The organism is Synechococcus sp. WH 8016 (assembly GCF_000230675.1).
Classification (GTDB): domain Bacteria; phylum Cyanobacteriota; class Cyanobacteriia; order PCC-6307; family Cyanobiaceae; genus Synechococcus_C.
In genome coordinates, this window is sequence record NZ_AGIK01000005.1 from 107,348 (window position 1) to 159,548 (window position 52,201).

Below are 52,201 nucleotides of genomic sequence, written 5' to 3' on the forward strand. Positions count from 1 at the left end.
CCTTTTCAAGTACTGTGGCAAACAATTGCTGGTCGTGCAATCAATGACACACAACCCTTTGCACTGAATAACGAGAGCGCACCCACGGGCGAAGCCACTGATATTCAAAAATCCAACCCTGGTTACTACAATCATTTCCCTGCAACAAAGCGTTTGAACAAAATGATTAAAACCAGGCCAGTCCTTCCGGCCGATCTCTTTGATCAAGCACTCTCCAAGGCCTCACTCACAGAAGAGGAAGAGGCATTCATCGAATTTGTGAGATATACAGGAGTGATCGACGAATTAATATTAAGGAAAGGTTTATCGCTACCTGCAAAACCTCCTGCCCTCTGCAGGCTTTCAGACATCTGCGAAAGAATCGGAGCCATCATTCCTGATCATTTCAGCGCTGCAATGGAATGGTCAGCAGAGCAAAGTGAAGACAAGATTGCCTGGAAAGGAAACTTGATTTGCAACATCGCCTTCAACAGTGATGGAATCGAACTTTCGCCCAATGCCGGAACAACCTTGTACCACACCTATGTTGTGCATCAAGAACTATTTATCGGTTTGGGGTTTTAGTCCCTAACCACACAGCATCTCATTCATCGCTCAACGTCTTGATTCGAGGAATCAAGAAAGTTTTCTTACATTCAGCGAATCAGAGTCGCCTTGAAAAAGCCAAGACCTAGCCCCATTCCCTTGGGCTTATCCTCCAGAAATGTGATCGCCAATTCAAAATCCATCAAGCCTTTCTCTTCAATAAAATCTCGTGGAAGTTTGCCGCTTCGTTGATCGAGATAACGCCCATGAATCTTTTCTTTGTTCTTACTTAAGAAGTCAACAATCTCCTGAAGCACATGATCACGCCATTCATCCTTGTCACTTTGCTGCACCTGGCTTTCCTTCATGATGCATTCCAACAACCTTTGAACGCTAAGACGCCCTGAGGCAAACCATCAAGCCTGCGGGAAGGCATAGTCATGGGCATCACACAACCTCCAGCCGCCGTCACGATCAAGCTCCAGAACAGAGTCGTGAAAGGGCAGCAAAGTAGACCGATGTCCCACACTCACATACCCAGCGCCAGCATCACGGAGTAGCTGATACACCGCCCGTTCCGTTGGGATGTCTAACGCGCTGGTGGATTCATCGAGAAGCACAAATTTCATCTTGGCCCGCAAAACCCTCGCAAAGGCAATTCTCTGCTGCTCTCCCACAGAGAGCACTTTTGGCCAATCAATGAACGCCTCTGATGACTCAAGGGTCTGGTGAACGGAAGAAAGAGAGACCGAGTCGAGCAGTGTGTACATCCGCTCCTGGTTGAGATCCAACTCAACATCTGGATAGAGCAGCTGTTCGCGCAAGGAGCCTGAAAACACATAGGGCTTCTGCGGAACAAAGATCACCCCCTCTCGAAATCCCCGTGATGCCACCACTCCAGAAGCGGGAGGCCAAAGGCCGCTGAACATCCGCAGCAACGACGTTTTCCCACATCCCGATGGACCCACAACAAGAAGACGACTCTCCTGATCGAGATCGATGCTGAGGTTTCGCACCAATGTGCGCTCTTCGGATGGAATCTTCAGCGTGGCGGACTCCACATGAATCATCACCCCAGGAGCTAGCAGATTGGCTTCGGGAGCTGAATGCGATGCAGACAAGGAAGGGCCAGTCTCGAGATCACCTGCGCTGAGATCGAAACCATGACCAATTTCAGTTAGACGTTGGCCATTGGAAAGCAAATTGGCGATATCAGGGAAATTATCCACAACAAAGCTAAAAGCTCGCGTCACAGACCCGAATGCCATTGATACTTGAATGAAAACCCCATACTCAATTTCGCCCTTAAAGTAAACAGACCAAAGCAAAAGATAAGGAGCCAGGTAGGTAAAATTCCTGAATGCAACCGAAATAGACCTTACCACTGAACTGAATCGAATCACACGATATTGATTTCCAATGGCGGCAAATAATGCATCTATACCTCGCGCCCATTCGCTCCTTTCACCGCCGTAGAAAGCAATCGACTCAGCATTATCTCGAACACGCGTCAAAGAGTAGCGGAAATCAGCATTTAGCATCAATTGAATATAATTCAATTGAACAAGTTTCTTGCCAACAAAAGCAATTAGACCAGTCGTGAAGACCGCATACACCACTACATATAAAAGAATCCACGCATCAATAGTAATCAAGACTACGGCGAAACTTGCAGCCGAAACAAAAGATTCAACCAGCTCAAAAAACAACTCCGAGCTTTTCTCTGTGAACTTTTCAATATCTTGCGCAATCCTTTGATCAGGATTATCAATCGGAACGCCATCAACTGAGCCAGTAGAGCTCAGCCGGTAGAAAAATCTCCCGCCCAGATAACCACCAAAAAAGCGTAGGGTCATCGCTTCACGCCAAAAATTAGCAAACGCACTTCTGGTAAAGCTATAGACATAAATCGCCGGAATAAAAACACACAACAAGACAAAAATTTGAACCAATCCCCTACGAGAACCCGCAACATCTCTAGCTACGAATGAATTGGTCAGATCCCTTAAAAAGTAAGTTATAAGAACCGAGAGTGCGCTTACAACCAACAAAAACCAAAAAATAACCAGTACATACAACCAAGCCACACGCCGACGGGTATCCATCCCCCGAAGAGGCCATGCAGCGAAACCAGCCGCCATAACGGACAACACCGTAAGCACAGCTAAGGCGCGGCTATTCACAAGCCAGCCAGCAAAATCAACCATCACACTCAGACCAGTGATCAAGTCGGCTGGAAGGAAATGAGTGATCAGACCATTCGCAATGAAAATGGTCCAGGCTGATAAGCCAAGGGAGACAGCAATCACCGAGCTCATCAGAGCGATAAACAGCTGTAGCGAGCGCCGATCTGTGCCATTCACGAAAAAAGGCAGCAACAACTGCCTTAGATCTTTCGTATTCGTTGCGCCCATCAACACTCCTTCACCGATCCTCATCTTGAAGGCCAGCCAGCCCCTTCAACATCCCTTCAACAAAGGTCCGTTGAATAGCCTTGCTATAGATCGCATCAACGCCTTGCAGCGTCCTGTCCCAGAACCGGCGACAGCCACCCGGGCCATTCACCACGGCGAAAGCTTCGCGAGCGAAACCGGCACGGTGATGCCACCCATCTACGCCACCTCTACGTTTGAGCATGGCAATCCAGGCGGATTCGATTACACCCGCTCGGGCAACCCCAACTTCCGCATTCTTGAAACGGTGTTGGCCTCCGTAGAGGCGTGTAGCCATGCCACGGTGTTTGGTTCAGGGGTCAGTGCGATCACCGCGATTGCCTCCACCCTGAGCCAGGGAGATTTGGTGCTCTGCGAGGAGAACCTCTACGGCTGCACCGTGCGCTTGTTCGAACAGGTGTTTGCCAAGTTTGGGGTGCGCACCGAATGGGTGGATTTCACCAACCCCGAGGCGGCAGCCCGCATCATTGAGCGGCAGCCAGCGATGGTCTGGCTGGAGAGTCCCACCAATCCACTGCTCAAGGTCATTGACCTCGATGCGGTCTGCAGCGCTGCCCGCTCCGCGGGCGTCCCCGTCGTGGTCGACAACACCTTCGCGACCGCCTTGGTGCAACGTCCTCTGGAACTCGGCGCCACCCTGTCCCTCACCAGCACCACGAAATACATCAATGGGCATTCCGATGCCCTCGGTGGTGCGGTTTGCACCGATGAGCCCAGCTGGCACCAAAAGATGGTGTTTGCCCAAAAAGCATTGGGGCTGATGCCCTCACCCTTCGACTGTTGGCTGATCACCCGAGGCATCAAAACGCTGCCTCTGCGCCTGAACCAACAGATGGCGAATGCCGCTGCGGTGGCAGATCATTTGGCATCCCATCCCGCCGTGTCGTGGGTGCGCTACCCAGGACGAGACGATCATCCACAGAGGGCTGTGGCCTCGCGCCAGATGAAGGGAGGCGGAGCGATCGTGACGATTGGATTAAATGCGAGCCGTGAACAGGCCTATGCCGTGTGTAAAGCCCTGCGTTGGTTCACGATGGCCGAAAGCCTTGGCGGAGTTGAGAGCTTGATCTGCCATCCAGCCACCATGACCCACGCCGCCGTTTCTGCCGAGATCAAAACAGCCTTAGGAATCAGCGACGGACTGATACGTCTATCGCTTGGCTGCGAAGACATCACGGACCTCTTGATCGATCTTGACCACGCCCTCAGCCTGCTTCCGTGAGTCCCCGCGATCTCCTGCGCAATCCCTGCTGGCAAGGCGAGGACCTCGGCCATCCCTTGCCTGACAGCACCCACGCCGTATCGGTGGCCTTACCGCGCTGGCGCGACGTCATCGCCTACGAAGACAACGATCCGCAATGCCGCTCGCAATTACGAGCGTTTTATCCACGTTTTGCGCTCCATCCTTTGGTTGCGGAGGTTGCCCGCAAAACCCTAGCGATGCTGCCAGCCGGCATGACTTCGGCTGGATCCAGTGCTTGGCCCTACCCCAACAGAGCTGCCGCCCAGCTCGCCCAGGACCATTGCCATGGGGTGGCTCCCCATGCTTCCACCCAAATCGTGGATCAACTCGGACTCGCCGTCTTGATTGCCAACGCTGAAGCAAGCCCCCATGCCAAGGCTTTCTGGCAACACGCTGGTTTAGGAGCCTCGTCGCGACGGGCCGCGATCAGCTTGAACAAGGAAGCAGCACCAGCAGCTGGGAGCGCTGATCAAGCCCAGGCTCTTGTGATCGAACGACTGGCCGCCATCTATGGGTGTGAATCCCAGCAATTGAGCCTGCATCCCTCCGGGATGGCTGCTCTGCACACCGCTCTTCAATGGGTCACGGCATTGCGCCCCGGACGCCCCACCCTGCAAATCGGCTTCCCTTACGTGGATGTGCTGAAACTGCCTCAGGTGGTCTTTGCCGGCAGCGAACTGCTCCTCGACAGCAGCAGCGCAGCCGTAGAAGCCGCTCTTGATCGCATCGATCCAGCAGCTGTGATTGTGGAACTACCCAGCAATCCACTTCTTCAGTGCGTGGATCTCTCCACCCTCGCCCGCCTAGCCCACGACCGAGGGATTCTAGTGATCGCAGACGACACGATCGGCTCTTGCTTGAACATCGATCCCCTGCCTCACGCAGACCTGATCTTCAGTTCCCTCACCAAAAGTTTTGCCGGCCGTGGTGATGTGTTGTCTGGATCCCTGGTCGTGAGCCCTTGGTCCCCATGGGAGCAAACCTTCCGAGAGCAGCGATCAATCACAGGGTTCGTCGCCCTTGGCGATGCCGATGTGATCGCCCTGGAACAAGGAAGCCGCGATGTCCAAGCACGCGTTCCCCAACTCAATCGCCATGCCCAAGCCTTAGCCGCGCGGCTCAACCGCCACCCGGCAGTGGCTCGCGTGTATTACCCCGATCAATGCGCCAACTTCCATAGCCTCCTGCGCCCCGGTGCCGGACATGGTTGTCTGCTCTCCTTTGAACTCAAGGGCGGTAGCGATCAAGCCCAAGCCGTTTACGACGCGTTGTCGGTATGCAAAGGGCCAAGCCTGGGCACACCGTTCACCTTGGTGTGCCCCTATGTGCTTTTGGCTCACTACGACGAGCTGGCTTGGGCTAAGGACTGCGGCGTTCCCGCTCACCTCCTGCGCGTCTCGGTCGGACTCGAACAGCCTGAGGAGCTTTGGCAACGGTTTGAACGCGCCCTGTCTCGTTAGGCCACTAAAAACGCAGACGCAAACTCGCCAGAACGGCTTGAGATTGAAGATCAATCTGAGTGCCAGCTATCTCGAGAACCGAGTCGCAGATAGGGGCCACGCCACTGCTCCTCAGACTCTGCCCAAGCAGCAGCAGGGGAGATAGCAATCAAAGCGCATGTCAAAAACGACGCGTAGCAGGTTTTCATCGGAAACCCAGACAGTTTTCATCGGAAACCCAGCTGTTGATCTGGTCGGCTTAGCCAAACCCACATCAACAGACGCCGAAGTCTTAAAAGGGCCTGAAGCTGGAATCAAGTGCCAGTGATGGCAATTAAATTTCTAGAAAATAATTCCAGCCTCATGTCCCGCGTCTACGCCGACAACAGCCAAGCCATCGGCAACACTCCGCTCGTTCGCCTCAACCACGTCACCAAGGGTTGCAAAGCCACGGTTTTGGCCAAAATCGAAGGCCGCAACCCCGCCTACAGCGTGAAGTGCAGGATTGGCGCCAACATGATCTGGGACGCTGAAAAGCGCGGTGTTCTCAGCGAAGGCAAAACCATCGTGGAGCCCACCTCAGGCAACACTGGCATTGCCCTGGCCTTCACTGCGGCAGCTCGGGGTTACAAGCTGATCCTCACCATGCCGGAATCGATGTCGATTGAACGTCGACGGGTGATGGCCGTGCTTGGTGCCGAACTGATTCTCACGGAAGCCGCCAAGGGCATGCCTGGCGCCATCGCCAAGGCCAAGGAAATTGCTGATAGCGATCCTGCCAAGTACTTCATGCCTGGGCAGTTCGATAATCCCGCCAACCCAGAGATCCACGAGAAGACCACTGGGCCTGAGATCTGGAGTGACTGCGATGGAGCGATCGATGTCTTGGTCGCCGGCGTTGGCACCGGCGGCACCATCACCGGCGTCTCGCGTTACATCAAACAGGAAAAGGGCAAGGCCATCACCTCGGTAGCCGTGGAGCCAAGCCACAGCCCTGTGATCACCCAAACCATGAATGGCGAGGCGCTCAAGCCAGGCCCCCACAAAATTCAAGGCATCGGCGCCGGCTTCATCCCCAAGAATCTCGATCTCTCTGTGGTCGATCGCGTGGAGCAAGTCACCAACGAGGAATCGATCGAAATGGCCCTGCGTTTGGCCCAGGAGGAAGGCCTGCTAGTAGGGATTTCTTGTGGCGCCGCAGCCGCAGCGGCCATTCGCCTCGCCCAACAGGATGAATTTGCTGGCAAAACGATCGTGGTGGTCCTACCCGACCTTGCCGAGCGTTATCTCTCCTCCGTGATGTTCGCCGATGTGCCCACCGGCATCATCGAACAACCCGTTCCTGTCTGATCAACACGTTTTAGATCAACACCTTCGCGAATGAGCGTTGTGATGCCCCGTCTGAGCACGGGGCTTTTTCATGTGCCCACCAAAAGGCTCCTTAGGCCGTACCTCCAGGACGTGCATCGCAAAGCACCGCCTCAGGAGCAATCCACATGGCATCGCCATAGGAATAAAAGCGATACATCTCCTCGATCGCTGCGGCATAGATCTGAAGCAACGGGTCGCGACCAATCAGGGCGCTCACAAGAAGCAACAGGGAGCTCTTGGGAAGGTGGAAATTTGTGAGCAAACCTTGCACAACTTGGAAGCGATAGCCGGGCTGAATCACGAGGTCCACAGGCCCCTTCAAGGGCTGCAGACTCCCTCCACCCGCAGCAGCTGCCGCCTCCAGTGCGCGCACACTCGTGGTGCCCACGGCAATCACCCGGCCGCCGCGAGCTCTACAGGCCAAGACCGCTTCCACCACTTCAGGGCGCACCTCCACCCATTCACTGTGCAAGGTGAGATCCTTCAGATCCTCCGTTTCTACCGGCCGAAAGGTGCCTAATCCCACATGCAAGGTCACATGGGCCAAAGCGACACCCCGCTCAGCAATCGCCTCTAGTAAGGCATCGCTGAGATGCAATCCCGCCGTCGGAGCGGCGACCGCTCCTGGACGGGTGGCGTAGCGGGTTTGATAGCGCTCTTGATCCGAGCTGTCATGTCGCGTGATGTAAGGAGGAAGCGGCACTTCTCCGTAACGCTCCAACAGTCCTTCGAGTGCAAGCGCATCCACGCAATCCGGAGGAAACTGCACGATCCGGCCGCCGCTGGCAGCATCGTTTGCCAGCACGGCTAAGGACAACGGTTCTTGCTCCAAGGCCTCGAGCCAAAGCTGATCACCAGGCCGCATGCGTTTGGCAGGTCTCGCTAAACACAACCACCTCCCCTCGCCACGGGGCTCGAGCACGAGCAATTCACCCAAACCACCGCCACTGCGCCGCACCCGAAGACGGGCTTTCAGAACGCGGGTGTCATTCACCACCAAAAGATCGCCAGGTTGCAACTCCTGCTGCCAGTCCCAAACGCGTTGATGCCTCAGCTCAGACAGGGAGCTCCCTGCAGGGGGCACCACCAACAGACGCGCATCGTGCCGCGGCTCCACCGGCGCCTGCGCAATCCTTTCTTCCGGCAGAACGTAGTCATACGAGCTGAGCTGGAGATCGCGTGAGTCAGGCATGATCTGGCTCCACCACAACATCAGCCCATGCTGCCCGCACGAAGTCACCTGGAGTCCCGGCGGTCGGGATGTAGTACCTCACCATCGAAAACACGCGACTTTTGCCATCAGAAAGAGCACGAAACAGGTTGAAAGCCCTCTGGTTCAGGAGGGTTTGATCCAGGTGATCCCTCGGAATGACAAATGGCATCACAACCGTTGTGCACTGCTCAGGATGAAGCTGCTCCTGATCCACAACAAAATCACAAAAGGGCTGCAGGAGAGAGCTGAATGGACTCTCAAGCAATTTGAGCTCCAAGGCGCCTGTCTGAGATCCCGCTAGACGATCCCATTCCTGACTGAGTTGACCCGCTTCGTCTTGATCAACCACCACCATCACAGCCGTGACCTGATCGGCAATCGAACAGGCATAACGCACGGCTTCAAAAGAGGGCTGATTGAGACCACCAAGCCAAACGATGGCCTGATGGCATGGCGACGCATTCGGCTCTAGGTAAAGAGGCTCCATGCCCTGATCAGGCGCCAATAAAGCCTGCACCTCTCGAGAGCGCTTGCGAATCAAAGCGAGCCCCCACACCACCAGGGGCAGAGCAATCACCACCGTCCAGGCGCCCTCTGTGAACTTGCTCACGATGATCACCAACAACACCACGAACGTGGAGAAGGCACCCAAGGCATTGAGCGCCATCCGCCCCTGCCAACCCGATCCACGCAAGCGCCACCAATGCAGCACCAATCCCAGCTGCGACAGCGTGAACGCCGTAAACACGCCAAGGGCATACAAATTGACCGCCACGGTGGTGTCTCCCTGGCAGATCCAAATGATCAACGCCGACACCGCCAACAGAACGCCAATGCCGTTCTGATACACCAAACGGTCTCCCAACCAGCGCATCTGCGGCGGCAGGCAACGGTCTTCCGCAAGCATCGCCGCCAACAGAGGAAACCCAGCAAAGGCCGTATTGGCGGCCAAGACCAGAATCAGCAGGGTGGAGAGTTGCAACAGCCAAAACAAGAGGCTGCCGCTGCCAAACACACGAACACCGATCTGAGCCAAAACGGTGACTTGAGGATCTGGGGCAACGCCGTACATGAAGCCCAGGCCCGTCACGGCCAAAAGCATCGATGCAAGCAATCCACCCATCACAAGCAGCGTCACGCGGGCATTGCGCGCTGCGGGTTCACGAAACACCTGCACGCCAGTGGAGATGGCCTCAATCCCGGTCATCGCCGAACAACCAGAGCTGAATGCGCGCAAGATCAAAAACAGCCCTAAGGGCTGCAGAGCGGCCTCCAAAGGCGGCGGCTCCGGCGTCCAGCCATGGTGCAAGTTGAGGTTACTCACCCCAACAAGGGTGAGCAACAGGATCATCACCACGAAGACATAGGTGGGAATCGCAAAAACCCTGCCCGCCTCACGAAGGCCCCGCAAATTGGCCCAACCCACCAGAGCCAGCAGCAGGAGGGACAACGCCAACTCATGGGGCAGCAACGAGGGCAGCAAAGACGACAGGGCCTGGGTTCCAGCCATCAAGCTCACGGCGGCTGTGAGCGTGTAGTCGATGAGAAGGGCTGCCGCGGCCACGAGGCTGACGTTGCGTCCCAAGTTCTCACGAGCCACCACGTAAGAACCGCCGCCATTGGGATAGGCGGAGATCGCCTGCCGATAGGACAGCACCACAATCACGATCAACGCGATGATCGCCAGGGTGATGGGGAGCGACTGCTTGAGGGCCGAACTCCCCGCCAGGATGAGCACCCCAAGCGATGCCTCTGTGGCGTAAGCCACAGAGGAGAGAGCATCCGACGAGAGAATCGGCAAAGCCTGCAGGTTGGGCAGTCGCTCATGGGCGACTTGAGCCCGAGGCAAGGCTCGGCCAATCAGGCGTGACAGCAACGAAGCAGCCAACACAGCTGCGGCTTACAGAGCCAAACTCTCCGGACGCGTATCGATGAGCTCCGCCAGATCCTTGAGGAAGGCAGCACCGTCAGCGCCATAAATCACCCGGTGATCAGCAGTGAGGTTCACCTGCATCTGACGCTTCACAGCGATGGAGCCGTCTTTGCCTGCCACCACGGTGGGACGAGATGCCGCAACAGCCAGGATCGCGCCGGTGCCAGGGGGCAGGATGGCATCAAAGCGATCCACTCCAAACATTCCCAGATTGGAGAGGGTGAAGGTGCCGGTGCTGTATTCCTCCGGCTGAAGCTGCTTGCTGCGGGACCGCTTTACAAGATCCCCCCACTGACGCGACAACTCATACAGATCGGTGCGATCGGCATTGCGCAACACAGGCGTAATCAATCCGCCGTCTTCCATCGCCACGGCAACAGCCACATTCACCTCAGCCGGATAGCTCATGCCAGAGGCCGTGGTGGCGGCATTCACCTGCGGATGCCGTGCCAAGGTCACGGCCACGGCTTTGGCCAGAAGCGCCGTCATCGTGACGCCCTTGGGCTTCACCTGCTTGTAAAACGCATCGAGCTTGTCGGTGGTGATCGTGTATCCAACGCGGAAACAGGGCACCGCCAAGCTGGCTTCCATGTTGCGGTTCACGGCCGCCTGAAGGGTATTGAAGGCCACGGTGTCGCCCGGGGCCCCAAAACTGTTCCCCGCGGGAGCCGACGGTGAAGCGGCGCCCGTGGCACCAGCCACAACAGCGGCTGACGTGCCCTCTCCCACTCTTGGTGGGGTCACCGGACGCCCGGCCGCCTTTTCAACGTCTTCCGCCTGAATACGACCATTGGGGCCAGTGCCGCGCAGACCGGCAAGGTCCACGCCCATTTGGGAGGCCAGCTTGCGCGCCCGAGGACTCACGATCAAGCGTCCATTGCTCGCGGGTGCTGCCACGGGAGCTGAGATGGGAGCGGGAGCCGCCACGGGCGCTGGGGCAACGGGTGCCGCAGGAGGTGCCGGAGCAGGAGGTGCCGCAGCGGCTGGGGCGGTTGGCGCAGACGCTGGGGATGCTGAAGGGGCTGCGGTGGGGGCTTTGGCCTTGGCGTCCGCAATCTCTGCTTCCGTCTCAACGATCAAGCCGATCGTTTCCCCCACGGGGGCCGTGCTTCCCGCAGGCATCAACACGGCAGCCAGGTAGCCCTCCTGAAAGGACTCCACATCCATATCGGCTTTGTCTGACTCAACAACGAGAACGGATTCGCCTCGGGCCACCTTGTCTCCGGGCTGTTTGAGCCACTCCACGATTTTGCCCTCCGTCATGGTGGAGCTGAGGGCAGGCATGAAAATGTCGTGGGTTGCCAAAACCGTCTCCAGAAGAGCTAATCAGACAGATTTTACGGCCCGGGTCAGCCCTGATCGATCGACTCGATCACGCCATCGCGCACTACGAGAGAGACCTGCATCTTGCTGACCAAATTATCGCCAACTTTGACGTCGCAAAAGCTATCGAGTTGACCCTGTTCAACGATCTGATCCAGCTCTAGCTCACGAACTTGAGCCTGTTGTTGCAGCAGGTTTCGCTTTTGTTCCTCGAGCTCTGAGCGCTTGGCTGCCACCTGCTGCTGCACCTGTGCCACCTGATCCTGCACGCGGGGGTCGAGCGGATTCGCACTTTGACGACGCACTTCGTCCACCACTTGCTGTCCCTCTTGCTCCAGCTGGGCAAGCTGCTGATCCGTGGTGGCGATGCCATTGCTCAACTCGCGCTCAGCCTCCTCCTTCCATGAGGGAGTCACCACCGCACGAATGGTGATCGAGCGCTTAATCGTGAGGGTGTTGCCGTCCGACATAAAATTAATGACGTGGAGCCAAGGGTCCCAGTCCAGTGGCTGCAGGTCAACCCAAATCAGGGGATGCAGGTATCAGCATCTATTCAGCTTCCGTAAAGAGCGTTAATCGACTCCCGGTCACGCCCGCTGATCCGATCGCGACGCTGCTTCAAGGTCTGCGTGAGCAAGCCGTTTTCAATCGTGAATGGCGCCACCAAAACCACACCCATCACCCGTTCATCCGAGCGGGCTCCAACCCGCAAACTCAGCAGACGATTCAGTTCCCCACGCAGCAGACGCCGCAAGTCTTGATCGCCTGGAGTCCCCCCAAGATCAGCCGGCAAACGGAGACCCTGCTCTGCCCCCCAGGCCAACATCGCTTCGAGGCGCGGCACAACCAAGGCCGCCAGCTGGCGTTGATCTTGACCAACAAGCATCACCTGTTCAATCAAGGGGCTTGAAACCAGCTCCTCCTCCAAAGGTGCCGGCTCAATGTTTTCACCGCTGCTGAGCACGATCGTGTCCTTGGCACGCCCCGTCAGGACCACCGAACCATCGGGCAAGAGCATGCCCAGATCACCGGTATCAAACCAGCCATCGGCATCGAGCACTTTTGCTGTGGCCTCTGGACGACGCAGATAGCCAGCCATCACCTGGGGGCCGCGCACCAAAACAACACCACATTCACGAAACCCGAGCGGCTGACGCGTCTCAGCATCCACGATCCGGAACTCCGTATCCGGCAAGGGCTGGCCTGAACTTCCGCGAATGTTGCGCCATGGACGCCGGCAACTCACGACCGGGCTGGTTTCAGTGAGGCCATAGCCCACCAACAACTCAATCCCCACCGCCTCAAAAAAGGAATCCACATGAGGAGCGATCGCTCCTCCTCCATTGATGGGGAAGCGCAGCTGACCACCACTGAGCTGCAACCTCAGCTTTGGCCAGATCAGCTTGGATGCCAGCGCATGGGCGGGCCAGCGTCCGGCAGATTTCAAGCGCGCCATCATGCGCTGACGGCGACCCAGGGGCATCAGCATCAGGTTGCGACGCTGACGCCGGGCCAAGCAATAGGCACTGCTATTGGCGAGCGCCGCGCGCAGCAGGCGCTGCCTGGAGGCAGGAAATGTTTTGAGGACATCCTCAAACCCGGCTTGCACCGCCTCCCAAAGACGCGGCACCGTGACCATCACCACAGGCTTCACCCTGGGGAGATCACGTTTGAGCTGTTTGATCGTGGTGTAGCTCTGCGAACAGGCGCAGGAAAAGAAGTAATACTCCGCACTGCGTTCATAGGCATGCCAGATCGGCAACACGCTGAGAACGGGAGCTCCGGGCTCTGGGCGAGCGACGCAACTCAAGCTGCGCATCTGATGCAGCAGGTTGGCGTGAGTGAGCGGAACGCCCTTGGGCTGACCGGTGGTTCCAGAGGTGTAGAGGATGGTGGCTGTTGTGCTTGCAGCGCTGGCGGCATCTCGGCCAGCGTCTGGATCCGGTGCCTGTTGCCCGGCTCCAGCCGCCAAAAGATCAGCCCAAGTGATCACGTCTGGATCCACAGCATCGCCCTCGAGCTGCAGCACAAAGCGCAGCTGGCTGCGCAGCTGATCAGGCAATTGCAGCCGTTGCCATAGGTCCGCGTTTTGAACCACCAAAGCCACGGCCTTGGCGTCTTCGAGGATGTAGCGCAGCTCCTCGACAGGAGCCGAGGCGCCACGCACCGCATCGGCCGCACCAGCGCGCATCAAACCCTGATCAGCCATCAGCCAGCGAGGACTGTTTTCGGCAAACAGTCCCACCACATCGCCCTCACGAATCCCCAAGGAACGAAACCCTGCTGCTGCCGTTGCAATCCGTTGCGACAACTCCGCGTAGGTGAAATGCTCCGGATGGGCGGCATGGGGAGCATCCACAGCCAACAGCGCTCCATGGCGTTGCTCAAGCCAGGGCCAAAGTTGATCCACGCGCCCCAGGCCTTGCACATGCTGCTGACGGGCGAGTGATTTCAACTCCCAAGGCGTTGGTCGCCAGCTGGCCTGTGCAAACGAACCCACAACGTTGTTTTCAGCTTGCGCCTAGGAGTACCACCCAGAATCAAGACCAGCAAGGTCGCACCAGCTGAGGGACAGACGCTGGGCCAGTGCATCCCGCAGCAGTGGCTGCACGACCGCAGGGGTGATGCCAGGAATCCAATGCTGCAAACGATCCACCGGACGATCGGAAATGCCACAGGGCACAACCTGTGCAAACCCTTCCATGCCGCACGACACGTTGAAAGCAAGGCCGTGCTGCGTGATCCAGCGACGACATCCCACCCCGATGGCCGCCACCTTTCGCCCCTCAAGCCAAACCCCCGTGAGGCCTGAGATGCGTTGCCCCGTCAAGCCCAATGCCGCCAACACATCGATCACCACCTGTTCGAGCTGATGCATGTACCAATGCAGATCGGGTTCACGCCGGCGCAGGTCCAACACCGGATAGACCACCAACTGCCCTGGAGCGTGATGGGTGACCTCCCCGCCACGATCGATGCGATGCAGGGGCGCTGGCGGATGGTCTGGCTCAAAGCGCAAGTGATCCTCCGTCGCTCCCCGACCAAGGGTGAAGCAAGGCGGATGTTGAAGAATCCACACCGCTTCTCTGTCTGAGCCTTCCGCAGCAAGCAATCGCTGCTGCCAGAGTCGTTGCCACTCCCAGGCCTGGAGAAACGGCACGGGCGCAACCGGCTCAAAAAGAAATGCCGCAGACCGGTTTCCTGCGTCTGGGGCAGTTAGTAGGTTGCCGGTAGAACCAGGCAAAGGGGACCGCCATGAAGCTTCTGATCCATGGTCGCAATTTGGATGTGACGCCCGCACTGCGGGAATACACCGAAACAAAACTGGAACGGGCCATCCATCACTTCGACGACCTCGTCAAGGAAGCAGATGTGCACCTATCCGTCGCCAGAAACCCCCGGGTGCCGCAACAAACCGCTGAAGTCACCGTGTTTGCCAACGGCACGGTGATCCGCGCCCAGGAGAGAAGCGAAAACCTTTACGCCAGCATCGATCTGGTCGCGAGCAAGCTGGCGCGCCAGCTGCGACGGTTCAAGGAACGCCACAGCGACCATGGCCATCGCACCACCCCTACGGCGGCGAATGACGTCCTGCTCACGGAACGTCCCACGGAAGACTCCCTGCTCGAAGGGAAAGAAGCGCAGCTCCCAAGCCCAGGCATTCGGCGCAAATATTTCGCGATGCCAGCGATGAGTCTCGAAGAGGCACGCCATCAACTCGAGATGATCGACCACGACTTTTACCTCTTCCGAGACAAAGAAAGCGGTGAGCTCCAGGTGATTTATCACCGCAATCACGGTGGTTTTGGCGTAATCCAAGCGCGGAATTAAGGCCAGTGCTTGCCCCACAACGATGACCGCGTCGCCGCGTCAGCGGGAGCTTCCTGAGCTCCCGCCCTTGATCCATCAAGCCGTTTTAGATCCACTCTTGGACGAGGAGGCCCTGCACAACCTTTGCGATGCGGGAAGGTTGCTGGGCTTCGGGGGGCTCTGCACCAGCCTCTGCCACCTGGAAGCGGTCCGAAATCGCATTGGACCAAGCGGTCGTCTTCGCCTGTTCGCCGTTGTGGACTTCCCCTTCGGAACGATTCCAGCGGAGCTCAAACGGGCGCAGGCGGAATGGGCCGCAGCCAGGGGAGCGGATGCCCTTGATGTGGTGCCAAACCTCGCTGCCATCACAGCGGGGCGGGCGGAGGCCTATGCGGAAGAACTTGCAAAAATTTGCGATCTCGGCTTACCGGTCACGGTGATTTTGGATGTCAACCGCTTGCCGCCAGAGCGGCTGAGCTTGGCTGTCGAAGCCGCCATCGATGCCGGTGCTGCGTGCCTGCAAGCAGGCAACGGATTTGGAGCGGCCACCACTCCGCTGCAAGTGCGCAAGCTCAAGGAACTTGCCAGGGGGAATTGCGCCATCAAGGCGGCCGGGGGCATTCAACGGTTGGAAACGGCCCTGGATCTTGTGGAAGAGGGCGCCACAGCCCTGGGAACCAGCCATGGCCCAGCGTTGATTCAGGCTCTCCGGCATCCGCAATGAGCCCGGAACGGCGAATCGAAGGATTGGCCTTAAAGGTGGGCCCCCTCGGAGAGCACGACAGGCTGCTCACCCTGCTCAGCGATGACGTCGGCCTGATTCGCCTGGCCGTTCCAGGGGCGCGTAAACCTCGCAGCAGCCTGGCGGCAGCGGTTCCCCTCACCACCCTGGAGCTGCAGGTGGGAGGACGCAGCGGCCTGCTTCGGGTGCGCCAACTGCGGGTGCAACACAATTTCGGCAACGTGGGCCAACGATTGGAAACGCTCACAGCCGCCCAGGCTCTGTCTGAGCTTTCGATCTCGTTGGTCGCTGGAGATGATCCCGTACCCGGAATGCTCAGTGTGGTCTTGATGCATCTCGAGCGTCTCGAGCTGCTGGCGAGGAATCAGGGTGAAGCTCAACGTGAAAGCGCTGAGGGCGAGCGTGTAGATCGAACCCTGGCAACGCTTGTTCAGGCCTGCGTTCACCTGCTCGCACTAGGCGGCTACGGCCTGCCTCTGCAAACGTGTTGCCGCACTGGAGCCGCCCTCTCTCCACCGATCGGGAATTGGGACTGGCGCTGCAGCCTGCTGGCGGACGAAGGTCTGGCCATCGGTGCGCAAGCTGGAGCAGCCATCCAGATCAACCCCTCCGAACTAGCCCTGCTTCAGCGCTTAACGCGGCTTGAACTGCCGGAACGCCAAGACGGCGGCTTGATGGGACCCAGAACCGTTTGGCTCAGACTTTTTACCCTTTTGGAGTGCTGGTGCCGCGTGCATCTCCCAAGGCCCGTACGCTCCTTTGCCATGGTGAAAGAGGCTGTTCACGCTACGGCCAGTGGTGGGCGATCATGATCCGGCGAATGAACACATTTTGAGCGGCCCCTCCCTAAATAGTCCGGACCCGGCCCTGCCCACGAGCGCCAATCCCGAAGGTCGCCGCGGCCTTCAGGCCGTGATCCATTTCGATGGCTTCCGACGCCTCTGGGTCGGCCAGATCTTCTCCCAACTTGCGGACAAGTTCTACATCGTGTTGATGGTGTATTTGATTGCCCAGTACTGGGTGACCAACACGCCGGATAGCAATGGCGCCCTTGCTGAAATCGCCTCTGCGATTCGCATGGATTTCGAAACGCGAGCCCAACGGATCACCTTGCTGGCTACCGGCATCTATGTGGCCAACACCATCCCAGCGATGGTGCTCGGATCCGTGGCGGGGGTGTGGGTCGACCGCTGGCCCAAACGCAGGGTGATGGTGGCCTCCAATGGCCTAAGGGCGCTGCTTGTGCTGTGCACTCCTCTGTTCCTGATCCCTGGGCCGCACTGGTTTGGGCTGAGCTGGGGATATTGGGCCCTGTTGGTGATGACCTTTCTTGAATCGGTTCTCACCCAGTTTTTCGCCCCCGCTGAGCAAGCCTCGATCCCACTGCTGGTGCCCAGAGAACACCTGCTGGCCGCCAACTCCCTGTATCAAGCCACAAGCATGGGGGCCACGATCGTGGGCTTTGCCCTAGGCGATCCAATCCTGCGAGGACTCAACCACCTGCTTCAAACGGTGGGCATCAACGGCGGCGAATTTCTGCTGCTTCCGTTCTGTTATGGGATGGCAGCCATCAGCCTGAGCACCATCCAGATGCGCGAACCGCCGCGAAAGGACAGCAGCGAATCGGTCTGGAAAGAAATCGTGGCAGGCATTCAGGTGCTTCGAGAGCAGTCATCTGTCCGTGGAGCGATGGTGCATCTCGTGGTGCTCTACAGCCTCCTAGCCGCGCTGTATGTGCTGGCGATCAGCCTGGCGTCTGCCATCCAAGGGTTAGGGCCAACAGGCTTCGGCACCCTGCTGGCGATGAGCGGACTCGGGATGGCCATTGGCGCGGTGCTGGTGGCCCAAATGGGCCATCGCTTCAGCCGTCGTCGCCTCGCCGCGGCCGGACTGGGCACGATCACCTGGTGCCTGATCATGCTTGGCCAACTGCGCGGAAATCTCAGCACCACCCTGCTGTTGTGCGGCGTCTTGGGCATTGGTGCCGCTCTCGTTGCGATTCCGGCTCAGACCACCATTCAAGAGGACACCCCTGAATCGCAGCGGGGTCGGGTCTTTGGGCTACAAAACAACCTGATCAACATTGCTCTCAGCCTGCCCCTGGTTCTGGCCGGTGCCCTGGTGAGCAGCATTGGCTTGATCCCGGTGCTCTGGGTGCTTGCGGCCCTGTCTCTCGCTGCCGCTCTATGGGAGCGCCCTTGGGAGCGCTGCTAACTTCAGACTCGGCTTTGAAACGGTGCCAGTGGCTCACATTGCCTGGCTCGGCAAAAAAACTCCGTTCTGCGGCAATGTCACCTACGGGCTGAGCACGACAGAGGCCCTGAAGAAACGCGGCCATCAAACCAGCTTCATTCATTTCGATAACCCTGGCGCCCCCGGCAGTAGCAACACGTCGTTGCTGGCCCACGACCCGGATGTGAGCCTGCCCTACCTGGTGAAGTCTCAGGTGTACACAATCCCCTCCCCTAGGGCCCAGAGGGAGTTGCGTGAGTCCTTGAAGAGGTTGCAGCCCGATGTCGTGCACGCCAGCCTCACCCTCTCCCCCCTCGACTTCAGGCTTCCGGAGCTTTGCCAACCCTTAGGGATTCCGCTGGTCGCCACCTTTCATCCCCCCTTTGATGCGGGCTTGCGCAACCTCACAGCGGGCACGCAACAGCTCAGCTACCAGCTCTACGCACCTGCTCTCTCCCGCTACGACCGGGTGATCGTCTTTTCCGATCTTCAGGCGGAAGTGCTGAACCGTTTAGGGGTCCACGAAACGCGCCTTGCCGTCATCCCCAATGGCGTCGATCCCGAGCGCTGGTCTCCCGCCCCGAGCCATCCCGTCTCGATCAGCAAGGAACTGCATACCGTGCGCTCTCGCCTTGGTGATCAGCGCATTTTTCTGTACATGGGACGGATCGCAACCGAGAAAAATGTGGAAGCGTTGTTGCGGGCTTGGCGACTGGTCAAGCCAGCCGGCTGCAGGCTCGTGATCGTTGGGGACGGCCCCCTGCGCAGCACCCTGCAAAACGTCTACGGCAACGGGATCGGGGATCTGCTGTGGTGGGGCTACGAAGCCAATCTCAATACCCGCATTGCCCTGCTCCAATGCGCTGAGGTGTTCGTGCTCCCATCCCTGGTGGAGGGGCTCTCCATTGCCCTTCTCGAAGCCATGGCCTGCCAATGCGCCTGCGTCGCCACGGACGCTGGAGCGGATGGAGAAGTGCTGGCGGGTGGAGCCGGCATCGTGCTCAGCACGCAGGGGGTCACCACCCAGCTCCGCACCTTGCTGCCTGTTCTCCGTGATCAACCTCTGCTCACCCAGGAGCTAGGGCGGCGAGCGCGTGAGCGGGTCATGGAGCGCTACCGGATGGTGTCGAATATCGATGCTCTGGAAGCGCTTTACGACACCCTGATCGCCGAGAACCCTGTAGCCGCTTAAGCCAGGGTTAGTTAGCCATCCCCCGACCATGCTGCGTAGCAGCGATCACGGCTTCAATCAAGGCCGAGCGCAACCCCGCTTTTTCAAGCTGACGCAACGCCGCCATGGTGGTGCCACCCGGAGAGGCCACCATGTCTTTGAGCGCAGCGGGGTGAAGCTGTTGCTCATGCAATAAGGCGGCGGTTCCAGCGAGGGTTCGGTGGGCCAAATGATGGGCCTGAGCCCGAGGCATGCCCACGGCAACAGCACCATCGGCCATCGCTTCCGCCATTAAGGCCACATAGGCAGGGCCAGAGGAGGTGAGCGCAAGAAAAGCATCAAGCCGTTCTTCAGGAAGCTCGAGAACCTCACTGACAGGTTCAAAAAAGGAACGCACTTGCCGCTTCTCCTGATCAGAGACGCCATCCCCCCAGGCCAAACCCGTGAGTCCCTGTCCCACCAGGCAGGGGGTATTGGGTACGGCACGCACACAAACCCGGCCAGGAAACAAATCCTGGAGCCGTGCCAAGGGAATCCCAGCCAGCACGGAGATCAAAAGGCTTGAACCCGACTCAGGCATGGCTGATCGCGGGGGCGCTGACGCAGCGACTGCATCGAGCATCTGGGGCTTGACGGCCAAAAGCTGAACCGATGCCCCCCAAGCATCTGTTGCAGCAGGATCAGCGGCCGCAACGATCTTCACGCCAGAAGGAACGCGCTGAGACACCGTTGCCACAGAATCCTGACGACCAACAACCGCAATCACCTGATCAGCAGGAATGAGTTCCTGTTCAATCAGGGGAATCACGAGGGCCTGAGCCATCCGGCCCAGACCGATCACACCAAAGGCAAAGGGCACTGAGGTCTCAAAGTGCGGTAGCGCTTGTGGCACTCCAGGCGGGAGTTGGAGCGATGCTGGCCTCAGAAGAAGCTTGCTCGACGTCCTTGGAAACGTGGGTTGGAACGGAGGCTTCGTCCTGGGTGGCGTTCGTGACGGTCACGCAGCTCGGCGCGAACAGAAAAATGCTTTCGCCAACCCGTTCTTGATGGCCATCAATAGCGAAGGTTCCACCAGCCACGAAGTCCACTGCGCGTTGCGCTTGATCTGGCTCCATCATCGTGAGATTGAGGATCACCGTTTTGCGCTCACGCAGGGCTTGGATCGCTCCAGGCATTTCATCAAAACTGCGAGGTTCCATCAAGGAAACTTCAGCGGTACCGGTACTGATACCAGGCATGCCGATCACATTGGATCCAGTGAAAGATTGCTCACTTTCAAAAGGATTGCTCGAATCAAGCGTTGCCAGAGCACTCGTCATGGAGTGAGAAGGACCTTCCTCGATTTCGTCCTGTTCGCCAGTGTCGTAATCGAGATCGTCATAATCACCATCGAGGTAATCATCACCCGCAACGACCGCACGAAGACGAGAAATCAGCGACACCGGAAACCAATCAAACCTTGACCCTGAATAGCGCTCTACAGAGTTGTGAGCAAGAGTGACTGGACCATTTGCTCATCTTCACAACAGACTCCGTAGCTCAGTGGGGGTCAAACCAAGCGTTCAGGCCGCGGGCCAAACAATCCAGATCCCACGCGAACCCAGGTGGCACCAGCTTTCGCAGCCTGCTTCCAGTCGCCGCTCATCCCCATCGAGCATTCGGGCAGAGCCAGCTCATCCGCGAGGGTTCTGCACTCATGAAAGAGGCTCTGACGCTCTTCAGGCCCCAGGCCAAGGGGGGCCATGGTCATCAGCCCGATGGGTTTCAAGCCCGGCAGTGACTGCAGCTCTGGCCAAACCTCCCGCAAGCTATCCGGCTCCCAGCCACCCTTCGCCGGGTCGTCGCGAAGTTTGACCTGAAAAAAAACCTCGGGACTCTTTTTTTCCTCTAAGGCAATCCTGGAGGTGCGCTCTGCGAGGGCCTGAGAGTCGATGGAATGAATCACAGGGAAGGCCCGCACGACAGCCCGAACTTTGTTGGCCTGCAAACGTCCAATGAAATGCCAACGCAAGCCGCTGAGGTCTGCCAAGTTTTGTTGTTTGGGGAGTGCCTCCTGCACCCTGCTCTCCCCAAAGTCCACTTGCCCCAAGTCGGCAAGCTCACGCACCGCCATGGCCGGGTGGCCTTTGCTGACAGCCAGCAAATGCACGGCGGCTGGACAATCAGCGTGAATCGCCTGCCAACGCGCCTGAATCGTCTGAGATTCTGTGCTGCTGGACGCCATCAAATGAAGGTTTGATCGAACAGCTGCTTCCAATCGGCGAAATCGGAGGAGCGATCACGTCGACAGCGCGCGAGGTGAAGCTCTGCATGATGCCGGGCGTCCTGATACGGAATCACCTCAAACTGAGCCCCTCTGGGTTGCAGCGTCACCAGGAAGAACATGCGCTGGGCATAAAGAGTGGCGTACAGATCTCGGCCTTCTCCAGCGGTCGAAACCTGATAGAGCATTCCGAAGGTGGGGTGATTGAGGTAACGCTCCGCTCCCACAACTGAGTCCGTCAAGATTTAGAGAGCACCGTACTTGCCTCGCAATCCCACCACCGCGAGAAGGAGCACAAATGACAGCAAGTTCAAACCACGGGTGAGGGCAGATGGGTTCTGAACAGGGCGGAAGCAGTCCGCAGGAAGCCAACGCCCTCCCCTGGCAATCAAGGCATCTGCACCTTGTTCAGCCCGCAACAAGATATTGGCGAGAAGTCGTTCTCCCACAGAAAGGAGCAATCCAAAGGAAGCCTTGAAGCCCAGCTGACGAAGATTGACCGCTCGACTCGCCACCGAGCGCACCAAATTCTGCAGTTCCTCTTGCACGAGAGGCAAAAAACGGAGCGCCAACAGCAACTGAAAGCACAGACGATCCACTGGCAAACCGAGCCTGGTCAGCGGGAATAGACACCAATTCAGGGCCCACATCAGATCTTCGCTGGGGGTGGACAGCAGCATCAAATTCACGCTGTGCACCACGGTGACAATCAACGTTGCGCTGTTGAGACCGAGCTCAGCCGAACGCCGGTCCACAGACAGGGGGCCCAGGTTCAGCGGTCCAAGCTGAACAGGACCCAGGCGAAACAACTCCCAACTTGGCGCCTGCAAGGACAAACCCTGCAACTCCTGAACAGGCCGAATGGCCTGCGTGGCCGCAGGATCTCCCGTTGGCAAAAACATCGCCAGGAGGCCAAAGCCAACCCCAAGACACACCACAAGCAGGAGAGAGCGCCACCACAACCTGGCGGGCAAGCCACTCAAGGCGGTGATCACCATCAAAGCCAGCACAAGCCCGAGACGCCATAACGGACCGGCCAGCACAGGGGTCAGCAAAAACATCACGACCCAACCCAGCTTCAAACGCGGATCGATCAGACGCAGCCAACCCGCGCTGCCATCGACGTACTGCCCGATCGGAATCTGTCGCAACCAGTCCATGGAGGATCAGCCTTGGCGGTTCTGCTGGCGGACCAGCTCCTTTTCTGCATCCCGTTGTTGCTTGCCTCGCCAGAACAGCTTCACCGGCGTGCCATCAAAGCCGAGCCCTTCACGAATTTGACGCTCGACGTAGCGGCGATAGGTATCGCCAAACAACTTGGGCTCATTCACAAACAACGTGAAACTGGGCGGACGACTCGCCACCTGGGTGCCGTAATACAACCGGCCCTGCCGGCCACCACGGGTGGTGGGGGGACTCCGCCAGCTGAGGGCTTCCTTGAGCACTTCGTTCACAACCGATGTGCTTACCCTGCGGCGGTGTTGTTCCACAGCAAGAGCCGCCAAGGCAAAAATGCTGTCAACCCGCTGCCCCGTAAGCGCTGAGGTGAACAGCATCGGAGCCCAATCGAGAAAGTAGAGCTTGGCGCGAAGCTCCTTTTCCATCGCCGTCATCGTGTGGCTGTCTTTTTCCACCGCATCCCACTTGTTCACCACCACCACGCAAGCGCGACCGTCCTCTTCGATCCGTCCCGCCAAGCGCTGATCTTGCTCGGTCACACCATCGAGAGCATCGATCACTAAAACGCAGACATCACTGCGTTCAATGGCTTTAAAGCTGCGGTTGATCCCAAAAAACTCTGGCCCATAATTCACGCTTCGACGCCGGCGTATTCCCGCGGTGTCGATCAATCTCCAGGGACGATTTTCCCGTTCGATACGGGTATCAATCGTGTCGCGGGTGGTGCCACGAATCGGACTAACGATCGCCCGCGTCTCCCCACAGATGGCGTTGAGCAAGCTGGATTTCCCCACGTTGGGGCGACCAATGATCGAAAGCTGAATCGGCTCCTCTTCATCGCTCTCCTCATCCTTGGGCGGAAGAAAGGTGAGCACCTGGTCGAGAAGCTCGGCGGTGCCAGCACCATGGATGGCCGAAATCGGATGGGGTTCGCCAAGACCGAGGCGCCAAAATTCAGCGGCCATCGCCAACCCCTGCTCCGGAGACTCACACTTATTCACCGCCAGCAGCGTCTTGCATTGCTGCGTACGCAGCCATTCCGCGATCGATTCATCAGCAGCCGTGAGTCCCTGCTGACCATCCACAATCACCAACGCCACGCTGGCTTCAGCGAGGGCGAGGCCGGCCTGCTCCCGGATCTCAGGAAGAAACTCACTGTCGTCATCGAACACCAAGCCGCCGGTGTCCACCACCTTGAATTCTCGATCGCCCCAATACCCGTCTTGATAGGTGCGATCTCGGGTCACACCTGGCTGGTCGTGAACGATCGCCTCACGACTTCGACAAAGACGGTTCACCAAGGTGGACTTGCCGACGTTGGGACGTCCGATGATTGCGACGACCGGACGTGCCAAGACAGGAGCCCAGAAAAACTTTCTTGACAGTACAGAGGTGACCCATCACAGAAATGCGAAATCATTCAGAAAGAGACGAATGAGACGCATGCGACACAGCTAGGCCTGTGACAGCGACATCAGCGGCACAGCCATGCTCGAACTCATTGCAACGCTTGTGGTCGATCTCTCTGATCAGACCCTCACAGTGTTTGATCAGCAAGAACAGACCGTTCGCGTGATTCCCGTGAGTACGGGCAAAGCCTCCACGCCGACGCCAACCGGCCATGCCTCTGTGCTCACCAAGTACCGCTCGGTCACGATGCGCGGACGCAACTTCGTCTCCCCAGGCGTGCCTTACGCCATGTGCATCACCGCTAATGAAGCCATCTGCCTTCATGCCGCCCCCTGGCAAGAAGATGCTGGCCAGTCCTTTGGCGTCCCAAGAAGCCACGGTTGCGTGCGCATGCCCACCGATCAGGCGCGCTGGCTATTCGAAAACACAGCGAAAGGCACCAAGGTGATCATCCAGGCCTAACGCTCATCGCACGGGAAGATCACCCGGATGGCCGCTCACTGGATTGAGCGGCGCATCCAGCAAGGGTGGCAAGGGGCCCTCCTCTGCCAGCAACTGCTCACGGGATGCAAGCCAGGCCAAGAGCCAATTCACCGCCGTCGCCCTTCGCGTGCGGCGTGGGTAGAGCTCTCCGATTCGATACCCGGCAAACTTCAGCTGTTCTTTCAAGAGCTGTTTGTGCTCGCGTGGAATCGAGCGGGTGAGTTGCACGGATGCGGGGCGAACACTGATCACTTCAGGGGCCTGGGGGAAGGCCTCTCGCCATGCCGAGGGCGTCTCAGGCCCAGCGAGCCAAACCAGGCCTTCCCCTTGTGGCTGATACCCCAAACGCTCCCAGATCCGCTCGGCCACAAAGCGATCACTGATTCGGTCCTCAAGGATTCGCTCCAACAACAAGCGGCTAAGCGGCCAAGGCGTAGGGGGCATGCGAGCAAACCGAAGACCTCCATCCTTCGCCCCATCGCCTTGGCTTGACAAGCCCAAATGTCAGATCAAGGCTCCAGCCCAGATCCTGACCGGCTGCCGGGCCAGCTGACTGGCCAGCTGCCAAACCAGCAGAATGACCAGATCTTCGGCCTTTGGCCATGCCGCTGAAGATTCAGGGTCGACTTCTAGAGCGACAACTTCGATGCCGCGCACTGCAATCGCCCCTGGCTGGCGTCAGCGATCGGATTTTTAGGCAACTGGTGCGCCGCTGGGCTCCCGATGCGCTGTTGTTCACCGAGATGGTGAATGCCACCAGCCTTGAGCTGGGGCACGGTCGGCTGAAAATGGATGGCCTGCAAAACGAAACCGGCCCCATCGGGGTGCAGCTGTTTGATCACCACCCCGCCGCGATGGCCGATGCAGCCAGGCGAGCGGCCGATGCCGGGGCCTTTCTGATCGACATCAATATGGGCTGTCCTGTCCGCAAAATCGCCCGAAAAGGAGGTGGCAGCGGGCTGATTCGCGACCCTGATCTGGCCTGCAAAATTGTCGACACCGTGGTGGCCGCCGTGGGGCTGCCAGTCACCGTAAAAACTCGCCTCGGCTGGTGTGGTGAACACGACGGCGCGGGGGCGGAGGCCGCCGTGAGCTGGTGCCGACGCTTGGAGGATGCAGGGGCGCGAATGCTGACGCTGCACGGCCGCACACGAGAGCAACGCTTCAGCGGCAGTGCGGATTGGAACGCGATTGCCTCAGTGAAAGCAGCCCTGCGTATTCCCGTGATCGCGAATGGGGATGTCAACAGCCCAGAAGAAGCGCTGCGTTGCCTGCGGATCACCGGCGCCGATGGCGTGATGGTGGGACGCGGAAGCATGGGTGCCCCTTGGCTGGTGGGCCAAATCGATGCCGCCCTGAGTGGGCTGCCGATTCCAGCCACGCCCACAGCCCATGCGCGTCTAGCCCTCGCCAAAGAGCAACTCCTGGCCCTCGTCGAGGCACGCGGGGATCACGGCCTGCTGATTGCGCGGAAACACATGAGCTGGACCTGCACTGGCTTCCCCGGCGCATCCCAGTTTCGGCAGCAGCTGATGCGCGCCCCCACGCCCGCCGCAGCCCTTGAGTTACTCGATCAACAGATGCAGCGAATGGAATGAACGCGCTGGTTCTTCTGCTGCTGATCTGGCCGCTCTGGTTGATTCGTCGCCCTGAACAAGACACCCCGATCTGGGGACGGCGCAGCCTGATCCTGCTGATCACCTTGTTCACCCTTCGCTATTTGACCTGGAGAGTCACCTCCAGCCTCAACTTTGATAGCCGCTTATCGATCAGCCTCAGCCTGCTGCTCCTGGTCGCCGAAGCCTGGCTGCTGCTCATTGGCTTGATCCCGCTCTGGCTGGCTTGGCGACGATTCCCCGATCGCCGCTTCGAGATCAACGATCGGCAACAGCGCTGGGCTGAGAGCGGCTGGAAACCCCACGTGGACATCCTGGTTCCCACCTACGGCCAACCCATCAAGGTGCTCGAACGAGCCCTGATTGGCTGCACCAACTTGTCCTATCCCCACACCAAGGTGTGGGTGCTCGACGACAGCGGTCGCCATGAGGTGAAAACCCTCGCTGCCGAGCTCGGGTGCCGCTACCTGCACCGACCGGAGCGCGTGAATGCCAAGGCCGGCAATCTCAACCATGGTCTGCGCCATTGCCGAGGAGAGCTGGTGGCCGTCTTCGACGCCGACTTCATTCCCCAACGCACCTTTCTTGATCGCAGCATTGGCTTTCTGCTTGAACCCGAGGTTGCGCTCATTCAGACCCCTCAGACCTTCATCAACGCGGATCCCGTGATGCGCAATCTGGGGATGGAACGTTAGCTTCTGTCCGATGAAGAAAGCTTCTACCGCTGGATCCAACCGGTGCGCGATGGCTGGGGGGCGGTGGTGTGTGCAGGCACGTCGTTTGTGGTGAAACGGAAAGCACTCGATCAAATCGGTGGCTTTGTGGAACAAGCCATCTCTGAGGATTTTGTGACCGGCATCAGCCTCACCCGTCAGCACTGGCGACTGCTCTATTTGCAGGAAAAACTCAGCGCTGGATTGGCGGCCGAAACCATGGCGGATTTCGTGCACAGCGCCAACGCTGGGCCTCTGGCACCTTGCAAAGCCTTCGGCTTCGCAGCGGCCCCTTACATCCCAAAGGGTTATCGCTTGGGCAACGCATCGCCTACCTCGAAGGCGTGATGCATTGGTTCAACAACGTGCCAAGGCTGGTGCTGATGCTGATGCCACTCAGCTATGGCCTTCTGGGCATCATTCCGATCCTGCTCAACAGCGAGGCCGCATTGACCCTGCTCCTACCGCTCTGGGGCTTGCAAGTGTTGAGCCTGGGCTGGTTAAACCGTGGGTCTCGAACGGCTTTTTTAAGCGAGCTCACCGGCTGGGTACTCACCGTTCCCCTCACCATGACCGTGCTGTCCAACCTGATTGGACGTATCGGTGGATTTCGCGTCACTCCCAAACATCAGCGCCGTGATCGTGGCAGCACCAGCGTGGAACTGCTGCTGCCGCTGTTGGCCCTCGTGCTGTTCAATCTGGTGAATCTCCAGGGGCTGCTCTCCAACGCCAGCGACTTACCAGATCAGGTGCTTGCCGGTCGGCCGGTCGGGCTGGTGTGGGGCGTGATCAATCTGCTCAGTTTGATCGTGGCGGTTCGTGCCTGTTGGGACCCTGCCGCGAAGGACCTCGCCCCATGGCAAAAGCTCCAAATGGAAGCCTGGATTGAAGATGACGGCGGACATCGTTATCCCTGCTGCATCACCGCTTTAAGCGAAAGCGGCGTCAAGATCGCCTACTCCCGTTCTCCCCTTCCATGGGTGGCCAGTTCCAAGCTGCGCTGGTGCCAAGAGCTGCCGGCATTGCCAGTGATCTTGACCAGCAAAACCGACACAGAAGCCCTTCTCCACTGGGGAGATTTGGCTCGGCAAGATCGCTATTCCCTGATCCGCTGGCTGTTTTGCCGACCGGGATGCTGGGTCGACCGGCAGGCACCTCAGGAAGGCCGTGCCTTGCTGGCCTTACTCCGGCGACTGATCGCACCGCCCAAACGCGGCCCCTTCAGCCCAAGCCTGATCCCGCAGCACCCGCCAGCCCGCCAAGCCTCAACGCATCCATAAGTCACGCGTCCCCGTGATCGCCTGTGTCGCCAGCAACAAAGCCACCACAACATTCATCGACACATGCAGCCGTCGCATCCAGAGCCGACCAGCAATCTGCTCCTGCATCACCACCGCAGCCAACATGAGGGCGATTAAGACCGAACCACCCCAAAGATGCGACTGCCAAACCGCTGCGGGGAAGGCCTGGCGCCACTGGAGCAACGCTGGCTGAGAGGAAATCAGCATCAGAGTGAACCAACAGGCTGCTGCCCACAACATCTTCGGGACAACACCTTTGGCACCTAATAACGCCACATATGCCGCTGCAGCACCCACGACAGCCAGCAGGAATCCCAACATCTGATCAGCCTGCATCCCTCCTGCCAAAGCGTTGTGAAACAACGCCACCAACACCGCCAACACCATTCCCCCCGTCACCCAACGACCGTGATCGGCGTGTTCCACCGGCACTGTTGGCGCAATCGGATTGAGATCCAGCCGCCGTTCCCGGGCCAAGATGCCTAACCGAATCGTGGCACCCACCACCGGATAGACAAACAAAATCATCAGAACGGGGTGAACCAGCCCGAGCCAATTCAAAGACGTGAGAAACGAAACGCTTTCCGTCACGGCAACACCTCAGGCCAAGTCTGCCGAATCAGCAGCAGTGAAAAATAAGGCTTCGATTCAGCGGGAATTTCGGTTGCCCGCGCCAAGACCTGATCAGGCCAACCCACCCGTTGCGCGAAGAGGGAGCCCTCGAGCAGCTGACGTTGGTCCAGGCAAGTTCGAACCCACGGCCATCGCTGACCCAGCTTGATCAATGCCAGCACCATCGAGCTCGATTCAGCTGATTCAAGCAATCGCTCCAGATCAGAAACACGGTCTGGGCAAGGGCGAATCAACACCCCCTCTTGCTGCAAGGCGAGAGGCCAATCAATCTCCATCTCTGCGCAAGCAGCTGCTGCAGCACAAACCGCCGGAATGCCCGGAATCAACTTGACCCTCAGATCAGGATGCTGCTTGCGCAGTGCCAGCTGCACATAACTGCTCGAAGCAAACAACGAGGCATCACCTTCACAGAGCAAAACCACCGATAGACCTCGTCGCAGCTCAGACGCGAGCGAATCGGCAGCATGATGCCAAGCCTTCAATCTCGGCTCGGCTTCCGCCACCATCGGAAAAACCAGAGGCAGCCGCCGTTGCGTTGAACGCGTCCAGCGAGAGGCAATGGTCCAAGCCATCCCATCAGCATCAGCACGAGCAACGGGATAAGCCACGACATCGGCGGTTTCAATCGCGCGAACAGCAGCAATGGTGAGAAGCTCTGGATCACCAGGGCCCACTCCGATCAATTGCAGAGCGTGAGGCACAAGATCCCCAACCAACAGCCCAACAATGACAGTGTCCGGTGGAACAGGCGCCACGCCAGAGACTCGCCAGGGCTAAACAGGAGTGCGGTTCAGGCAACGCAGCGCTGATGACGCAGCTGAGGATTTACGCAACGCAAGCATCAGGGATGACTGCAGGCCGTGCTTCAGCAGCGCGGCCACGGTTAAGCACCAGCAATCCCGCCCTGATCAGCGCAGAACTCAAAACGCGAGGGATCAAGTTTCAACGCTGGCCAAGCCAGCCAGGGCTTGAACAAGGGGCCAATCAAGAGCAGATTCTGTTGGCCTATCAATCACTGATCCGTTCTGTCCAAGAAAGCGATGGATACGGAACCGTGGACGTGATGCGCGTTGGTGGAGATCAGCCCAGCAGCGAACCATTGCGCCAAACATTTCTGCGCGTACACCAGCATGCGGAAGATGAAGTGCGGTTTTTTGTAGAGGGTCGCGGCCTGTTTTCACTCCATATCAAAGGGGAGGTGCTTCAGCTGACCTGCGAAGCCAATGATTGGATCGTCATTCCAGCGGAAACCCGGCACTGGTTCGACATGGGCGCGAGCCCGAGCTACTGCGTGATTCGTTTTTACAAAAAATCAGGAGGGTGGGCGGCGTCCTTCACCGATGATCCAATTGCCAATCACTATCCAGGCCTTGCCCAAACAAGCAAACAGACAATCCAACCGATCGATTGAGGATTCGGTCTCATCGGAGACAGTCAGCAAGCAGCTCGAAGACAAATGATGATTAGGCCTTCAAACAAATCTCATGGGCTATCTGATCGTCGCTGGTTGTGTTGCTCTCGCAGCCGCCATGTCCAAGTCATTGACAGACAAGAACTAATCAGCCACAAAGAATCTTTTACTCTTCACTGATTGAGATTCAGATTTAAAATCAAGCTGTAGGTTCACGGTCTGCCCCTCGAAAGGGGGCAATTCAACTGGATGCTCCAGAAGATCGACCATAGAAATCCTGGCTGCAGCCCACGCTCTTAGTTTTGATAGCTCAGGTGTTGGTTTTTAAGCTGCTCTCTTAAGGGAGCGGCTTTTTTATTCCGTGATCTCTAGACCGCTAGCCAAAGACATGAGCCAACCCATTCCAATCCTCAACGGAAGAGTCTTCAAACAAGATGTGAATTCATCAACCGAAAGTAGCAACGAGCAACAACCTTTGAATGCACCTGACCTGATCGCACAACCCTGATCACGAAGAGAAGTTTCGAGAGAGAAAGGCACCATTAACCCATCGATCAATCGAACCCGATATTTAATACCTCATCCAGACGTGACACAAGAGGCTTAACACAAATGAAAATCGAAACATATGCCATCCACGGCAATAATGAATGAACCTTATCCGCTATATGCTCTAAACCCCGAATGAGGGTGAACGGTATCGCGAACCGAATATTGACTTAAGCTGCTATTCACGCCTACAGATGAATCACGACAAAGCTTTTCAGACTTGGAGCCTTCCGGCATTGGCGACATCAATGCGAAAGCGATTAGGGGGGCAGTCATGAACCATTGAATTGTAAGCAATTCATTAGCCATGGCGATCTGAAAGGAGTGATTTGCTTGCTCGACCCACACACCATCTCCGGAATCACCAGCAGAGACAGTGACCGGTATTAAGCGGTGCTGTGATATTGAACACAACTCTAAAAAGCAATTAAAAAGCTCCACTGCACTGTATTGGGGACTATCAGAGCCGTGACTTCACTAGCGGCATTGAGCAATGCGGTTCACAAAGGACATAAAATAGTCTCTGACGAAGTAGATAAAGTCACTCAAAATCTGGACATAAGCGATTCCCAAAACTCGAACAAACTATGCTTGATTGATGGAATAAGAAACGCAGAAGACCCATTCAATCGAGTCTTTACGGGTAAAAAATAGTCACAGTGCCTTGCAACTGCCCAGCCACGAGTGGGATTCTTATTGCAGCTTGAAATGCTCTAAGCAGTTGCCCCCAATCCATGACACTCATCGATGACACTTGATCTGCTAGAAGAGCTGCTGATCGCGTTACACATGAGAGTCCTACGGATCACTGCCTAGGCATCCTTCTCCATTGATGATGGTGTTCATTCCATGAATCAGAGCCATGAGAACGGTTGATCCTCAGCAGCCGGTTGTGATCCTTGGAGGCTTCTTGATTACAGCAGAGGCTTATGAACCAATGGCTGAGTGGCTAAAGCACAAGGGAATTTGTAATGTTCTAGTGGTTCCCATTTCTCGACTGGATTGGCTTTTAACTATCCGAAGATTTGGATGGAGACGCGTACTCGACCGTGTCGATGAAGTTGTGAAACAGGTTCAAAATCACTCACTAAGTGGAAAAGTCACCTTGATTGGGCACAGCTCCGGTGGAGTTATGTTACGCCTCTATCTCAGCGATGATCCTTTTGAGGGAAGGATTTATGCGGGCTCTAAAAGATGTGATCGCTTGGTTACGCTCGGCAGTCCTCATCAGGCAGTCCGTGCAACACCTTTGAGGGCGATGGTCGACCGCCGCTTTCCTGGTTGTCATGAATCTGACGTTGACTATGTCGCTATTGCCGGAAAGCTTGATTTGTCTAGTGGAAATGCCTCGGCATTCAGCCGCAGGGGCGCTAAAGCTAGTTACCAAAGAGCTATTGATGATGAAGGATGCCTCGGTGATGGACTCGTTCCAGTTGAGTCAGCTCTGCTTACTGACGCCCGCTCTCTGATTCAAGACGACACTGCCCATGGTGGTTTATTTGGAGACATCTGGTTTGCATCTACGCAACGTCTTGAAGCATGGTGGGATTTTGTCGTGGGTAGTGAATCCTCACAAGACAAAGCTAATTCATAGATTTATAAATAAATGGAATTCATCCAAATATTGTGAACTGTCTACGGCCTAATCAATCACCAACAGAGTTAAAAATAGATATGCCAGCTGTGTCCGCCTTGTCCCCTTAGTTCAACCACTGCCCTATGCCAGTGGCTTTTCAGTGATTAATCAACTCCCTTCTGGAGAAGGGTACATCAATACACTTAATCCACTTGAAGCCTTTCAGTAAGTCGTTTATCTATCCAACAGGCGAATTACATCGATGCTGACGATTCGAGACTTAGTCTCTCGTTACAACATGTCGACACAACAAACTTACGAACAGATTCTGGCAGCTGCCATCTTAACAATCAAACGAGGCAATCGGTCTCTATTCAATGAGGGGATGGTCGCCAGGCTAGATGAGAACAACTACCAAACCGAGTCAGCATCGGGTTTTCGCTGATATGAAGTCCTCCCCCCACAACTTGAATAGGGGTGTATATCGCAGGCACTCAGTTCCTCATATGGAGTGATGTTGTGGAGCTAATCAGCGAATATCAACACCACAACTATGCATTCTCACGTCCTCCGGATTCTCCAACTCTCCAGTCAGGGCCACCACTTCAACCTGCGCAAGCTCCTCCAGCCGAGGCACGATCACCGAACGCTCCCAACGCTGTTCACACAGCACCCAATAGAGACCGAAATGGCGCGCCTCACTCAACAACAAGCTTCCATAAAGGTCTTTTAAATCTTGCTCCGGGCTGTGCTCCGCCAACAGCGCCATCCGTTCATGGCTACGGGCTTCGATCAAACCGGCCACCAAAAACGAATCCAGCATTCGCAGCGGCTCTACTTTGCGGATGTGCTTGGCAAGAAAGCCGCCATATCCCGGAGATGGCAACGGCTCGAGATAGCGCCCTCGTGCCCGCAGCAACGCAAGCACCTGCTCGAAATGCTCAAGCTCCTCGCGCGCCAACGGACTCAATGCTTCCCCCAGGCCTGGTTCGCACAGATAGCGAAACATCAGCTGCACGGCAGACCCCGCAGCCTTGCGCTCACAGTGCGCATGATCAATTAAGACCTCCATCGGTCTGGCAATCGCTTGCTGCAGCCAAGAAGCGCTAGTGGGTGCAGCCAACCAACGAATGCTGGCCACAGACGTCGGGGGCATCAGTTCTCCCCTCCGCTCGCAGAGTTCCGCAGGTGGCGGACCAACCCATCCAGGGCCAAGTCGTAGCTCACAGGGCCAAAACCACAAATCACGCCAACGGCACGGTCGGCCAGAAACGAGCGATGCCGAAACGGTTCACGGGCGTGGGTATTGCTCAAGTGCAGCTCCACGTAGGGAATCGCTGTCCCCAGAAGGGCATCACGGATCGCAATCGATGTGTGGGTATAGGCCCCTGCGTTGATCAGGATTCCATCCACCTTCCCCATCGCCTGATGGATGCGGTCCACCAGGGCACCTTCGAAATTGCTCTGGTAACACTCCAGCGTTAGGCCATCAGCGCAGGCTCGCTCTCTCAGTGATGTCTCGATCTGATCAAGGGTCTGGCGGCCGTAGAGGCCTGGTTCCCGCTGGCCCAGCAGATTGAGGTTGGGGCCGTTGAGCAGCAACAGGTGCATGGCCCGACTCGTAAACATGGGTTGATCGTATCGACAGCCTTGCTGGTAACCTCTCTTGGTGTGGTTCGGGTCGGTGCCCGAGTGGTTAATGGGGGTGGACTGTAAATCCACTGGCTCTGCCTACGTTGGTTCAAATCCAACCCGGCCCATCCACCACACGCCCTTGTAGCTCAGCGGTAGAGCACTCCCTTGGTAAGGGAGAGGTCTCGAGTTCAAGTCTCGACAAGGGCTTCCATCTCACACCAGGGCTGGTTGCTGAGACTGTCCAACAGCGCTGGATCAGATCATGGTGTTGCTGATCTTTAAACCGAATCAGCGCTTGCTCAGCATCGCGCAAGGCTCCTGTTCAGCACACATTCATTCCCTGATCAGGTTATTTCGATCCGCCTAATAATCCTTCCAATGTGCGTTGGAGCAACCATAACCATGGCCATTCGCTGCAGACTGGTAGACCAAACCGAGTTTTTAATTTGCATTAATTGATACAAAACAGCGCACAAAACTGACCCCCTTATCCAAAACTTATCAAACCACTCCATTGGGCTATGCAAATCATGCATAGCCCTTGTTTTTGCCCTAAGAGATGAGAGTTCGTATCTTACAAAGACTGGTTACAAGCTAAGTTCTAAACGAATTGCACGATCTGCATGAACTGCCTCGTGCTGGAAGACCAGCAGATATTTCTTGACCTCCTCGGCTCCATGGTGGGGAGCTTCATTGAGATAACGGCTATCTTCAAAGCAAACAGCATCGAAGCTGCTAGAGAGATTTCGAAGCAACACCAAATTGACATTGCAATTCTTGACCTCTATCTACCGGACGGCCACGGCAACGACTTAGCACGCCATCTACTCTCACAAAATCCGTACATCAAATTAATCATCCTTTCTGGGTCAGCACAAGAATTCATTTGTCCCAACAACCTAAAAGAAGCCATTTATGGAATCATCGACAAAACCGATGCATTCGATGCTTTACGCCATTGCATCAATGTGATTGTGAAGCCCGCTCATCATGAGCTAACCCAACGACAGCAAGTCATCTACGGTCTTATCGGAGAGGGGAAAACCACAAAGGAAATTGCAAAAGAGCTGGGAAGTGCTCATTCAACAATAGAGACGCATCGCAAGGCTATTGCCCAGAAGCTGAATGTTAGCGGGGCTGAACTCATTAGAAGAGCCGCTTTAACTCGCACAATTCAAAGCATCAAATAATGAAAAAGCAAGCCAGATCATTAGCTGTCAGGCTAACCAGAACAACAGGTCTTCAGCTGATACTTGTAGCAGGATCTCTGAGCATTTTAGGGTTTAGCGTCGGGCAAAATAATGTCATCGAGCAGAAAGAATCCCATCGCACACATCTCCCAGTCATACGAGTATCAGAAAGGTTAAGCAGCAAGATTAGTTTTCTAACGATTATCAATCAACTTAACGAGGAAGCGATCGCTGCCGACCCTGAGTTACTCAAGGATTTCGACAAGCTCAGCCTGCGTTTCTGGAGACAACTTCGCTCATTTCCTGTTGATTACATCAACTATGGATCAGAAGATGGTTCCTTTATAGGCATCGAAAAGAGCGCGGAGGGGAGTTTTTTCCATAACGAAGACAGTGCACGATTAGGGCGGGGAAAAATGTTTGTTTTCAGTATGAATCCAATCGGACAGAGACATCGGCAAGAAGATGTCATCCCTGGTATGAGCACAACCCACCAAGAGGCTTGGTATGTCGATACGGTAAAAGCTGGCAAGCCAACATGGAGCAAAATTTATGCCTGGGAAGACCAGCCAGACACCTTTTCAATTTCCTACAACGCACCCATTTTCAATCAGGAAGAAAAGCTAATTGGAGTTGTTGGGGTTGATATGCTCATCAACAAACTAAGCAACTGGCTTCAAGAAGCGTGGAAAGACCAGTCGGGCCTAGCATTGATTGTTGAGAAGAATGGGGATATCGTTGCCAGCTCAGAGCCTAAGATCGTGCTGGTTCGTTCTGGCAAAATCATCCGCAGGGCTAACACCCAAGAACTAAAAAATCCAGTCGCAAAATCTCTTTCAAGTCAATTTTTTTCGCAGAAAAACGGAAAAGCATTTATCGATGTGAACAACTTAAATCAAGAACTTGTTAAGATTCCAGACCAAACTGCACAACACTTTGTTTTGAGAGCGACCCCTTGGGGGCAAGAGTTTGGCCTCGATTGGTTTTTAATCACAGGGACATCAGTCGATCAAGAAGTGAGCACGACAGAACGCAATTTAATACTGATGATTTTCATTAGTATTGCAGCCCTCCTTACAGCCTTAGCGATCAACCGCCGCTTGATTAATGCCCTGCTCACCCCCCTAGGGGCCTTAACTTCAGCGAGTCAAAGCACAGAGCATCAAATTACAGATTCAACAGAACAGCCCGAGCTCCTCAGCTTTAATTGCGAGCTTCAAAAATCAGGGACCAAAGAATTTAGCGATCTCCATCAAGCCATTACGGCCATGGTGACAGCATTTAATAAACTCACTCAAGACCTAAAACAAAAAGAGAAACAAATTATCGGGCTTTTTCAAGACAAGCAAGAAAAAGACGAGCGAGCCCTTTCCGTGATGAGCAAGAAATTAAAAACAAGCCTTGAGGCAGGATCCATTGCCCACGAAATCAATCAACCTCTAAGCATCTTAAAGCTCACATCTCAGTCACTCATTAACTCACTTGATAACAACAAGAGTCCCAATTCATCCGACCTAACACATCAGCTTTCTACCATCAACTCGCAATCCGAAAGAATTGTTTTAATCACCAATAAAGTACGAGCACTTCTCCGCAATGCCCAAACAGAATTCTCTGAGATTGATTTAAAACAAGTCATTCAAAGCAGTTTACTCTACATCAATTCAAACAATCCAGACAGTCATACTTGGATTAACAGCCAACAAATTGATTCGATTGCAGACTCAAGCATACTGATTAATGGAGACGCTGTGCAATTACAAATTGCCCTCATTAATATTTTAAAAAACTCCATCGAGTCCTTGCATCAGCCTAACAATCCAGACCCATTAATTCTTGTTAGACTGAAGGATATACGAGAATACTGGAGCATAGAAATTGAAGACAATGGTGAAGGTCTTTTGCCAGAAATCATTGAGGAGTCACTGATGAAAAGCAGCAAACCCGATGGCACAGGCTTAGGTTTATTCATTGCGCGCTCGGCAATAGAAAGTCATAACGGGCACCTATCTCTTCTTAAGGGGTCAAGTGGAGGGCTTCTTGCCCAACTCAACCTGCCTAAAAATCACTAAATGATCCTTCTACCCAGTACTGGGGATTGCAAAAAAAGCGTGATTGGAAGATTATTTATTTACTTTTAAATCATCAAGTGGTTAGCTTAGACCTGCTCTCCAGTCTTGATGGATTGCTATGGCTTCAATCGGGCACAAAAGTAGGCGCACTTTTTAAACAGCACCAAACAACAGTGAGCCGCAATCAAAAGAAATGTGCCCAGGTCTTGGGAATTACACTTAGCAAATCCAAGAGCAAGTGGAAGACTCAAGGGGATTTGACTCTGCTTGAGCTTGAGCGCAAAGTGCATCAAGTTGCTCGCCTACAAGGCAAATCACGCCTGAGGATTGAGGTCAATGGATGGATTGATCATCCTCTTTTTAATCCACCTCCGACAGGTTGGATTGCCGGCTCGGCAAATAATCTCAACGATCCTCATAGCTTGCAATGCTTGAAACAGCATATTATTGATGCTTGTTTATGCCCTCTCACTGACCTCCCAGCTGAATCGGATGATTACGTCATCATTCCACTGAGCATCACCATAGAGGTGGGTTTTATGGTGCTAAAGCAACATGCAAATCACGAACGCATCTTAGATCTGATCAACAGGCTCAAACAGGCACAAAAGAGAGCATGACGAAGGAATCAGAGTATCGCCTGTTTCCTAATTGATATCTCCCTGCTTAAAGGTTGAATAGATCAGTGAGCAAGGGCTCCACCCCTATCAATCAATACACCATGCGCATCCCTCTCACATACACGGCATTGAGATCATCGAACAAAGACGCCAACCAAGCCAGTCAAGCTGGGCCTTAGTAAAGGAAAAGCAAGAATCAAACCCAACCCAAAGCGTTGGTTCCTTTGTAACTTCATGAACATAATTCGTTGCAGCAAGGGCAAACATTCGGCTAACACCTGGTCCCAAAAGTGCACAGCTTGCATGCATTGATCCCAACCGCCTCAAGATCGTGCATAATGAAGAATGTCTAAATCAGAAAAACAACAGGCTATTTAGGTGGAATCTTGATTCAAAGTCAGCGTCATGGTTAGTTTAGATTTGCTTTCTAGCTTTGATGGAATGATATGGCTTCAGTCTGGGAAAAAAGTAGGTAAAATTTTTGAGCAGCATCAGACAACAATCAGCAGAAACCAGAAAAAATGTGCTCATGTCTTTGGAATAAAACTCCAAAAAATAGGCAATCATTGGCGACCCCAGGGAGATTCGCTCTTGCTTCAACTTGAGCGAATGGTCCATCAAACGGCTCGTTTCCAAGGAAAATCAAGCTTGAGACTTGATGCCAATCGGTGGCTTGATCACTCCCTGCTGAATCCACCACCCTCAGGATGGATTGTGTCTTCAGCTAAAAACTTTAGCGATTCCCATAGTCTTGAATGCCTGGAACAACGCATCGTGGATGCTTGGCTATGCCCTCTTAAGGCCATGCCATTAGAGTCTAACCATTTAATCGAAATCAAACTCAGTTCAAAGGAAGATATTGGTGTTGTCGTGCTTCAAGAGTATGCCAATCATCAATGCATTTTAAATTTGATAAGCATGCTCGAGAAAACTTCAGCAGCAGAACAAATCAAACAATAACGTTCATCCTGGAACCTTAAATAGCACCGCTGATTGAGGCGACAGTGAATGGTGAGCCCTCTGGTAGCGACCAATCACCGCACCATCCGTCTCCCAACCATCTCGTGCGACGTCGTGAGGATCCAGTCGCAAAGCCTTCCTCCGAGAGCGGTTCACCACCACCACCACCCCAGGAGCACGTCCGATGAGGCCATCACGGGCATGAGCCTGCCACGACAGGCCGCGCTCCCGCACCGCCTCCAGCTGTTGACGAACCTTGGTCAACGCCATGATCCTCTTGCGCAAATCATGGGGCCAGGGCTCCTCCCATGGCATCGCTTCGCGACAGGCAGGTTCGGCTCCTCCCTCAAGGCCCACTTCCGTTCCGTAGTACAGGCAAGGAGCCCCAGGCTGAAGCATCAAGATCAGCAATGCCAAAGACAGAGCAGCCACATCTCCTTTCAGGCTGTGCAACGCCCGCGGCACATCATGACTATCTAAAAGGTTGAGCTGGCAGCGATTCACCTCCGGCGCATACCAAGCCTGCGTCTCAGACCAGATTTCAAGCAATGCCTCCGTCTCCAGAGGGCGCAAGGGGTACATCGGGTTGCGATAGCGACGACGCAAGCGAGAGCCCGCCACCCAACAGAGGCTGCTCCAACCCAAGCGGTAATTCATCACCCCATCGAAATGCTCTCCTTGCAACCAAGGCCGGGCATCGCCCCATATCTCACCCACGATCCAAGCCTCAGGATTCACCGCCTTCACCATGCGGCGAAAATCCACCCAAAAGGCTGCTGGCACTTCATCAGGCACATCCAAACGCCAGCCGTCGATGCCTCGCTCCAACAAGTGCTTGCCTACCGCCAACAGGTGCTCCTTCACGGGCGGATGGTCGTGGTTGAACTTCGGCAATGCCGGATCATTCCACCAACAGCCATAACCACAGGCCTGGCCCTTGCGCGGATAGGGACGAAGCGGCCACTGATGCACATGGAACCAATCGCGATAAGGGGAGCGATCACCGTTTTCGAGCAGGTGATGGAACGCCCAAAAGCCGCGCCCGCAATGGTTAAACACCCCATCGAGAATCAGGCGCATGCCCCGTTGATGCACCGCCGCAATCAGGGCATCAAGGGCCTCATTCCCGCCCAGGAGTGGGTCCACCTCGAAGTAGTCATAGGCGTGATAGCGATGATTGGCAGCCGAACTAAAGATTGGCGTGAGATAGAGGCAGGTCACTCCCAACCCCTGTAGGTGATCGAGAGCATCGATCACCCCATACAGATCGCCCCCCTGAAACCCCTGCTCCGCCGGATCTGTCCCCCAGGGCTGCAACGACAAGCCCTGTTGCGCTTCGACCCGTCCACTGCGGCGAAAACGATCTGGAAATACTTGGTACACCACCGCCTTAGCAACCCAAGCGGGAAACTGGCCAATGCATTGTGTCTCCGTCATTCCTTTGCATGCCTCTGGTCCCATCGCTAGCAAGTAGGAAACGAGATGGCTATGGCAGCACCGCCCCTCCTGCTCGCACTAGATCAAGGCACCAGCAGCTCACGCGCCGCTCTGTTCGATACGGATGGCCGTCCAATCGCCAGCGCTTCCGCTCCTCTGGACATTCACTATCCCGCTGATGGCTGGGTGGAACAAAGTCCCACGGCGATCTGGGAGAGCCAGCGCCTGGCGATGAGCCGCCTTGAGCAAGCGATCACTCCAGAGCAGCAGAAGGCTGTGATCAGCTGCGGAATCACCAATCAGCGTGAAACCACCACGCTTTGGAAACGAAGCGATGGCAGCCCTTGCGGCCCCGCCCTGGTCTGGCAGGACGGCCGCACCGCCGATCTCTGTGAGCAATGGAAGGCAAGCGGCCTTGAAACGAGCTGGAGAGCCCGAACGGGCCTCATGCTCGACCCCTATTTCAGCGCGAGCAAAATCCGCTGGCTTCTCGACCATGAGCCCGCCGCAAGCAGTGCCGCGGCCCAAGGTGATCTCTGCTTTGGAACCGTGGAGAGCTGGCTTCTATGGCAACTCAGTGGCGGCACAATCCATGCCACCGACATGAGCAATGCCAGCCGCACCCTGCTCATGGATCTGGAACGGCGGCAATGGCTCGATGACGCCTGCGCTGAAATTGGCTTGCCCAAGCAGGCTCTCCCGGAACTCAGGCCATGCCGAGGAGATTTCGGGGTCATCCAAGCAGGATTGCCCTTTGCTGGCGTGCCGATTCAAGCCCTGCTTGGTGACCAGCAAGCAGCCACCCTGGGGCAACTCTGCCTGCTACCAGGGGAAGGCAAATGCACCTACGGCACGGGCGCTTTTCTTGTCGTAAACACGGGCACCACCATCCGACAGTCCGACGCCGGTCTGCTCAGCACCCTGGGCTGGACCGATGAGCACGGCACCCCCACCTATTGCTTAGAAGGAAGCCTGTTCAATGCGGGCACGGTGGTGCAATGGCTGCGCGACGGCCTCGGCATCATTCGCAGTGCCGAAGAGGTCAATCCCCTAGCGCAAGAAGTGGAGAACGCCGCCGGGGTCATGCTTGTTCCCGCCTTCACAGGATGGGGCACACCACACTGGGATCCCAGTGCCCGTGGTTTGTTGATAGGGCTCACCCGCGACACCCGGCGAGGTCATATCGCCCGAGCCGCCCTGGAAGGAATCGCCCTCTCCGTTGCCAGTCTTGTGGAATTGGCAGAGCAAGCCATGGACCAAAGCCTCGGGGAGCTGGCCGTTGATGGGGGAGCAGCTGCTTCCGATCCTCTCCTGCAAGCCCAAGCCGACAGCACCGGTTTGCGCGTGCGGCGCCCAAAGCATCTCGAAAGCACAGCGCGCGGTGTGGCCCTTCTGGCCGGCTTACAAGCCGGCGTGATTGCAGATCTCAAAGACTTGGTGGCAAATCGCACCCAAAACTCCAGCGTGTTTGAGCCCCAACAAACCCTGGAGCAGCGCCAACGCTGGCGCCAGCGTTGGAACGATGCTGTGACTAGGAGCCTGCACTGGAATGGCTGATCAACGTTTTGACCTCGTCGTCATCGGCGGCGGGGCCAGTGGATGCAGCGTGGCCTACGAAGCGGTCCGCCGCGGCCTGCGGGTTGCACTGCTCGAGGGCCATGACCTCGGTAGTGGCACCAGCTGCCGCAGCACCAAGCTCCTGCATGGAGGGGTTCGATATCTCGAACTTGCTTTCAAAACAGCCGACCTCGCCCAATTGCGCTTGGTTCGAGAAGCCTTGCTCGAGCGAGGCCACTGGCTGGACCAGGCCCCGTTTTTAGCGCGACGCCTTGAACTGGCCCTCCCCAGCGACTCCCTCTTCGGTCAGGCCTACTACCGCCTTGGCCTTGGCCTCTATGACGCCCTATCCGGTCGAGCAGGGATCGGCAGCAGTCGCTTGCTGTCTTCCACGCAACTCAAACAGGCCTTACCTCTGCTGCGTCCCGATGTTCAACGGGGGGTGGCCTACAGCGACGGGCAATTTGATGATGCTCGCCTGAATCTGCTGCTCGCTTTAACCGCTGAGCGGGCCGGTGCTGTTCTACGGACCCGCACCAAGGTTCGAGAACTAGAGCGCAACAGCCAAGGGCAGATCTGTGCTGCCATCAGCGAAAACCACAGAGGAGAGCAAGAGCGCTGGGAAGCCAGGGCGGTGGTGAATGCCACAGGCATCCATGCCGATGCCATCCGCCGGATGGCCGATCCCAACTGCTCCATGCGCATGCTCACCAGCAGGGGAGTGCATCTGGTCTTACGCGCTGACCTCTGTCCTGAGGGGCTTGGCTTGCTGTTGCCATCCACCGATGACGGACGCGTTTTGTTCATGTTGCCGTTCTTTGGACGCACCCTGGTCGGCACCACAGACACCCCCTGCCCGCAAGCCAACGCAGCCGCTCCATCCGCAGACGAGCAAAACTATTTGCTCGATTACGTGAAGCGCTGGTTCCCCGACCTCGGCGATCCCGTTGTGGGGAGCTGTTGGGCTGGCGGACGACCGCTGCTCAAGCCAGCCGGTGCTGACGTGAATAGCAGCAGGGTCGTGCGCGAGCACGAGGTTGAAACGCTGAACAGTGGCCTGATCAGCGTGATGGGGGGGAAATGGACCACCTGCAGACCCATGGCGCTCGACACCCTTAAGGCGGTGGAAGAGCAATTCGGGAGCCCCCTTCCCGACCCCTCTGCATTACCGCTGATCGGCGCAGATGAAGACCCCAAGCGCACTCCCTCTCTGCTGCAAGAGCAAGTCCGCGCCCTGGAACGCTTGCTACCAGAGACCCCTCTACGCGATCAACAACGGGCCCACCTGCAATCCAGTTTCGGATTGGAAGCGGCTGCACTCGTGGCCAGTTGGAGTGAAAGCGAGCGTCAGCCTTTGAGCGATGTCATCCCCGTATGCCGCGGTGAATTACGCCATGCCATCAGCGCCGAACACGCCTGCACGGCAACGGATGTCCTCGCCCGTCGCTGCCGCTTGGCCATGGTGGACCAGGACGAAGCCGAGCGGCTTCTCCCCCAGGTTCAAGCCCTTCTTGAAGAGGAGGGGATAGACGCCCCCAACACCCCACCGGAGCTGAACTTGTCCTGCTGATCAGCAAAGTCATCGCTGCTGTGGTCTGTTTCCTCCACCTCACCAATCAACCACCAGCTGAATCCATGCGCGGCGAGGTAGACAAACCAATCCGCATCCGCAGGGGGGAAATCGCACCCCCACAGCACCTCGCGGGTGCGTTCACCAGACCAACGGCTCAGGTCGAGGCGAAAGGATGCCCCAGCGGCTGAGAGATTGGCCGCCACCATCACCGTCATGGTGGCGTTCGTGCGGACATACACAATCACACCAGGATGGGCGCAATCCAACAGTTCAAAGTCGCCATTGCGCAAGGCGGGAAGCAGCTTGCGGCAGGTGAGCATGCGTCGATGCCAATTCAGAAGCGATCCAGGCAACTGCTTCTGAACTTCCACATTCACCACCCGATAGTCGTATCCGGGAGCCGTGATGGGTGGCAACACCAGCAGTGGATCTGGAGCCGTTGAAAATCCACCATTTCGTCCTGGAGTCCAAGCCATCGGAGTGCGATTCGGGTCGCGGTCGCGCAAGCCCGGCCAATCCCCCATCCCAAGCTCATCTCCGTAATAGAGGCATGGAAGTCCTGGAAGGCTGTACAGCAGGGCATGCATCACCCGATTGGACCCCGGATCACCATTGAGCAAAGGCGCAAGACGCCGATTGATTCCCCAGTTCAGCCAATGGCCCTGCCCCTGATGCAATCCGGCTCGGATCGTTTGGATCACATCTTCTGGAACCAGATGGCCATCCCCCAACCAAAGCTCATCGTGATTGCGTAAAGGCAAGGCCCAGCGACAACCACCAACAGCGTTCTGAGCCGCCCGCAAACACTCACGCAAGGCCTCCACCGTTCCACTGGCAATCGAGGCAAACAGGTGGGCCGTTAGGGCGAAGTTAAAGGCTCCATGCAGTTCGTCATCCGCGAGGTAAGGAGCAGCCTCCTCCACGGGTTGAATCGCTTCTGCGAGGAGCAAAACATCCTTGCCATGGCGATCCACCCGTGCCCGTAAACGCTTGAGGAATTCATGCGTTTCAGGCAACCCTTCACAACGGGAACCCTCGGCTTCACAGAGAAAGGGAACCGCATCAAGACGGAAGCCATCCACGCCTCGCTCAATCCAAAAATCCACCACATCGAGCATCTCCTCCTGCACGACTGGGCTGTCGTAATTGAGGTCGGGTTGATGACGCAAAAAACGGTGGAGGTAGTACTGCTGCGCCACCTCGTCCCATTCCCAGTTCGAAGACTCGAAATGGCGGAACAGCACGGGTGCATCGGCATAACGCTTGGGGTCATCGCTCCACACATACACGTCCCGTTCAGGACTGCCTTCAGGGGCCCAACGGGCGCGCTGAAACCAAGGGTGGAGCGTGCTGGTGTGATTCAGCACCAGATCCATCACCACCTTGATTCCGTGAGAGTGCGCTGCGATCAAAACCCGATGGAAGGCCGCTAAATCTCCCAGTTCTGGATGGATGGACTTGAAGTCGGTGATGTCGTAACCACCATCCTGCAGAGGCGATGGATAAATCGGGGTGAGCCAAATGGCTTCCACGCCCAACCAACGGAGATAGGGCAGGCGATTCGCCAAACCCTGCAGGTCGCCGATCCCATCCCCATTGCCATCGGCATAGCTGCGCACAATCAGCTGGTAGATGACGGCACCGTTCCACCACGGCTGCTGCTTTGTCATCACGCCGGAACCATTCCAACTCGTACTAACCCTGATCGGCCGCGACGTCACCCCCTCGTTCGCGATCCATCGATCAGGACTGCGAGCATGGAATCAGATCCCATGGCTTGCGATGGTCAGCTCCTGCCCCCACGAAGCCTTCCAAGCTGCTGATTTAAAGAGTCTCCGCTCCTCTGTCGTCTCGGGGCAGACCCGACCAGAAGCTTGGCGGCGCCAACAATTAAAACGATTCAGCGACCTGCTGGATCGCCATGAAGCAGAGATTCTTGAGGCCCTTCGTATCGACCTCGCCAAACCAGAGCTCGAGGGGATGTTTGAAATCGTGGCGTTGCTCCAAGAATTAAAAGTTACGCGGAGGCGACTCAAGGCCTGGATGCGCCCTCGCCGCATCCCCGTACCGATCGCGCAACAGCCAGGGCGGGCCCAACTCATCCGAGAGCCGTTGGGATGCGTACTTGTAATCGGCCCCTGGAACTACCCGTTCATGCTCACGCTCCAGCCCCTGATCAGTGCCCTTGCTGCGGGGAACACCGTTGTCTTGAAACCGTCCGAGCATGCTCCTGCCGCTGCAGCCCTGATCACACGCCTCATCACGGAGGGATTCCCCAGCGATGTGGTGAGGGTGGTGAATGGGGATGGATCCACCGCGGCCGCTCTCGTGGACCTTGGTTTCGACCACATCTTTTTCACAGGCGGTGGAGCGATTGGAGCCAAGGTGCTGGCCGGTGCCGCCCGTCATCTCACGCCCGTCACGCTGGAGCTGGGTGGCAAAAATCCTGCCGTTGTGCTCGACGGTGCAGACCTGGCAGTGACCGCCCGCCGCTTGATTTGGGGCAAAGGGGTGAATGCTGGACAAACCTGCATCGCCCCTGACCACCTCCTGGTTCAGACCAGCATCCGGCAGCGCCTCGTGGAGGCCTTACGAGAGGAGCGCCGCAAGCTCTATGGAGACGATCCAATCGCTTCTGCTGATCTCAGCTCCTTAATCCACGATCGGCATTTTCAACATCTCGAAGGCCTGCTCGCGACTGCACGAGCAGAGGGACGCGTCTTGTTTGGGGGGGAATGCGACCGCCAAAGCCGCAAGATCGCACCCACCTTGATTGAGGTTCACAGCGACCAGGATCCCTTGATGGCAGAGGAAATCTTTGGCCCCTTATTGCCCATGTTGACGGTGGATACGTTGGATTCCGCCATTACACGGATTCAACAGCAAGACAAGCCATTGGCGATCTACCTCTTTGGCGGTGATCACAACGACCAACGCGAGGTTCTGCAACGCACCAGTTCAGGTGGGGTCTGCTTTAACGATGTGGTGATGCAAAAAGGGGTTCCTGAATTGCCATTCGGTGGAGTGGGCCCCAGTGGCATGGGCAGCTATCACGCAGAAACCGGCTTTCAAACCTTCTCCCATGAACGCTCAGTACTGAGCCGGCCCTTTTTTCCCGACATTCGTCTCCGCTACCCCCCGTATTCATTGAATCCTGCGTTATTTCGCCGTTTGGTTGGCTGAACACCACGCAACAACGCTCCCCATCAATCGATACAAATCAATCTGCGCGAGGGACTGGCGAGTTGGGCCAGACACCTTATGTTTCGCCCAGCTCAGAAAGAAGCATGCGAAGCATTGTTGCCGCCGCCCTAACCCTGTCGGCACTGATGCCCCTTCAAGCGGGCGCGGCATCGATCACCGTAAAACCAGGTGACACCATCTCCGGTCTTGCTGACCGCTATGGCGTTTCGGTTAAAAGCTTGATGCGAGAAAATGGAATTCGCAATTCCAACCATGTAGAAGTTGGGCAAACATTGCGTTTGCCAAGTGGTGCCAGGGGTGTTGTTAGCGCTGGCAAAGGACGCCACACCGTTCGCGGGGGAGACACCCTCGGTGGCATTGCGGCTCGATATCGCGTCAGTGAAAAAGATCTGATCGCCATCAACAGCCTTCCAAGTGCTGACCATGTTGAAGTTGGCCAAACGCTGAAGCTGCCGACATCGGCGGTGCTTCCCAAGCCAAAACCCGTGGCGAAAGCCAAGCCGACGCCGATCAAAGCCAACCCCAATGCCACATCCCACACCGTGGCCAGAGGTCAGACCCTCACCCAGATCGCACGCGCCTATGAGGTTCCCGTGGCGTCGTTGATTGATCTCAACACCATCAATGACCCCAACAAGGTGACGATTGGAACCAAGTTGATGCTGCGGGATACCCGTCGCCCTGAGACCAGCGAATCGGTCACTACATCGGTCAGCACATCGGTCAGCACACCAGTGCAAGCGAGCACCACACCAGCAGCAAAGCCCGTTCTCACCGCCACGGTCAGCCAGCCAGCCAAGACGGTTCAGGTGAACTCGGTTCAGGCCAAGTCGGTTCAGGCCAAGCCCGTTCAAGCCAAACCTGCTGCCACAACAACGGCAGCAACAAAAAAAGCCGTGAAGGCCAAACCAGTCGAGGCCAAACCAGCGGCATGGCGCACCTACGGTCCGCTCCAAGTGGACTGGAGCAACTGGCAATCCATGGGCGGGAGCATGGTGGCTCCAACCTTGAACAGCGAGGGCAAGCCCCTTTACGTAGCGGTGAACTGCTCAGCAGGCAAAATCAACGTCACCAGCTCTGATGGTGCCTGGAAAAGCTGGATTGCCCCCCAGACCAATTTCGAGAGGGATCTCATGATGGATCGCTGTAAAAAAACCGCTTAAGCCAGGCGGAGGCCACTTAGCAACGGCACTCAAGCCGCGTAATGCAGAGGCCACGGGGCATGCAGAAATTGTCTGCCGCTATCACGTAAGGACAAGCGTTGGGCGCCGTCATTGCTCTCACGAATGAGCTCCTCTTGCACAAGCCTGCGCGCAAGCCAGCCCCAACGCTCTTCGCTGCCATCAATTTCGCGCAAACGCTCCGTCAGGCTGCGGATATCTGCTCCCTGACCGGCATCGATCACCTCCAATAATTCTTGGGCGCGATCCGACCAATCCTTCGCCCGCCCATCGGCCAAGCAACGATCACAGCGGCCGCAAGGAGAGGTGAGCTCGCCCACCGAGAGCAACAGGGCTTGCTCGCGGCAAATCTCTCCCTCAGCAACAGCTTCCATCCGCCTCAATTGCTGCTGGGAGAACTCCACCCGCCAAACGTCATCGTCGGACGCCTTGGATTCAGCAGCACGACGCAACGTGGACTGCATGGCCCAGCCCAAGCTGGTTCGATCTCCAGGCGAAAACAACACCAGGCAGTGGGCCGGTCTGCCATCGCGTCCAGCGCGACCTGACTCCTGGAGATATCCCTCCGGGGTGGCCGGCAAATCCAAATGCAACACCAGCCCCACATCCGAGCGGTCAACGCCCATCCCAAACGCCACGGTGGCCACCAAAACCGGCGCATCAGCTTCTAGGAAATGCCTGAGTGCCTCCTCGCGGCGCTCTACCTCCAGTCCCGCGTGATACGTGATTGCTTGAATTCCTTGGGATTGCAGCCGTTCGGCCCAAAGCTCCACCGAGCGCCGAGTCCTGGCATAGATCAAGGTGGCACCACGTGAGTGCTTGAGAGCCTCCAAAACATCGGGGAGAGGATCTCTCGCACGGCGCCGCATCGTGTAGTGGAGATTGCTGCGTTGCGACGACGACACCTGGATCAGCGGTTTGCATAACCCCAGCAGACGAAGAATGTCAGCCCGCACCCTCGGGGCTGCGGTGGCGCTCAACGCAACGAGTGGAACGCCAGGACACAGGGCGCGAAGTTGACCAAGGCGCCTGTAGTCAGGCCGAAAATCATGCCCCCAAGCGCTGATGCAATGGGCTTCATCCACGGCCAAAGCCACCAACCGCCCTTCCCGCGCATGGGCAGAGAGCATGTCCCTCGCCGCCTCCCCTTGGAGACGCTCAGGGGCGAGGTAAAGAAGACGCAAGCTGCCAGCCGACAACTGCGTCTGAATCAAACGTCGTTGTTCGGGTTGAATCCCGCGGTGCAGGCAGGCAGCAGCAATGCCCCGCCGCTGGAGTTGCAAAACCTGATCATCCATCAGGGCAACGAGTGGAGAAATCACCACCACCAACCCTTGCCGGACCAAGGCAGGGAGCTGAAAACAGAGTGATTTGCCCCCGCCCGTTGGCAACACAGCTAAGCAGTCACGGCCGCTGAGCAGGGCATCGATCACCGGACGCTGTCCTGAACGAAAGGAATCCCAGCCGTAATACCTGTGGAGAGCCTCAAGGAGTGGATCCAACTCGCACCCTCACTCCACAGATAGTGTCCTCACTTTAACGAGCACTAGATCTAGAGGGTGATGGGAGGCTCCAGTTGGTCAGGAGCCTCCTCAACGAGTTGAAGTCTCACCCTCTTGCCACCAGCAAGTTCCCCGAGCGACACCCGCATGGTGGCTCCACTCAAGGTCTGTAGCGCTGTCAAAACATCACGAAGATAAGGCGTGCTGCTTCCGCTTTCCACCCACAACCGTTCATGCAATCCGCCTAACCGTCTCCAGGAGGTATGCAGCTTGAGAACGGCGGCTTCCAGCGCCTGAGCCTGCCCGACGGCATCGGCAAGCAAGCCAAGAGCGTCGAGGCGCTGCGCCTCCTGCATTGCTTTCTCTAGGTCCAGATCACCCTGGTGAAAGGCACGTACAGCAACGCCTGACTCCGTGGCTTTGGTAATCCATCGGGCCGTGTGGGTGACATCCTTAATCCGATCCAGCTCCGGCTCATCACGAAGCACCTTGCGGAAGTCTTCCTGCTGAAGTTCGGGAAGCTTGGACAGTTCGCGCACCAATGGCGCGACAACCTTGGAAGGCAGCAAATTCTCCTGCGCCCGTTGACGAATTTCGTCCGGCAGCAGGGGACTAGTTGCAGAGGTGAAATCATCCGTCAGTCTGCGGACTTGCTTGCGGGTGATCTCCTGCCCCTCGTTGGCCGCTTCCGCAATCATCACTTGCACTTCAGGCGCTGCCAACGCGGTCTCAAGAAAAGCCCGTTTGGAAAACTGGTTCACACTCGATGGCTCCAGCAAACCCTCACCCACCAAACCTTGCTCTGATTCAGCCAGCTGAATCAGTCCATACGCCCGAGTCTTGCTGATTTCCCGTTCGCGAAGCCACTGCAAAAAGCCCGCACCACGTCCTTCCCCTCCACGTTTTTCACGATCACGCACCGATTTGAGGATGCGACCACGCCAAATTTCCGTCTGAAGATCAAATTTGTCGCACACATCCCAGGCCTGCTCGAGACGAGCCAGGAATTCCATCGTGCTGATGGCATCGCTTTCAGGATCTGGAAGGTCGAGATTGAACGCGGGTGCTTCGGGACTCAGGCTCGTCAAAGGCGTTGTCGGTGGGGTGGTGATGGATGCTGCCATGGCGATGCCGCGATCTGAGCATCAGGGCGAACGACATTCTGTGACGCTCACTCCATCTGGAGACCATGCAGCGATACGCTCAGCTTGCATCAACGTTTCTGCGCAGCGATGGCAATTTCCCGCGGTGACAAGGTGCGCATTAAGCGCCCTGAGTCCTATTGGTACAACGATGTCGGCACGGTGGCCTCCATCGATACTTCAGGCATTCGATACCCGGTGGTCGTTCGCTTTGAAAAGGTGAATTACAACGGGATTTCCGGATCAGAAGGCGGAATCAACACCAATAATTTCGCTCAAGCGGAACTAGAGCCGGCCTGAGGCCGTTGCCCGAACTCCCAGAAGTTGAGACGGTTCGTCGTGGATTAGCGGATCGTCTTGCCCAATTTGTCATCAGCGATCTTGAAGTGTGCCGGGACAGGGCGATTGCTAGTCCTGGTGGAGCTGAGTGCTTTGAATTAGGACTCGTCAATTGCCGTGTAGGTCAATGGACGAGAAGAGGAAAGTACCTCTACGCAGAACTTCATAGGCCAGCATCAGCCGAAGCAGATGCAGGTGAGGAGAGCGGTGGATATTGGGGGGTGCATTTACGAATGACCGGACAATTTCAGTGGGTCGAAGACGACACTCCAGCCTGCAATCACACGCGCGTTCGATTTTGGAATGCCAAAGGTCAGGAGCTGCGCTTCGTTGATCTGAGAAGTTTTGCAGAAATGTGGTGGGTCCCACCTGCAGTTGCGGTGGAGTCAGTGATGACGGGTTTGAAAAAGTTGGGGCCTGAGCCCTTTAGCCAAGACTTCAAAACGCAGTACTTACAAGAACGATTCAAAGGATCAACGCGCTCGATCAAAGCGGCATTATTGGATCAATCGATTGTGGCTGGCACAGGCAACATCTATGCCGACGAAAGTTTATTTGCTGCGGGCATTCGCCCTCAAACAGCAGCAGGCCAACTCAATCGCAAACAACTAGACAAACTCAGGGTGTGCCTAATTGAGATCCTAGAACTGAGCATTGGGGCAGGGGGAACAACCTTTAGTGACTTCAGAGATCTCGAAGGAGTGAATGGCAATTACGGAGGACAAGCTGCGGTGTATCGGCGCACAGGACAACCATGTTTAAAATGTGGACAAGCAATTGAACGTATCAAGCTTGCAGGACGCAGCACCCACTGGTGCTCAAACTGTCAGACTTAAAAACAAAAGTTCCAAGGAAAACCCCTTAACTGACTTAGAGAATAGGGGCAAGAATAGTACAGTCCGATTCACAAAAATTCCGAGCGAGAGTCCAGCAGACCGAAAAAACACGCAACCGAATCACAATTTACGCAGAATCAAAAAGGGAGATTCAACCTACACAGAACGATTATTCATCAAAAAGCTAGATCCGATTCCATGGCAATTGATTGAACGAATCAGGACCAAAGTAACGCGAAATTAGGCACAAAAAAAGCCACCCCTTCAAGGGATGGCTTTCTTCGTTTGAAATGTTTTTACCTGGCATCGAGCTATTTTCTCAGGGGGCTACCCCCCAAATATCGTCGCCGCTGCTGCGTTTCAC

Annotated in this window: 49 protein-coding genes and 2 tRNA genes; 28 read left to right on the top strand and 23 right to left on the bottom strand. The window is 56.5% G+C overall.

The annotated features are described in order from the left end of the window. The first annotated feature begins 162 nt into the window (after nt 1–162). Nucleotides 163–564 (top strand): hypothetical protein, encoded by a 402-nt coding sequence (locus SYN8016DRAFT_RS12135; protein WP_006854711.1) that lies wholly within the window; start codon nt 163–165, stop codon nt 562–564. A 71-nt stretch (nt 565–635) separates the two neighbouring features. On the opposite strand, the gene SYN8016DRAFT_RS12140 is transcribed toward SYN8016DRAFT_RS12135, so the two are convergent. Together SYN8016DRAFT_RS12140 and SYN8016DRAFT_RS12145 are read right to left on the bottom strand one after the other, a co-directional pair. Then, complete coding sequence (locus tag SYN8016DRAFT_RS12140) at nt 636–893, bottom strand: hypothetical protein (protein ID WP_006854712.1); 258 nt, start codon at nt 891–893, stop codon at nt 636–638. Nucleotides 894–941: 48 nt separating this feature from the next. Further along, nucleotides 942–2,732 carry an ABC transporter ATP-binding protein/permease gene (locus tag SYN8016DRAFT_RS12145; RefSeq protein WP_159098331.1) on the bottom strand — a complete coding sequence of 597 codons (1,791 nt, stop codon included), beginning with the start codon at nt 2,730–2,732 and terminating at the stop codon, nt 942–944. Nucleotides 2,733–3,042: 310 nt separating this feature from the next. On the opposite strand from SYN8016DRAFT_RS12145, the gene SYN8016DRAFT_RS12150 reads away from it, so the two are divergent. The 3 genes from SYN8016DRAFT_RS12150 to cysK all read left to right on the top strand — a co-directional run bounded on the left by SYN8016DRAFT_RS12150 (nt 3,043) and on the right by cysK (nt 7,010). Beyond that, on the top strand, nt 3,043–4,200 hold the full coding sequence (locus tag SYN8016DRAFT_RS12150) for a PLP-dependent aspartate aminotransferase family protein (protein WP_038014792.1): 1,158 nt from the start codon (nt 3,043–3,045) through the stop codon (nt 4,198–4,200). Then, complete coding sequence (locus SYN8016DRAFT_RS12155; RefSeq protein ID WP_006854715.1) at nt 4,197–5,681, top strand: PLP-dependent transferase; 1,485 nt, start codon at nt 4,197–4,199, stop codon at nt 5,679–5,681. Before SYN8016DRAFT_RS12150 ends, SYN8016DRAFT_RS12155 begins: the two co-directional genes overlap by 4 nt. A 342-nt stretch (nt 5,682–6,023) precedes the next feature. Then, nucleotides 6,024–7,010, top strand: coding sequence for a cysteine synthase A (cysK, locus tag SYN8016DRAFT_RS12160; RefSeq protein ID WP_038014794.1), 987 nt, complete (start codon nt 6,024–6,026; stop codon nt 7,008–7,010). A 91-nt stretch (nt 7,011–7,101) separates the two neighbouring features. Here cysK and queA read toward each other — a convergent pair whose 3' ends face one another. From queA to lipB, 6 genes are all read right to left on the bottom strand, one after another. Then, nucleotides 7,102–8,223: a tRNA preQ1(34) S-adenosylmethionine ribosyltransferase-isomerase QueA gene (queA, locus tag SYN8016DRAFT_RS12165; protein ID WP_006854717.1), complete on the bottom strand. Its 1,122-nt coding sequence runs from the start codon at nt 8,221–8,223 to the stop codon at nt 7,102–7,104. Then, nucleotides 8,216–10,135 (bottom strand): APC family permease, encoded by a 1,920-nt coding sequence (locus SYN8016DRAFT_RS12170; protein WP_006854718.1) that lies wholly within the window; start codon nt 10,133–10,135, stop codon nt 8,216–8,218. The genes queA and SYN8016DRAFT_RS12170 overlap by 8 nt, the downstream gene beginning before the upstream one ends. Nucleotides 10,136–10,144: 9 nt before the next feature. Continuing rightward, nucleotides 10,145–11,461 (bottom strand): dihydrolipoamide acetyltransferase family protein, encoded by a 1,317-nt coding sequence (locus tag SYN8016DRAFT_RS12175; RefSeq protein ID WP_006854719.1) that lies wholly within the window; start codon nt 11,459–11,461, stop codon nt 10,145–10,147. A gap of 65 nt (nt 11,462–11,526) precedes the next feature. Then, on the bottom strand, nt 11,527–11,970 hold the full coding sequence (locus tag SYN8016DRAFT_RS12180; RefSeq protein ID WP_006854720.1) for a YlqD family protein: 444 nt from the start codon (nt 11,968–11,970) through the stop codon (nt 11,527–11,529). 83 nt (nt 11,971–12,053) lie between these two features. Beyond that, nucleotides 12,054–14,000, bottom strand: coding sequence for an AMP-binding protein (locus SYN8016DRAFT_RS12185; protein ID WP_006854721.1), 1,947 nt, complete (start codon nt 13,998–14,000; stop codon nt 12,054–12,056). A 21-nt stretch (nt 14,001–14,021) separates the two neighbouring features. Next, entirely contained in the window at nt 14,022–14,744 is a 723-nt protein-coding gene (gene lipB, locus SYN8016DRAFT_RS12190; protein WP_038014740.1) for a lipoyl(octanoyl) transferase LipB, read from the bottom strand. Nucleotides 14,745–14,755: 11 nt separating this feature from the next. Here lipB and hpf point away from each other — a divergent pair, with 11 nt between their 5' ends. From hpf to SYN8016DRAFT_RS12215, 5 genes are read left to right on the top strand one after another with little or no spacing between them, the layout of a single operon-like run. Beyond that, entirely contained in the window at nt 14,756–15,331 is a 576-nt protein-coding gene (hpf, locus tag SYN8016DRAFT_RS12195) for a ribosome hibernation-promoting factor, HPF/YfiA family (protein ID WP_006854723.1), read from the top strand. A 22-nt stretch (nt 15,332–15,353) separates the two neighbouring features. Further along, complete coding sequence (locus SYN8016DRAFT_RS12200) at nt 15,354–16,034, top strand: hypothetical protein (RefSeq protein ID WP_006854724.1); 681 nt, start codon at nt 15,354–15,356, stop codon at nt 16,032–16,034. Continuing rightward, nucleotides 16,031–16,864 carry a DNA repair protein RecO gene (locus SYN8016DRAFT_RS12205; RefSeq protein WP_006854725.1) on the top strand — a complete coding sequence of 278 codons (834 nt, stop codon included), beginning with the start codon at nt 16,031–16,033 and terminating at the stop codon, nt 16,862–16,864. The genes SYN8016DRAFT_RS12200 and SYN8016DRAFT_RS12205 overlap by 4 nt, the downstream gene beginning before the upstream one ends. Beyond that, nucleotides 16,848–18,266, top strand: a complete 1,419-nt coding sequence (locus SYN8016DRAFT_RS12210; protein ID WP_006854726.1) for an MFS transporter — start codon at nt 16,848–16,850, stop codon at nt 18,264–18,266. Before SYN8016DRAFT_RS12205 ends, SYN8016DRAFT_RS12210 begins: the two co-directional genes overlap by 17 nt. A gap of 28 nt (nt 18,267–18,294) precedes the next feature. Beyond that, complete coding sequence (locus tag SYN8016DRAFT_RS12215; protein WP_038014796.1) at nt 18,295–19,476, top strand: glycosyltransferase family 4 protein; 1,182 nt, start codon at nt 18,295–18,297, stop codon at nt 19,474–19,476. Nucleotides 19,477–19,483: 7 nt separating this feature from the next. Here the strand turns inward: SYN8016DRAFT_RS12215 and proC are convergent, their stop codons facing one another. The 6 genes from proC to der form a co-directional block, all read right to left on the bottom strand. Next, nucleotides 19,484–20,314, bottom strand: coding sequence for a pyrroline-5-carboxylate reductase (proC, locus tag SYN8016DRAFT_RS12220; RefSeq protein ID WP_006854728.1), 831 nt, complete (start codon nt 20,312–20,314; stop codon nt 19,484–19,486). 7 nt (nt 20,315–20,321) lie between these two features. Then, nucleotides 20,322–20,897, bottom strand: coding sequence for a cell division protein SepF (locus SYN8016DRAFT_RS12225; RefSeq protein ID WP_006854729.1), 576 nt, complete (start codon nt 20,895–20,897; stop codon nt 20,322–20,324). A gap of 107 nt (nt 20,898–21,004) precedes the next feature. After that, the gene (locus SYN8016DRAFT_RS12230; protein ID WP_006854730.1) at nt 21,005–21,679 is read right to left on the bottom strand and encodes a YggS family pyridoxal phosphate-dependent enzyme; all 675 of its coding nucleotides are present in this window, start codon (nt 21,677–21,679) and stop codon (nt 21,005–21,007) included. Continuing rightward, nucleotides 21,679–21,945 carry a PipX family protein gene (locus tag SYN8016DRAFT_RS12235; protein WP_006854731.1) on the bottom strand — a complete coding sequence of 89 codons (267 nt, stop codon included), beginning with the start codon at nt 21,943–21,945 and terminating at the stop codon, nt 21,679–21,681. The genes SYN8016DRAFT_RS12230 and SYN8016DRAFT_RS12235 overlap by 1 nt, the downstream gene beginning before the upstream one ends. A gap of 18 nt (nt 21,946–21,963) precedes the next feature. Then, on the bottom strand, nt 21,964–22,878 hold the full coding sequence (locus tag SYN8016DRAFT_RS12240; protein WP_006854732.1) for an energy-coupling factor transporter transmembrane protein EcfT: 915 nt from the start codon (nt 22,876–22,878) through the stop codon (nt 21,964–21,966). 6 nt (nt 22,879–22,884) lie between these two features. Next, complete coding sequence (der, locus tag SYN8016DRAFT_RS12245) at nt 22,885–24,252, bottom strand: ribosome biogenesis GTPase Der (RefSeq protein ID WP_006854733.1); 1,368 nt, start codon at nt 24,250–24,252, stop codon at nt 22,885–22,887. Nucleotides 24,253–24,385: 133 nt separating this feature from the next. Here der and SYN8016DRAFT_RS12250 point away from each other — a divergent pair, with 133 nt between their 5' ends. Then, the gene (locus tag SYN8016DRAFT_RS12250; protein WP_006854734.1) at nt 24,386–24,769 is read left to right on the top strand and encodes a L,D-transpeptidase; all 384 of its coding nucleotides are present in this window, start codon (nt 24,386–24,388) and stop codon (nt 24,767–24,769) included. A gap of 3 nt (nt 24,770–24,772) precedes the next feature. Here SYN8016DRAFT_RS12250 and SYN8016DRAFT_RS12255 read toward each other — a convergent pair whose 3' ends face one another. Further along, entirely contained in the window at nt 24,773–25,234 is a 462-nt protein-coding gene (locus SYN8016DRAFT_RS12255) for a DUF1823 family protein (protein ID WP_006854735.1), read from the bottom strand. Nucleotides 25,235–25,392: 158 nt separating this feature from the next. Between SYN8016DRAFT_RS12255 and dusB the strand changes: the two genes are divergently transcribed. The 4 genes from dusB to SYN8016DRAFT_RS16060 are packed head-to-tail and all read left to right on the top strand — an operon-like array spanning nt 25,393 to nt 28,399. Then, nucleotides 25,393–26,388 carry a tRNA dihydrouridine synthase DusB gene (gene dusB, locus SYN8016DRAFT_RS12260; RefSeq protein ID WP_006854736.1) on the top strand — a complete coding sequence of 332 codons (996 nt, stop codon included), beginning with the start codon at nt 25,393–25,395 and terminating at the stop codon, nt 26,386–26,388. Further along, nucleotides 26,385–27,101 carry a glycosyltransferase gene (locus SYN8016DRAFT_RS16050; RefSeq protein ID WP_006854737.1) on the top strand — a complete coding sequence of 239 codons (717 nt, stop codon included), beginning with the start codon at nt 26,385–26,387 and terminating at the stop codon, nt 27,099–27,101. Before dusB ends, SYN8016DRAFT_RS16050 begins: the two co-directional genes overlap by 4 nt. Before the next feature lie 42 nt (nt 27,102–27,143). Then, on the top strand, nt 27,144–27,467 hold the full coding sequence (locus tag SYN8016DRAFT_RS16055) for a glycosyltransferase (RefSeq protein WP_006854738.1): 324 nt from the start codon (nt 27,144–27,146) through the stop codon (nt 27,465–27,467). Next, nucleotides 27,383–28,399 (top strand): hypothetical protein, encoded by a 1,017-nt coding sequence (locus tag SYN8016DRAFT_RS16060; protein ID WP_371212449.1) that lies wholly within the window; start codon nt 27,383–27,385, stop codon nt 28,397–28,399. Before SYN8016DRAFT_RS16055 ends, SYN8016DRAFT_RS16060 begins: the two co-directional genes overlap by 85 nt. Here the strand turns inward: SYN8016DRAFT_RS16060 and SYN8016DRAFT_RS12270 are convergent. Together SYN8016DRAFT_RS12270 and SYN8016DRAFT_RS12275 are read right to left on the bottom strand one after the other, a co-directional pair. Further along, nucleotides 28,385–29,011, bottom strand: coding sequence for a DUF4079 domain-containing protein (locus tag SYN8016DRAFT_RS12270; RefSeq protein ID WP_006854740.1), 627 nt, complete (start codon nt 29,009–29,011; stop codon nt 28,385–28,387). The two genes, SYN8016DRAFT_RS16060 and SYN8016DRAFT_RS12270, sit on opposite strands and share 15 nt — an antisense overlap. Continuing rightward, nucleotides 29,008–29,754, bottom strand: a complete 747-nt coding sequence (locus SYN8016DRAFT_RS12275) for a precorrin-2 C(20)-methyltransferase (protein ID WP_038014798.1) — start codon at nt 29,752–29,754, stop codon at nt 29,008–29,010. Before SYN8016DRAFT_RS12275 ends, SYN8016DRAFT_RS12270 begins: the two co-directional genes overlap by 4 nt. Nucleotides 29,755–29,861: 107 nt before the next feature. On the opposite strand from SYN8016DRAFT_RS12275, the gene SYN8016DRAFT_RS12280 reads away from it, so the two are divergent. Together SYN8016DRAFT_RS12280 and SYN8016DRAFT_RS12285 are read left to right on the top strand one after the other, a co-directional pair. Continuing rightward, nucleotides 29,862–30,464, top strand: coding sequence for an acireductone dioxygenase (locus SYN8016DRAFT_RS12280; RefSeq protein WP_006854742.1), 603 nt, complete (start codon nt 29,862–29,864; stop codon nt 30,462–30,464). A 1,411-nt stretch (nt 30,465–31,875) separates the two neighbouring features. Further along, a complete protein-coding gene (locus SYN8016DRAFT_RS12285; RefSeq protein WP_006854743.1) occupies nt 31,876–32,607 on the top strand; it encodes a triacylglycerol lipase in 732 nt (243 codons plus the stop codon). Nucleotides 32,608–33,118: 511 nt separating this feature from the next. Here the strand turns inward: SYN8016DRAFT_RS12285 and SYN8016DRAFT_RS12290 are convergent. Both SYN8016DRAFT_RS12290 and aroQ read right to left on the bottom strand, forming a co-directional pair. After that, nucleotides 33,119–33,745 (bottom strand): tRNA-(ms[2]io[6]A)-hydroxylase, encoded by a 627-nt coding sequence (locus tag SYN8016DRAFT_RS12290; protein WP_006854745.1) that lies wholly within the window; start codon nt 33,743–33,745, stop codon nt 33,119–33,121. Then, a complete protein-coding gene (gene aroQ / locus SYN8016DRAFT_RS12295) occupies nt 33,745–34,200 on the bottom strand; it encodes a type II 3-dehydroquinate dehydratase (protein WP_038014749.1) in 456 nt (151 codons plus the stop codon). Before aroQ ends, SYN8016DRAFT_RS12290 begins: the two co-directional genes overlap by 1 nt. A gap of 67 nt (nt 34,201–34,267) precedes the next feature. On the opposite strand from aroQ, the gene SYN8016DRAFT_RS12300 reads away from it, so the two are divergent. The 6 genes from SYN8016DRAFT_RS12300 to SYN8016DRAFT_RS12325 all read left to right on the top strand — a co-directional run bounded on the left by SYN8016DRAFT_RS12300 (nt 34,268) and on the right by SYN8016DRAFT_RS12325 (nt 39,066). Further along, nucleotides 34,268–34,349: transfer RNA gene (locus SYN8016DRAFT_RS12300), tRNA-Tyr, on the top strand. 10 nt (nt 34,350–34,359) lie between these two features. Next, nucleotides 34,360–34,431 (top strand) — tRNA-Thr (locus SYN8016DRAFT_RS12305). A gap of 416 nt (nt 34,432–34,847) precedes the next feature. Then, nucleotides 34,848–35,414 (top strand): response regulator transcription factor, encoded by a 567-nt coding sequence (locus SYN8016DRAFT_RS12310; protein ID WP_006854747.1) that lies wholly within the window; start codon nt 34,848–34,850, stop codon nt 35,412–35,414. Further along, nucleotides 35,414–37,486, top strand: coding sequence for an ATP-binding protein (locus tag SYN8016DRAFT_RS12315; RefSeq protein WP_006854748.1), 2,073 nt, complete (start codon nt 35,414–35,416; stop codon nt 37,484–37,486). Before SYN8016DRAFT_RS12310 ends, SYN8016DRAFT_RS12315 begins: the two co-directional genes overlap by 1 nt. Nucleotides 37,487–37,512: 26 nt before the next feature. After that, nucleotides 37,513–38,106 carry a hypothetical protein gene (locus tag SYN8016DRAFT_RS12320; RefSeq protein ID WP_006854749.1) on the top strand — a complete coding sequence of 198 codons (594 nt, stop codon included), beginning with the start codon at nt 37,513–37,515 and terminating at the stop codon, nt 38,104–38,106. Between the two features lie 405 nt (nt 38,107–38,511). Then, on the top strand, nt 38,512–39,066 hold the full coding sequence (locus SYN8016DRAFT_RS12325) for a hypothetical protein (protein WP_006854751.1): 555 nt from the start codon (nt 38,512–38,514) through the stop codon (nt 39,064–39,066). Between the two features lie 3 nt (nt 39,067–39,069). Here the strand turns inward: SYN8016DRAFT_RS12325 and SYN8016DRAFT_RS12330 are convergent, their stop codons facing one another. After that, a complete protein-coding gene (locus SYN8016DRAFT_RS12330) occupies nt 39,070–40,527 on the bottom strand; it encodes a glycoside hydrolase family 13 protein (protein ID WP_006854752.1) in 1,458 nt (485 codons plus the stop codon). 21 nt (nt 40,528–40,548) lie between these two features. On the opposite strand from SYN8016DRAFT_RS12330, the gene SYN8016DRAFT_RS12335 reads away from it, so the two are divergent. Both SYN8016DRAFT_RS12335 and SYN8016DRAFT_RS12340 read left to right on the top strand, forming a co-directional pair. Beyond that, nucleotides 40,549–42,060 (top strand): glycerol kinase GlpK, encoded by a 1,512-nt coding sequence (locus SYN8016DRAFT_RS12335; RefSeq protein WP_006854753.1) that lies wholly within the window; start codon nt 40,549–40,551, stop codon nt 42,058–42,060. Beyond that, the gene (locus tag SYN8016DRAFT_RS12340; protein ID WP_006854754.1) at nt 42,053–43,630 is read left to right on the top strand and encodes a glycerol-3-phosphate dehydrogenase/oxidase; all 1,578 of its coding nucleotides are present in this window, start codon (nt 42,053–42,055) and stop codon (nt 43,628–43,630) included. Before SYN8016DRAFT_RS12335 ends, SYN8016DRAFT_RS12340 begins: the two co-directional genes overlap by 8 nt. On the opposite strand, the gene SYN8016DRAFT_RS12345 is transcribed toward SYN8016DRAFT_RS12340, so the two are convergent. Beyond that, nucleotides 43,561–45,303 carry an alpha-amylase family protein gene (locus SYN8016DRAFT_RS12345; RefSeq protein WP_006854755.1) on the bottom strand — a complete coding sequence of 581 codons (1,743 nt, stop codon included), beginning with the start codon at nt 45,301–45,303 and terminating at the stop codon, nt 43,561–43,563. The genes SYN8016DRAFT_RS12340 and SYN8016DRAFT_RS12345 overlap by 70 nt on opposite strands. A gap of 112 nt (nt 45,304–45,415) precedes the next feature. Between SYN8016DRAFT_RS12345 and SYN8016DRAFT_RS12350 the strand changes: the two genes are divergently transcribed. Beyond that, a complete protein-coding gene (locus SYN8016DRAFT_RS12350) occupies nt 45,416–46,816 on the top strand; it encodes an aldehyde dehydrogenase family protein (protein ID WP_006854756.1) in 1,401 nt (466 codons plus the stop codon). Nucleotides 46,817–46,920: 104 nt separating this feature from the next. Then, the gene (locus tag SYN8016DRAFT_RS12355) at nt 46,921–48,000 is read left to right on the top strand and encodes a LysM peptidoglycan-binding domain-containing protein (RefSeq protein ID WP_006854757.1); all 1,080 of its coding nucleotides are present in this window, start codon (nt 46,921–46,923) and stop codon (nt 47,998–48,000) included. Between the two features lie 29 nt (nt 48,001–48,029). On the opposite strand, the gene SYN8016DRAFT_RS12360 is transcribed toward SYN8016DRAFT_RS12355, so the two are convergent. Then, on the bottom strand, nt 48,030–49,520 hold the full coding sequence (locus tag SYN8016DRAFT_RS12360; RefSeq protein WP_006854758.1) for an ATP-dependent DNA helicase RecQ: 1,491 nt from the start codon (nt 49,518–49,520) through the stop codon (nt 48,030–48,032). 50 nt (nt 49,521–49,570) lie between these two features. Beyond that, nucleotides 49,571–50,644, bottom strand: a complete 1,074-nt coding sequence (locus tag SYN8016DRAFT_RS12365; RefSeq protein ID WP_006854759.1) for a hypothetical protein — start codon at nt 50,642–50,644, stop codon at nt 49,571–49,573. A 108-nt stretch (nt 50,645–50,752) separates the two neighbouring features. Here SYN8016DRAFT_RS12365 and SYN8016DRAFT_RS12370 point away from each other — a divergent pair, with 108 nt between their 5' ends. Together SYN8016DRAFT_RS12370 and SYN8016DRAFT_RS12375 are read left to right on the top strand one after the other, a co-directional pair. After that, nucleotides 50,753–50,962 (top strand): photosystem I reaction center subunit IV, encoded by a 210-nt coding sequence (locus SYN8016DRAFT_RS12370; RefSeq protein WP_006854760.1) that lies wholly within the window; start codon nt 50,753–50,755, stop codon nt 50,960–50,962. Nucleotides 50,963–50,967: 5 nt separating this feature from the next. Next, on the top strand, nt 50,968–51,837 hold the full coding sequence (locus SYN8016DRAFT_RS12375; protein WP_006854761.1) for a DNA-formamidopyrimidine glycosylase: 870 nt from the start codon (nt 50,968–50,970) through the stop codon (nt 51,835–51,837). Nucleotides 51,838–52,201 lie beyond the last annotated feature (364 nt).

Excerpts from the sequence above, each read along its gene's own strand:
- SYN8016DRAFT_RS12135 (WP_006854711.1), top strand. The coding sequence starts at position 163 with ATGATTAAAACCAGGCCAGTCCTTCCGGCCGATCTCTTTGATCAAGCA.
- SYN8016DRAFT_RS12140 (WP_006854712.1), bottom strand. The coding sequence starts at position 893 with ATGAAGGAAAGCCAGGTGCAGCAAAGTGACAAGGATGAATGGCGTGAT.
- SYN8016DRAFT_RS12145 (WP_159098331.1), bottom strand. The coding sequence starts at position 2,732 with ATGGTTGATTTTGCTGGCTGGCTTGTGAATAGCCGCGCCTTAGCTGTG.
- cysK (WP_038014794.1), top strand. The coding sequence starts at position 6,024 with ATGTCCCGCGTCTACGCCGACAACAGCCAAGCCATCGGCAACACTCCG.
- queA (WP_006854717.1), bottom strand. The coding sequence starts at position 8,223 with ATGCCTGACTCACGCGATCTCCAGCTCAGCTCGTATGACTACGTTCTG.
- SYN8016DRAFT_RS12175 (WP_006854719.1), bottom strand. The coding sequence starts at position 11,461 with ATGCCTGCCCTCAGCTCCACCATGACGGAGGGCAAAATCGTGGAGTGG.
- SYN8016DRAFT_RS12180 (WP_006854720.1), bottom strand. The coding sequence starts at position 11,970 with ATGTCGGACGGCAACACCCTCACGATTAAGCGCTCGATCACCATTCGT.
- hpf (WP_006854723.1), top strand. The coding sequence starts at position 14,756 with ATGAAGCTTCTGATCCATGGTCGCAATTTGGATGTGACGCCCGCACTG.
- SYN8016DRAFT_RS12200 (WP_006854724.1), top strand. The coding sequence starts at position 15,354 with ATGACCGCGTCGCCGCGTCAGCGGGAGCTTCCTGAGCTCCCGCCCTTG.
- SYN8016DRAFT_RS12205 (WP_006854725.1), top strand. The coding sequence starts at position 16,031 with ATGAGCCCGGAACGGCGAATCGAAGGATTGGCCTTAAAGGTGGGCCCC.
- SYN8016DRAFT_RS12230 (WP_006854730.1), bottom strand. The coding sequence starts at position 21,679 with ATGGCGTCCAGCAGCACAGAATCTCAGACGATTCAGGCGCGTTGGCAG.
- SYN8016DRAFT_RS12240 (WP_006854732.1), bottom strand. The coding sequence starts at position 22,878 with ATGGACTGGTTGCGACAGATTCCGATCGGGCAGTACGTCGATGGCAGC.
- SYN8016DRAFT_RS12250 (WP_006854734.1), top strand. The coding sequence starts at position 24,386 with ATGCTCGAACTCATTGCAACGCTTGTGGTCGATCTCTCTGATCAGACC.
- SYN8016DRAFT_RS12255 (WP_006854735.1), bottom strand. The coding sequence starts at position 25,234 with ATGCCCCCTACGCCTTGGCCGCTTAGCCGCTTGTTGTTGGAGCGAATC.
- dusB (WP_006854736.1), top strand. The coding sequence starts at position 25,393 with ATGCCGCTGAAGATTCAGGGTCGACTTCTAGAGCGACAACTTCGATGC.
- SYN8016DRAFT_RS16050 (WP_006854737.1), top strand. The coding sequence starts at position 26,385 with ATGAACGCGCTGGTTCTTCTGCTGCTGATCTGGCCGCTCTGGTTGATT.
- SYN8016DRAFT_RS12280 (WP_006854742.1), top strand. The coding sequence starts at position 29,862 with ATGACGCAGCTGAGGATTTACGCAACGCAAGCATCAGGGATGACTGCA.
- SYN8016DRAFT_RS12285 (WP_006854743.1), top strand. The coding sequence starts at position 31,876 with ATGAGAACGGTTGATCCTCAGCAGCCGGTTGTGATCCTTGGAGGCTTC.
- SYN8016DRAFT_RS12290 (WP_006854745.1), bottom strand. The coding sequence starts at position 33,745 with ATGCCCCCGACGTCTGTGGCCAGCATTCGTTGGTTGGCTGCACCCACT.
- aroQ (WP_038014749.1), bottom strand. The coding sequence starts at position 34,200 with ATGCACCTGTTGCTGCTCAACGGCCCCAACCTCAATCTGCTGGGCCAG.
- SYN8016DRAFT_RS12310 (WP_006854747.1), top strand. The coding sequence starts at position 34,848 with ATGAACTGCCTCGTGCTGGAAGACCAGCAGATATTTCTTGACCTCCTC.
- SYN8016DRAFT_RS12315 (WP_006854748.1), top strand. The coding sequence starts at position 35,414 with ATGAAAAAGCAAGCCAGATCATTAGCTGTCAGGCTAACCAGAACAACA.
- SYN8016DRAFT_RS12325 (WP_006854751.1), top strand. The coding sequence starts at position 38,512 with ATGGTTAGTTTAGATTTGCTTTCTAGCTTTGATGGAATGATATGGCTT.
- SYN8016DRAFT_RS12330 (WP_006854752.1), bottom strand. The coding sequence starts at position 40,527 with ATGGGACCAGAGGCATGCAAAGGAATGACGGAGACACAATGCATTGGC.
- SYN8016DRAFT_RS12335 (WP_006854753.1), top strand. The coding sequence starts at position 40,549 with ATGGCTATGGCAGCACCGCCCCTCCTGCTCGCACTAGATCAAGGCACC.
- SYN8016DRAFT_RS12340 (WP_006854754.1), top strand. The coding sequence starts at position 42,053 with ATGGCTGATCAACGTTTTGACCTCGTCGTCATCGGCGGCGGGGCCAGT.
- SYN8016DRAFT_RS12345 (WP_006854755.1), bottom strand. The coding sequence starts at position 45,303 with ATGACAAAGCAGCAGCCGTGGTGGAACGGTGCCGTCATCTACCAGCTG.
- SYN8016DRAFT_RS12350 (WP_006854756.1), top strand. The coding sequence starts at position 45,416 with ATGGTCAGCTCCTGCCCCCACGAAGCCTTCCAAGCTGCTGATTTAAAG.
- SYN8016DRAFT_RS12355 (WP_006854757.1), top strand. The coding sequence starts at position 46,921 with ATGCGAAGCATTGTTGCCGCCGCCCTAACCCTGTCGGCACTGATGCCC.
- SYN8016DRAFT_RS12365 (WP_006854759.1), bottom strand. The coding sequence starts at position 50,644 with ATGGCAGCATCCATCACCACCCCACCGACAACGCCTTTGACGAGCCTG.
- SYN8016DRAFT_RS12370 (WP_006854760.1), top strand. The coding sequence starts at position 50,753 with ATGGCAATTTCCCGCGGTGACAAGGTGCGCATTAAGCGCCCTGAGTCC.